Origin of the sequence: Roseomonas sp. CAU 1739 (assembly GCF_039839775.1) — a bacterium.
In the GTDB taxonomy this organism is placed as follows: Bacteria; Pseudomonadota; Alphaproteobacteria; order Acetobacterales; family Acetobacteraceae; genus Neoroseomonas.
The window spans coordinates 1-52,949 of the sequence record NZ_JBDOQQ010000028.1 but is presented as its reverse complement, the minus strand read 5'-3'; the positions used below and the strand labels follow the sequence as shown (position 1 = coordinate 52,949).

Genomic DNA, 52,949 nt, shown 5'->3' with positions numbered 1-52,949 from the left:
TGGTCGGGCAACTCATGGCCATGCTCAAGGCCGCCGGCGCCTTTCCCAACGGAGATGATGCGAAATGCCGCGACCTCGTTTCCGGTTTGTCCTCATGTTCGGCAAAAGGGACTATGAGGGGGCGAAACCCCTCCAATCACGCCGGTGCCAGCCCATGCTGTTCCCGCACCGGCAGGAAGCGGATCATCGGGAATTCCTCCTCCGCCCGCTTGCGGCGCCAGTCGCTGGTGAAGAAGGCAACCTGCTCGTCGTCATGGTCCTGCGCCATGTCCATGCGGTTGGCGGCGTAGAAGCGGTCGATCGCGTCGCGATCCTCGCTCGCCATCCAGCGCATCTGGTTCCACGGCGCGGCCTCGAAGGATGCCGGCACGCCGTATTCGACGCGCAGGCGCGATTGCAGCACATCAAGCTGCAACAGCCCGACCACGCCCACGATCGGCTGCGATCCGTCGAGCGGGCGGAACAGCTGGACCACGCCCTCATCGGCCAGTTCGTCCAGCGCCTTGCGCAGCTTCTTGGCCAGCATCGGGTCATCGAGGCGCACACGGCGGATGTGTTCGGGCGCGAAGGATGGCACCCCCTGGAAGTTGATGGCCTCGGCCTCCGTCAGCGTGTCGCCGATGCGGATGCCGCCATGCGTGGCGATGCCGACGACATCCCCGGGCCAGGCTTCTTCCGCCACCTGGCGGTCCTTGGCAAAGAAGAACAGCGGGGCGTTCACTGGCACCAGCTTTCCGGTGCGCACCTGGCGCAGCCGCATCCCCTTCTCCAGCCGGCCAGAACAGATGCGCAGGAAAGCGACGCGGTCGCGATGCTGCGGGTCCATGTTCGCCTGGATCTTGAAGACGAAGCCGGACAGCTTCGCTTCCTCCGGCCGCACGACCCGCCCATCGGCCGGGCGCGGGCGCGGCGGCGGGGCGAAGCGGGCGAGGCCTTCGAGCAGGTGCGCCACGCCGAAGTCGCGCAGCGCGGAACCGAAATACACCGGCGTCAGCGAGCCTTCGAGGAACTTGCCCATGTCGAATTCGGCGCAGGCGCCAGAGGCGAGTTCCGCCTGCTCACGCAGCGTGGCCGCGCGGTCGCCCGGGACACGCGCGTCGATCGCCGGGTCATCGAGGCCGGTGAGCGGGATGATCTCGTCCGAATCCACCATGCGCAGCGAGGGATGCAGGATGTCATACACACCGCGCAGGTCGGCCCCCTGCCCCACCGGCCAGGCGACCGGGCTTGCTTCCAGCGCCAGCGTCTTCTCGATCTCATCCAGCAGGTCGAAGGGGTCGCGCCCCTCGCGGTCCATCTTGTTGACGAAGGTGATGATCGGGATGTCGCGCATGCGGCACACCTCGAACAGCTTGCGGGTCTGGCTCTCGATGCCCTTGGCGGCGTCGAGCACCATCACCGCCGCGTCCACGGCCGTCAGCGTGCGATAGGTGTCTTCCGAGAAGTCCTCGTGGCCCGGCGTGTCGAGCAGGTTGAACACCACCCCGTCGCGCTCGAAGGTCATCACCGAGGTGGCGACGGAGATGCCGCGTTCCTGCTCGATCTTCATCCAGTCGGACCGCGTGCGCCGGGCATTGCCCTTGGCGCGCACCTGCCCGGCGAGCTGGATGGCGCCGCCCTTGAGCAGCAGCTTTTCCGTCAACGTCGTCTTGCCGGCGTCGGGGTGGGCGATGATGGCGAAGGAACGACGGCGCGCGGCCTCGGCGGCCACGCGGTCATCCGCGGAGATCGGCATGTCCATGGTGCGCGGAACCTAGTGGCGCGGCGCGGTATCCGCCAGCCCGAAGCGATCATGACGGGAATGCAATCGGATGCCGGCTTGTCCGACGCGGGGCGCGACCCGCATAAGGACTCACCCCGCCGATGTAACATTGGCGGGGCCGACACGACGCCAGCCAGCCATAGCGCCAGCCAGCCAGGAGAAGCCCCCATGAGCGACGACAAGCCATCCAAGGGGCTCGGCCGCCGCCTGCTTCTGCTGAACGCGCCGGTTGCCGGTGCGGCGACCCTGGCCACGCCGGCCCTGGCGCAGTCCGGGCGCAGCGACAACGACCCGAACGACGCGCCGGGGCGTGGGCGCAGCGGCGCGACGGATTCCGATCCGAATGACGGGCCGGGTCGTGGGCGCGGGCGGGGCTCCTCGGGCGTGACCGATTCCGATCCCAATGACGGTCCTGGCCGTGGGCGCGGCCGGGCGCCTTCCGGCGTCACGGATTCCGACCCGAATGACGGGCCTGGTCGCGGGCGTGGCCGGGCATCCTCCGGCATCACCGATTCCGACCCGAATGACGGGCCGGGCCGCGGACGTGGTCGGCCGCCTTCGGGTCTGACCGATTCCGACCCAAGTGACGGGCCGGGCCGTGGGCGCGGGACGCGCGGCGGCAAGTAGTCCGGGGCCCCGCCGCGGTTCACGCCGCGGCGCCGGCCGGCAGGCGCCGCAGTCGCGCAAGGTCCGACACCAGCACCACCAGCACGGAGGCGGCGAAACCCGCCCCGGCCAGCCAGATGCCGGCCGCCGGCCCTTGCGCGGCCGCCAAGCCGCCGCCGGCCAGTGCGCCAATAGGCCGCACCCCGTAGATCGCCACCTGCAGCACGGCACCGACCCGCCCGAGCATTGCCGGCGGCGTCACGATCTGCCGGATGCCGGTCTGGCAGATCAGCCACATCATCGGCCCGAAGCCCACGAGGAACAGCGCCGCGAAGGGCGCGGCCAGGCTGCCGGCGGGTGCCGCCAGCAGAAGCAACGGCGTGGCGACGGACAGCCCCGGCCCCGCCACCAGTACCGCATTCGGCCCGAAGCGGCGCTGCACCCAGGCGGCACTCGCCGCCCCCGCGATCATCCCCGCGCCATAGCCGGCCTGTGCAAGGCCGAGCCGCGCCGGGTCGAGCCCAAGCGGGCCGATCGCGAAGGGCACCACCACCGCCAACAGGGCGAAGAAGGCAAAGTTCCACGCCAGGGCGCAGCCGAAGATGCCGCGCAGCAGGGGCTGGCTCAGGACAAAGCGCGCGCCTTCCGTCAACTTCGCGCGGATCGGTGGGCGGCCGGCGGCGAGCGGCACGGCAGCGCGGTTCGGCAGGCCGCGTGTCGCAGCAAAGGCCAGCAGCGCCGCGGCGATGGCAAGGCCATACGCCACGACCGGCAGGCCACGCGACGCCAGCAGCCCGGCCAGCGGCGGCGCCCCGAGGCTCGCCACGGCGCGCGCCAATTCCAGCCGTGCATTGGCCGCCGCCAGCCCGTCACGCGGCGCGAAAACCGGCACCAGGCTGCCGGCTGCAAGGACGAACAGCACGGTCCCGCAGGCGGCGAGGAAGGTCGCCACCCCGAGCAACACCGCCCCACCCCCCCCCGCCGCCGCCGCCGGCACGGCAAGTGCCGCGCCCGCCGCCGCCGCCACGGTCGCGCCGCCGAGCAGCCGGCCGCGCGCGAAGCGATCCACCAGCAACCCCGCCGGCAGGGAAAAGGCGAGCCAGGCCGCCGCCTGCGCGGCCAGCAGCATGCCGACCAGGCCCGGCCCGGCGCCGAGCGCGAGCACGGCGGTCAGCGGCAGGGCCGCCATGGCCAGCTGGTCAGCCCCGTGCAGCCCGAGGGCGGCGAGCGACAGGCGGTTGAGGGGGGATGTCGCGGTCATGCGGGGCGCTCCGGTTGGTGCGCCCTCGGTGCCACGGTATCGCGCAGTCGCGCCTTCCGGCGATTGCGTCGGCACGTTCCAGCGTCGGGACGTCGCCGCAGGTCACCGATTTGTTGAGCGGCACCGGCGGATCACGTGATTCCACCGGAACGGGATATGCTCTACGCCTTATTCATGTCGCGCCGGCATGCTCCGCTATGACAATCCTGGTTGAATCGAGGAATCGCTGCCCGTGCCCCTGAAGCCGCTCAAGAAGGCCGTCCTGCCCGTTGCCGGCCTCGGCACCCGTTTCCTGCCCGCCACCAAGGCGATGGCGAAGGAAATGCTGCCGGTCGTCGACAAGCCACTGATCCAATACGCCGTCGAGGAAGCCCGAGCGGCGGGGATCGAGCAGTTCTGCTTCATCACCGGCCGCGGCAAGACCGCCATCGTCGAGCATTTCGACGTGGCCTATGAACTCGAACGCACCCTGGCGGACCGCAACAAGACCGCGGAACTTGAGGCGCTGCGCGCCCAGGCGATGACGCCGGGGTCGATCGTCACGGTGCGCCAGCAGGTGCCGATGGGCCTCGGCCACGCGATCTGGTGCGCACGCGCCTTCGTCGGCGACGATCCCTTCGCCATCCTGCTGCCCGACGACCTGATGATGTGCGACGTGTCCTGCACCGCCCAGCTCGCCGCCGCCTACAAGGAGACCGAGGGCAACGTCGTCGCCATCGAGGAAGTGCCGATGGAACGCGTCAACCGCTATGGCGTGCTCGACGTCGCGGAGGACAAGGGCCGGCTGGTCTCGGTGAAGGGCCTGGTGGAGAAGCCGCCGATCGAGAAGGCCCCGTCGAACCTCACCATCATCGGCCGCTACGTGCTTATGCCCGAGGTGATGGGCTTCCTGGCGAAGCTGGAAAAGGGTGCGGGCGGCGAGGTGCAGCTGACCGATTCCATGGCCAAGCTGATCGGCATGCAGCCCTTCCATGGCTTGCGCTACGACGGCAAGCGCTTCGACTGCGGCGACAAGTCGGGCTACCTCGAAGCCCAGGTCGCTTTCGCGCTGAAGCGCCCGGACCTCGCCCCCGCCATGCAGGCGATCCTCAAGACCTATGGCTGAAGGCGCGCTTCCGGGCGGGATGCCGCCCAGCACCCGCGACCTCGCCGGCTACGGCCGCAACCCACCCGATGCGGGCTGGCCCGGCGGGGCGCGCGTTGCCGTGTCCTTCGTCGTCAATGTCGAGGAAGGGGCGGAACTGTCGATCGGCAGCGGCGACGAGCGCAACGAAAGCGGGCCGGAGACCGGGCAGCTCGTGCAGGGCGCGCCCGATCCCTGCATGGAAACGCATTTCGCCTATGGCTCGCGCGTCGGCTTCTGGCGGGTGCTGGATGCCTTCGACGCGCATGGGATGAAGGCCACCTTCAATTCCTGCGGCCGCGCCGTTGCCATGACGCCGGTGCTCGCATCCGAACCGGCGGCGCGCGGGCATGAGGTGAGCGCCCATGGCTGGCGGTGGGAAATGCACGCCAACATGGACGAAGCCACGGAACGCGCCGTGATCGCCAGGACGGTGGCGGTGCTGGGCGCGGCCGCCGGCACCCGGCCGGTGGGCTGGCACACCAAGTCGGCGCCCTCGGTGAATACGCGCCGGCTGCTGCTGGAGGATGGCGGGTTCCTCTATGATTCCGACGCCTATGACGACGACCTGCCGCGGCTGGTTCCGGGTGCCGGTGGGCGCCCGCATGTCATCCTGCCCTACGCCTTCGACACCAACGACATGCGCTTCCGCCCCGGCCAGGGCTTCGTCTTCGCCGAGGATTTCTCGCGCTACTGCATCGCCGCCTTCGACCGGCTGTTGAAGGAAGGCGGGCGCATGATGTCGATCGGGCTGCATCTGCGCACCATCGGACGGCCGGCACGGATCGGCGGGCTGGAACAGATCCTGGAGCACATCGCCCGCGCCGGCGACGCAGTTTGGGTGGCGCGGCGAAAGGACATCGCGCAGCACTGGCTCAACCGTTTCGGGTAGAGCGTGATGATCGCAGGTGCGAACGCACCGGAGGTCTGAATCACGCAATCAAGCAATAGGTGAGAGCGTGATGGCCGCAGGTGCGAATGCGCCGGAGGTCTGAATCACGCCATCAAGCAATAGGGTAGAGCGTGATGGGTGAACGAATGTGAACCAATCACGCTCCAGGGCACGATCCCGACATCGTGCCTTGCCGCGGATCGCCCGCGCGGCCTCGTCACCGCAATGAGGACTCAGTATCTTCGATTCGGCAGGAGGGCGCTGGCGATGGCCGGCGGCTTTGTGCTTGCCGCCACCGCACGGCCAGCGGCGGCAACCGACCCCCGGCTTCAGGACGCCGTGCTGCGGGAGGTGAACGCCTTCCGCGCCAGCCAGCGCCGGCCGCCCCTGCAACTCGACCTGCGCCTGTCGCAGGCGGCGACGGCGCATTCCAACGACATGCTGCGATCGGGCCGGATGAGCCATACCGGCAGCGACGGCAGCGACCCGGGCGCCCGCATCACCCGCACCGGCTACCACTGGCGGTCGTACCGGGAGAATGTCGGCGCCGGGTACGTAGATGCGCGACAGGCCGTGGCGGGCTGGATCGCCAGTGCGGACCACCGCGCCAACCTGCTGGCCGATGACGTGACGCAGGTGGGCGTCGGCTTTGCCGGCGGGCCGGGCATGATGCCGGGGAACGTGCCGCGGCTGTTCTGGACGCTGGTGCTGGCGACGCCGCGATAGGGTGTCCTAAGCCGCCCGGCAGTGGCCCGCCGGTCCTGGGAAGGCCGCCGGGGCCTTCTCCTATGCCCCCGAGGCCCGCACCACCGGCGCCCAGCGCGCCGCTTCCCGCGCGACAAACTGCGCGATCTCCGCCGGCGACGGGTCGCCCAGGGAAACGATGCCGTTCGCCGACCAGCGTTCGCGCGCGGCTGGGTCCGCCATGGCCGCCGCCAGATGCACGCGCAACCGCCCGGTGATCTCCGCCGACAGCCCGGCCGGTCCGGCGAGCAGGAACCAGTTCGACGCGACCGCGCCGGGGAAGCCGGCCTCGACGATGCTGGGGATGTCCGGCACCACGGGGGCGCGGGCCTCGCTGGAGATGGCGAGGCCGCGGATCGACCCGCCGCGGACGCCGCCGGCATGGGCGGCGAGCGTGTCCCACAGGGAGACGGTGTTGCCGCCGAGCACGGATTGCTGGGCATCCGCCGCGCCGCGGAACGGCACGTGCAGCAGCTCGACCCCGGCTTCCTGCGCCCAGAGCATCCCGGCCAGATGCCCGACCGAGCCGATGCCGGAGGACCCGAAGGTCACCGCATCACGCCCGCGCCCGGCCGCGGCCTTGTAGTCGGCGAGCGTGCGGATCGGGCCGTCCGCCTTGACCGCGCAGAGGATCGGCGCGCCGCCGAACATGGTGATGTAGGCGAAGGAGCGCTGCGGATCGTAGTTCGGCGCCGGCGTCATGCTGACGGCCACGGCGAGCGGCCCGGTATTGGTGATCAGCAGCGTGTAGCCGTCGGGGGCCGCGGCCGCGGCCTGCGCTGTTCCGACCGCGCCGCCGGCACCGGGGCGGTTCTCGATGATGAAGGGTTGCCCGAAGGCGCGTTCCAGCCCGGCCGCCAGGTAGCGGATGACGATGTCGGAGGTGCCGCCCGGCCCATAGGGGTTGATGATGCGGACGGGCCGGTTCGGCCAGGCGCCCTGGGCGTGCAGCGCAGCGGGCGCCGCGAGAATGGCCGGGGCGGCGAGAAGGAGGCGGCGGCGAAGCATGATCTGCCCTTTCCGGAAGCGGAAGCGCGGACCGGCCTGCCCGATGCGCGGGCAGATGCCCGCCGCAGGCATGGATCGGCGCCGCAACGGGCAGATAAACAGCAAGTCACATGCCGCGCGCCGGCGCGGCGGGAACCCTCAGCGACTGGCGGTGGTGGCCACACCGGGGCGGCGAACCGGCGGCGGCAGGCTGCCGCGCCCAGCGCTGACCGACGGGGTACCCGAGCGGCTGCCCTGTTCGATCCGCGCCGCGGCGCGGGTCGAAGCCTGCTGCGTGGCCGGTGCCGATGACTGGCGTCGCGGCGTGGTGGCGCCGCGCGGCGTGGCGACGGCCCGAGTTGCCGCCGCCGCGGCCGTGGTGCCCCGGCCCGCACCCACGCGCGACGCGGTGGCCGCACGGGTCGATGCGGCGCGGCGGTCGGGCGCGCGGCCCGCGGTGGCGGCGCGGGCGGCGCCGACCACGCCGCCGGCCGCGGCCATCAGGCCCGATGGCGGGCGTGCCGCCACGCCGACCTGCGCGAAGCCCTGGTCCAGCAGCGCGCCCATGTGACGGTCGCGTTCCACCCAGGACGCACCGCCCATGGTCACGCCGACCAGGCGCACCCCGTCCCGCAGGGCGGAGGTGACGATGTTGAAGCCCGAATCGCGGATGAAGCCGGTCTTGATGCCGTCCACGCCGTCGTAGTCGCCGAGCATCCGGTTGTGGTTGCGGATCAGCTGCCGCCCCCAGGCGAACTGCACCGTGCTGAAATACCGGTAGCGGTCGGGGAAATCGCGCACCAGCCGCAGGCCGAGCGTGGCCATGTCTCGCGCCGTGGTCACGTTGTCTGGGTCCGGCAGACCCGAGGCATTGCGGAAGGTGGTGCGCGTCATGCCGATGGCGCGTGCGCGCATGGTCATCAGCTGGCCGAAGCGTTCCTCGTTGCCGCCGAGGTGCTCGCCGACCGCCGCGGCGACGTCGTTCGCGCTTTTCGTCACCAGGGCGAGGATCGCCTGTTCGACCGACAGCGTCATGCCCGGCCGCAGGCCGAGCTTGGAGGGCGGGCGGGAGGCGGCCTCCTCGCTCATGGTGATGGGGGTGGCGAGCTGGACGCGGCCGTCGCGCAGGGCCTCGAACAGCATGTACAGCGTCATCATCTTGGTGAGCGAGGCGGGGTAGCGCTGCTCATCCGGGTTGGCGGCGATCAGGACGTTGCCGTTGCGGGCGTCCAGCACGATGGCGGAATAGCGATCGCTGCCGATCTGCGCGGCGGCCGGTCCGGCGGCGAGCCCAAGGGCCAGCCCTGCAGCGAGGGCCGCAATGGCGCGCCACGGGGCACGGGTCGGGCGCGAGCGGGCGCTCGATGACGTCATTCGGAATCCCCTTGCGGCCGGCGCGAACGGGTCGCGGCGGGTGGCTGTGGGGTGAAGGATAACCAGCGTCGGCGGCAGCGTCCACTTCAAATCGCGAGGACTTCGTTTCCCAGCAAGGGCTTACATAATCTTCTTGTGCGCAACCGTTACCGGACCGCGCCGATACCCCCGAAATTCATTTTTGTGCACTGCAAAAAAACCTTGCGTATCGATTGGCAGGCCGCCTAAACGATCATCATGTTGCAGCGCAGCAAGACGGCCCGGAAGCCCCGGGCAACCCAGCAGGATCAAGCCGCCGCGGCGGCACCTGCGCCTGAGATCGAGGGGCCGGTGGCGGCCCCGCCGACTGAGATCGAAGGGGCCATGTCGGCCCCCGAGACCGCCATCGAGGAGGCCATGACGGCCTCCGCGACCATCATCGAAAGGGACGAAGACATGGCCGATACCAAGGTTGACGTGAAGAAGATTGCCGCCGAGGGCACCGCCCAGGCGCAGAAGATCGTGACGGAAGGCGCGGCGCAGGCCCGCGTGGCGATGGAAAAGGGTATGCAGCAGATGACCAAGGGTGCGGAAGGCTTCATGAAGGCCGCCGAGGAAGCCGGCGAGTTCAGCCGTGGCAATGTCGAGGCCTTCACCAAGGCCGCGCAGACCTGGGCGACCGGCACGCAGGAACTGGCCCGCCAGGCGATGGCGCTGGCGCAGGGCCTGACCGACCACACCCTGGAAGGTGCGAAGGCCCTCGCTGCGGTGAAGAGCCTGAACGAGGCCGCCGAGATCCAGACGAAGTACGCCAAGGCCGCGGTCGAGAAGGCCGTCGCCGAGTCCGCGAAGATGCAGGAAGCCGTCTTCAAGCTGGCCGAGCAGGCGGTTGCGCCGATCTCCGCCCGCATGACGGTCGCCATGGAGAAGATGGCGAAGCCGCTCGCGGCCTGAGCCCGACGGGACTAAGGCCGCCTCCGCCCATACTAACCCTCCCCTCCCCCGGGCGGGGCGGCCACACGAAGGGCCCGGCATCCGGACCATCCCGCTCAGGCGGGGTGGGGCGGTGGCCGGGCCTTTCCGATTTCAGTGGTCGTCGCCGATTTACGGTGGACAATCTGCGCCTTGGGCGCGGTCGGCCCTTCACCTCGCGCCGCGCGCTCCGATATCCTGCCATGCGGCGGGGGGCCGTTGCCGTCAGCGCCTAGGGAAACCACTTCTGCAGCCATGAGCGATCCGGACAAGCGTACAGGCAACGGGCAGGGCAATGACGGGTCGCAGACCGGCGTCGTCGTCAAGGCGCGCCCGCGGACCAAAAAGCCTGCGATGTATAAGGTGCTGATGCTGAACGACGACTACACGCCGATGGAATTCGTCGTCCATGTGCTCGAGCGCTTTTTCCAGAAGAACCGCGAGGAGGCGACGCGCATCATGCTGCATGTGCATCGCCGTGGAGTCGGCGTGTGCGGGGTCTTCACCTATGAGGTCGCCGAGACCAAGGTGACCCAGGTGATGGACCTCGCACGGCAGAACCAGCACCCTCTGCAGTGCACCATCGAGAAGGAATAGCCTTCGCAGAATCAGGGAAAGGGGTCGCAGAACCCCAGGGGGAAGACCACATCACGACCGATACCCGGTGCTGCACGGGCCCAATGTGGCCGGGCACACCACCGACAGGGGAGCGTCACTGACATGCTGTCCCGCAACCTCGAGCAGACGCTCCACCGGGCCCTGGCACTGGCCAGCGAACGGCGACACGAATACGCAACGCTTGAACACCTGCTGCTTGCGCTGGGTGACGACCAGGATGCGGCCACCGTGCTGCGCGCCTGCGGGGTCGATCTCGACCGGCTCAAGCGCGACCTGACCGAGTTCCTCGACAAGGACCTGGCCGGGCTGGTGACCGAGCGTGGCGGCGACCCCAAGCCGACCGCCGGCTTCCAACGCGTGGTCCAGCGCGCGGCCATTCATGTGCAATCCTCCGGCCGCGACGAGGTCACCGGTGCGAATGTGCTGGTCGCCCTGTTCAGCGAGCGCGAATCGCACGCGGTCTACTTCCTGCAGTTGCAGGACATGACGCGGCTGGACGCGGTGAACTTCATCAGCCACGGCATCGCCAAGGCACCCGGCCGGTCGCAGCCGCGCCCGGTGCAGGGCCAGCCCTCCGCGTCTTCCGGCCCGAACGCCGAGGAGAACCAGGAGAAGGAGGAGAAGCCGCGTGGCGGCCGCGGGCAGGACGCGCTGTCGAACTACTGCGTCAACCTCAACAAGAAGGCGGTGGCGGGCAAGATCGACCCGCTGATCGGCCGCGACTCGGAAATCGAGCGGACCATCCAGATCCTGTGCCGGCGCACCAAGAACAACCCGCTGTATGTGGGTGACCCGGGCGTGGGCAAGACCGCGATCGCCGAGGGCCTCGCCAAGCGCATCGTCGAGGGCGACGTGCCGGAGGTGCTGCTGAAGTCGACCATCTTCGCGCTCGACATGGGCTCGCTGCTGGCCGGCACGCGGTATCGCGGCGACTTCGAGGAACGGCTGAAGGCGGTGGTCAACGAGCTGGAAAACCAGCCCGGCTCGATCCTGTTCATCGACGAGATCCACACCGTGATCGGCGCCGGCGCCACCTCGGGCGGTGCGATGGATGCGTCGAACCTGCTGAAGCCGGCGCTGGCGCAGGGCACGCTGCGCTGCATCGGGTCCACCACCTACAAGGAATACCGCAACTACTTCGAGAAGGACCGGGCCCTCGTCCGGCGCTTCCAGAAGATCGACGTCAACGAGCCGACGCTCGAGGACGCGGTGAAGATCCTGCAGGGCCTCAAGACCAACTACGAGAAGCACCACAAGGTCCGCTACACGCCCGAGGCGATCCGCGCGGCGGTGGAGCTTTCCGCGAAGTACATCCACGACCGCAAGCTGCCGGACAAGGCGATCGACGTGATCGACGAGGTCGGCGCATCGCGGATGCTGCTGCCGGAGGGCAAGCGGCGGAAGACGGTCACGCTGAAGGATGTCGAGGACATCGTGGCGAAGATCGCGCGCATCCCGCCGAAATCGGTCTCGACCGACGACCGCGAGACGCTGCGCAACCTCGACCGCGACCTGAAGTCGATGGTGTTCGGCCAGGACAAGGCGATCGAGGCGCTGTCCGCCGCGATCAAGCTGTCCCGCGCCGGGCTGCGCGACGCCGAGAAGCCGATCGGCAACTACCTGTTCTCCGGCCCGACCGGCGTCGGCAAGACCGAGGTGGCGAAGCAACTCGCCAAGACCCTCGGCATCGAGCTGATCCGCTTCGACATGTCGGAATACATGGAGCGCCATTCGGTCAGCCGGCTGATCGGCGCGCCGCCGGGCTATGTCGGCTTCGACCAGGGCGGGTTGCTGACCGATGCCATCGACCAGCACCCGCACGCGGTGCTGCTGCTCGATGAGATCGAGAAGGCGCACCAGGATCTCTACAACATCCTGCTGCAGGTGATGGACCACGGGAAGCTGACCGACCACAACGGCAAGACGGTCGATTTCCGCAACGTCATCCTGATCATGACGACGAATGCGGGCGCGTCGGACATGGCGAAGGCGACCATCGGCTTCGAACGCGAGACGCGGATCGGCGAGGATGAGGAGGCGATCAAGCGCCTGTTCACCCCGGAGTTCCGCAATCGCCTCGACGCCGTCGTGGGCTTCGCAGCGCTGACGCCCGAGATCGTCGGCCGCGTGGTCGAGAAGTTCGTCATGCAGCTGGAAGCACAGCTCGCCGACCGCAACGTGACGATCGAACTGAGCAGCGCGGCGAAGGAATGGCTGGCGGAACGCGGCTACGAACCGCTGTATGGCGCGCGGCCGCTGGCACGCATCATCCAGGAATTCGTCAAGAAGCCGCTGGCCGAGGAATTGCTGTTCGGCAAGCTCGCCAAGGGTGGGTCGGTGAAGGTCGGGCTGAAGGATGGGGCGCTGGTGTTCGACATGCTCGAAGCCGCACCTCCTGCCTTGCCCAAGCCTGAGGAAGGCGAAGGCGAGCCTGACCGCGAGCCGGAGCAGGTCGGGTAGCGCAGGCCGCGCCGAAGCGCGATGATGGATGGGCGCGGGGGGGATGCCTCCCGCGCCCATTGTCATTGCAGGGGAAGCGGGAATGAGCGCGATCAAGGACTGGAAGGGCTATTCCGCCGGATTGCGGGAGCGCGGCAAGGAACTCGGCCAGTTGCACCCGGAGATCGTGAAGGGCTTCGTCGCCCTGTCGAACGGTGCCGCGCAGACCAAGCACCTTGATGCCAAGACGCGGGAATTCATCGCGCTCGGCGTCGCCATCACGACGAAATGCGAAGGCTGCATGGACGCCCATGTGCGCAAGGCGCTGGCGGCGGGTGCGACGAAGGAGGAAATCGCCGAGGCGCTGGGCGTGGCGATCGCACTGAACGCGGGGGCGGCGTTCACCTATGCGCTGCATGCGCTGGATCGGGCGAACGAGGGGTAGTTCCGCCCTTCTCCCACAGGCCCTGTCCGCCGAACGCGTGGGCGCAGGCGAGGATTGGGCCATCCTCCGGATCGGTCATGTCGAACGCGGTGTGGATGACCGCGTTCCGCATCACAGCCGGCATGCCGACGGCCCCGACAAGCCGGGCGCCGGTGATGCCCCGGTCCTGTGGTTCGGCGCTCCGGCCCGACACGCCGCGCCGATAGCAGGTTGGAAACGCTGCATAGCGCCCCCTGATCGCTGCCGCCCATGGTCGCTCCGGACCATGCCAGGAGCACGCGATGAACCGCCGCCTTCTGTTCGCCACCGCTGCGGCCGGCCTGATGCCGGCATCCGTCCGCGCCAAGCCCGGCATGCCACCGCCCATCGACCTCGGCATCGCGAACATCGCGCAGCAGACCCCGCTTTGGTGCTGGGCTGCGGTGGCCGAGCAGATCATCACCTGGCGGCGTGGCGACTCCCCACCGCAATGCGCCCTGGTGGCCGCGGCCTTCGGCGCGTCGGCCCAGCGCTGCTGCGGCGACGCCCGCGCTTGCGTGACGACCGGGGGCCTGCAGCAGATCCAGGCGCTGCTCGCACGGTTCGGCGGCGCGGCCTCGCTGATCGCATCGCCGGTCGATCCGATCGCGCTGTACCGGATGCTGGCGGATGAACGGCCGGTGATCCTCGCCGTGCGCATGACGCCGTATAGCGGCCATGTCGTGCTGCTGCGCGGCATGGCCTGGATGCCCACGCCGGCTGGGCCTGCACCGCTGCTGACGATCAACGACCCGCTGGGCCATTTCACGCAACCGGTGCCGTTCTTCCACCTGCTTCCCTACTGGCAGGCGGCGATCGTGCTGACCTGACGGCGCAGCGTGAACCACCCGCAAAACGTGCATGATGGAGACTACACTCTCTCATTTTTCGTGATCAGGGTTTTCTTATCAACTGTACGGAATATCACTTCGGCAGCAACACAACCGGCCTAGCGTTCCTCGTGCCGACAAAAGTCGGCTCATCCGAGAGGAACCCCCATGTCCGAGCTTGCCCGCATGGCCAAGATGCGTATCCAGCGCGACCCTGAATTCGCCTCGGCCACGATTTCCGTCGCCGTCCCGCGCGACATCGGCGACCGCGAATTCGCCATCCTCCACAAGCCGATCATCGAACGCATCCGCGACATCACTGGCTGCCCGTGCCTGTCCGGCCGCGTGAAGGTGGTGCTGGAGGACCTGTTCAACGAGGTGATCCAGATCGACCTGAAATCCGGCGCCCAGATCGGACGCTGAGCGCCTCGCCATGCGCCGCCGCCCCCTGGTCGGACTGCTCCACAACCCCGCGGTGCCGGCCATCGTCGCGGCGGCGCCGTCTCTGGTGGATTGCCTGGAGGTGATCCCCGACCGCCTCTGGCACGACCTCGGCACGGGAGCCGGGCAAGGCCGCTTCATCCTGGCGGAGGAGCCGATCGCGCTGCTGCGCCGCACGCTGGGCGACAGGCCGCTATCCGGGCACGGGCTCGGCCTGTCGCTGCCATCGGACCTGCCGGTCGACGAGGCGATGCTCGACCAGGTCGCCAAACTGGCGCGGCGCCTCGGCTTCGCCTGGTACAGCGAGCACCTGTCCGTCTTCCTCACCCCGCGCGGGTCCGTGCCGGGCGCGCAGGCCGGGCTTGGCCTGCCGGTTGCCTGCGGGGCGGAGTTGATGACGGTGCTCGCCCCCAAACTTGCACGGCTGCGCGATGCGATCGGCGCCGCGCCGCTGGCGATGGAAAACGCCGCGAACTTCGCCGAGGTGCCGGAGGCGGAGGAAAGCGAGCCCGCCTTCTTCACGCGACTGCACGCGCAGGGGCACTGCGACACGCTGCTCGACCTGCACAACCTCTACGTCACCGAACGGAATGGCGGCACGCCGGCCGAGACCTGGCTCGCCGCGCTCGACCCGGCGGCGGTCACCGAGATCCACCTCGCCGGCGGTGACGAGATGGGCGGCTTCTACAGCGACAGCCATTGCGGCCGCACGCCCGATCCGGTGTGGGACCTGGCGGTGCGCTGGGCGCCGCGCTTCCCGCGCCTGCGCGCCATCATCTTCGAGTTCCACGAGACCTGGTTCCCCGAGATCGGGCTGCCGGGCCTGATCGCCGAACTGGAACGCATGCAGGGCCTCGCCGATTCCTGCGTGCGGGAGGTGGCCCGTGCTGGCTGAATTCCAGCAGGCGATGGCCGACCTCGTCGCCTCCGCCACGCGGGTGCGGGCGGCCCGCGGCGACCCCGGGGCGTGGCTCGCCGGCTATGACCTGACCGAGGTGGAGCGCCGACGGCTGACCGGCTTCCTGGCGCAGCCGGGCCTGGCACTGGGCTGCATGGTCTATCGCGCCAACCGGCTGGCGCCGGTGGCGATGCATCTGACGGATCTGTGCCGCGCCATCGGCCCCGGGCTGCGCGACGTGATGGATGCCTTCTGGGCCGCACATCCACACAGCGAGCCGAATCCGCTGGTGGAATGCGCGCGCTTCTGCGACTTCATCGACGGCCGGCCCGGCATACCGCGCGACGCGCTGACGCAGGCCCGGGCGACGATCGCCGAGGCCCTCGCCGCCAGCGGCGCGGTCAGACCAGGGCCTTGCGCGCCACCGCCAGCGCCGCCTGCTCCGCCTTGGTCACCCGAGGATAGTGCAGGTCCAGATCTTCCAGCGCCTGCACGATCGCCGCCACCACGACCAGGCGGGTGAACCACTTGTTGTCGGCCGGCACGACGTACCACGGTGCCAGCTTCGTCGCCGTGCCGCGGATCGCCGCCTCATAGGCCGCCATATACGCGTCCCAATGCGCGCGTTCCGCCACGTCGTTAGCGGAGAACTTCCAGTTCTTCTCCGGCTCCTCGATGCGCGACAGGAAGCGCTTCTTCTGTTCCGCCTTGCTGACGTTGAGGAAGAACTTCAGCACCACCGTGCCCTGCCGCGCGAGATACCGCTCATAGGCCGCGATATCCTCCAGCCGCTCCGCCCAGATGTCCTTGCCGACACGGCGCGGCGGCAGCTTCTGGCCGGTGAGGTATTCGGGATGCACGCGCACCACCAGCACTTCCTCATACCAGCTGCGATTGTGGATGCCGATGCGGCCGCGTTCGGGCAGCGCGGTGGAATGGCGCCACAGGAAGTCGTGGTCGAGTTCCATCGCATTCGGCGCCTTGTAGGAATGCACCTGGCAGCCCTGCGGATTGACGCCCGAGAAGACGTGCTTGATCGCGCCATCCTTGCCCGCCGCGTCCATCGCCTGGAACATGCACAGCACCGACCAGCGATCCTGCGCATAGAGCTTGTCCTGCAGTTCGGCGAGGCGCTCGACACCCTGCTTCAGCAACTCCGCAGCATGGTCCTTCTCGAGGTCGAGGCCGGCGGTATCCGCCGGATCGACGTCCTTCAGCCGGAACCCCTTGCCCGAGGTGACGCGGAACTGGTCCAGGATCTTGTCGACGCGCTTGCTGATCATCCGGCTTTCCCCCTTGGTGCCGCCACGATCCACAGCGCGGCCAGTGCCTGCAACAGGAACGTCACCGACAGCGCCACGGCGTAGCCCGCCGGGTCCCATCCGCCGCCCGGCTGGCGCGGCCACAGGTCGAGGATCGCCCCGATCCCGGTCTGCAGCGCGAAGACCAGCACGAGCATGGAGAAGTTGATCGCCGTGGCGACACGCCCCTGCAGTTCCGGCGGGAACCCCTGCCCCATCGCGGCATAGCCCATCACGCCGACCGACCCGCAGAAGGAAAACAGGAACCACGTCACCGCGACCGGCCAGAAGCCGGACGGCGTGGCCGCGACCAGCACCGCCTGCGCCGCCAGCACGCCGGCGATACCGATATAGGGCACGAACATCGGCGAGAAGCCGCGCCCCTGCGCGAAGGACGCCGCCTGGCCGGTCGCCAGGGACCCGGTCACGAGGCCCATGGCGTAGATCAGCAGCGCGACCGAGCGCGGCCCATCCGCCAGCCCGCCGACATCGCGCAGCCACGGCCCCGCCCACAGCCCCTGGTAGGTGAAGTTCAGCGCCGAAAGCACCATCACCGCCGGAAGGAAGCGCAGGAAGGCGCGATCGCGGAAGATGCGGCCGAATTCGCCCATCTCATGCACCAGCGAACGGCGCTGCGGCACCACCGCGCCGGGCGGGCGGTCCGGCACTGCGATGCGGATCCACACCGAAGCGGCCACCGCCAGCACTGCCAGCAGCACGAAGATGCCGCGCCAGCCGAGCAGTGGCAGCGCCCACTGTACCGGCACCGTCGCCGACATCCCGCCCATACCGGCCAGGAACAGCCCCGCCCCGGTCACCGCCGCGACGCGGTGCTTCGGATACCATTGCGTGTTCGCCTTCAGCATCGCCATCAGCCCCGCCGCGAGACCGAAGCCGCAGATGATGCGCCCGATCGCCAGGGCCCAGACATCGGGCGCCGCCGCACTGACCAGGAAGCCAACCGCCGAGACCAGGGCCAGCGTGCTCTGCACCTTGCGCGGCCCGTGCAGGTCCAGCGCCACGCCGATCGGCAGTTGCGCCACCGCATAGGCGCCAAAGAAGCAGGCGGCGAGCAGGCCAAGCTCGGCTGCCGACAGGCCGAACTCGATGGCCAGCAGCGGGCCGATCGTCGCCACCAGCGCGCGGTTGCCCTGGTTGAGGAAGTTGATTGCCGCGAGCGGCAGGGTGATGCGGGCGAAGCCCGGCGTCGAGGCCATCAGCGCGGATCGACCCGCACGCTGACCGGGCAGTGGTCGGAGATGCGATCGCGAATGGCGGCGTCGCGTTCGGCATAGACCAGCACACGGAAACTGTCGCGCACCAGCCAGTCGCGGGCGGCACCGCCAAGCAGGATATGGTCGATGAAAGGCCGCGCGCCGCCGCCGCTGGCCGTGCAGGGGTTGGAGAAGCCCTGCGTCGCCCGCGTCAGCGGCGCGGCTTCGGACAGCACGGCGATGAATTCGTCGTTGCGTTCCATCCGCCGGTTGAAGTCGCCAAGGATGGCGAAGGCAACGCCCTCGGCCCGGCGCGCCGCAATCCAGTCGCGCAGGATCTCCGCCTGGCGGCCAAGATTCTGGCAGTCGCGCGAATTCGGCTGGCGGATGGGATCCCAGGCGCAGCCGCCATCCAGATGCACCGACAGCAGCCGGATCGGTGGTGCATCCCCATCCCGCACAGTGATGTCGGCGCCGCGGCGCAGCGAGAACCGTGCATTGGGCGCGAGGTCGAGCGCCATCAGATCCGGGTTGCGCACAACGTTCAATCCGCGCCGCCAGGCGAAGCCGGCGCGCTGCGTGTCGGTCTCGGCGGGGAAGTGGAAGTCGTAGCGCGTGGCATCGAAGACGCGGGCGGCGGCGAGCGGGCCGTCCACTTCCTGCAAGGCCACGACATCGGCGGCCAGGCGGTCGGCATAGGCGCGCAGGCGCGCGAATTCCTCATTCGAGCGCGGCCGGACGGATCGTGGCAGGTCGGGATGCCCGGCCGGCTTGGTGGTCAGCCAGGCGATGTTCCATGTAGCGATCTTCAATTCATCCGCCGCGACGGGCAGGGCGAGCAGGGTCAGCAGGGCGATCAGCAATGGGCGCATGGCGATCTTCATAGCAGCGTCGGCGCCACTGCGCGCGCGGGGGCCGCCGGTGCGGCCTCCAGCGGTCGGGCGCCGCAGTCGAGAAGGAAATCGACGATCGCGTCCATCTCGGCGGCATCGCGCGTGGCGTCGTGGAAGGGGTTGCCGGCGGCGCTGCCGCGCGGCACCCAGATGATGGTCTCGTAGCGCGCCCGCGTCAGCAGCACGCGATAGGTGTTGAGGATGAAGCGGCGTTCCTCGGCGCTGCGGACGTGGAACCAGCGGTCGCCGGCGAAGCGGCGCGGGCGCCAGCCATCGGCCGCACGCACCAGGTCGCCGCCCCAGGCGAGGCCCACGACATCCAGTTCCAGACCCTGGCAGTCATATTCGGTGGCGAATGTCTCCAGCGCTTCCGAGGAGCGGATGTCGGGCCAGCGATTGAGGAACCAGTCGGCCACCTCGGGCACCTGCACGCCGAGGCCATCCGCCCTGAGGCGCCGGGCGCCGGCGGCGGCCACCAGGCCGGCGCGCCGCAGGCCGCGGCCGAAGTTGCGCAGCCCGGCCCGCAGCGCGCCGAGGTCGCGCGTCAGCAGGAAGGGAACACCGCCGGCCTCCGCGGAGATCGCGGCGGCTTCGGCTGCCTCGCCACGCAGCACGGCATCCACCCAGGGGCTGCCGGCAACCTCGCGCACACTGCGCATTGGCACCGTCAGGTCCAGATCGGGATCGAAGGTGAGCCAGGGCCGCGCGCCGTCAGCGAGGCGCTGGGCCGGGTCCGCCGCGCTGGTCACGCGCGGTGCCGCGACGGCACGCCAGCGCGGATCGGCTGCGATGACACGACCCCATTCGGCGAGACCCGCCTCCCCCGTATTGATTTCCTGCCCGCCACCGATCAGCGCGACGATCACCGACCAGCCATCGTGCCGGCCCATGATCTGCAGCGCATGGCCGGGCTCGCTCATGGTCAGGCGGCTGACCCGGCGCTGGGTGTCGCGCGTCGCCTGCGCGGCATCCCAGGCGCGCTGAGCCTCATCGAAGACGATGACGCGCGCTTCGGGGATGTGGTCGGCATGGATGACGTATTGCTCCAGGAAGCGATGCACGTTCTGCAATGCCGTCTGTGCCTGGCGACGTGCGGCCTGCAATGTCCGGCCACCGGACGGCGCGGCATCGCGCGCCAGCGCTTCCCGCAGCACGGTGACCAAAGGGACGTTGCCGGACAGGAAGGCCGCACCATGCGATCGCAGCGCACCGAACACCACGTTCAGCCCGCACAGCGTCTTGCCCGCGCCGGGAATACCCGTGACGAAGACGACCAGATGCGCGCGTTCCGCCTGTGCCCGCCCGATGACGCGCGCGATGGCGGCGGCGGTGCGCGTCAGGTTCGGCGCGTCGGCGCGCGCGGCCGCGATCTCGGCGACCGAGTTGCGGCGATAGAGCAGCGTCGCCGCTTCCAGCACGGTCGGCACGGGACGATAGGCAGCGCATTCCCAATCGGCCGCGACCAGCGGCCTGTCGGGCGTTCCAATCCCGGCCTGCACGGACCCGATCAAGGCGCCGAGCTGCGCGCCGTTGCCGCACAGCACCGGCGTCACGCCGTGCCAGATCAAGGGCGGATCGAACCGCGCCGGTGCGGCATCGGTGGCGACCAGCACCGGCACTACAGGATGCGCGCGGCTGCCGGCATGGAAATCATGCAAATCGAGCGCGTAGTCCTCCGCCTGCCGCAGATCCGCTGCCGCGAAGGCGCGGGCGCCGTGCTTGAATTCCAGCACCAGGATGGCGCGGTCGGTGACGATCACCACATCCGCGCGCTTCTCCAGCCGTAGCAGGTCGCATTCGAACAGGACGCGCCAGGACGGATCGGCCTCGCGCAGGGCGGCGTGCAGCAGCACGGCCTCGGCTTCCCAGGCATGGCGCTGCGCCAGTTCCAAGGTCGCGTGGCGCGCCGCCTGCGCATAGGCGAGCCGCGCGGCGACATCGCGCGCCGACAGCGCGGTGAATTCCGCAAGGGAGAGCGACAGCCAGGCCTTCACCGCGTGTTGCCCCGTCGCGGCCAGGTCGCCACCGCCACGCTGCCCATCATCAGCGCGAAACCCACCCCATGCGTCACCGTGAAAGCCTCGCCAAGCAGGCTCACCGCCACCAGCGCCGCGGTCGCCGGCAGGAATCCCGTGAAGATCCCGGCCATCCCCGCCGGCACGCGCCGGAGCCCGGCATACCAGAACAAGACACTCAGCACGCTCGCGGTCAGCGCGTGGAAGACCAGCAGCGCCGCCAGCGATGGCGAGGTCAGCGCCATCGCCCCGCCGATCCCGGGCAGCGCGAAAGGTGCAAGCGCCAGTGCCGAGAATGCCTGCATCCACAGTGTCGCGGTGATCACCGGTACCCGCCCGGCGATGCGCCGCGCCAGCAGCACATAGGCGGCCTCCCCCAGCACCGCGCCGAAGACCAGCAGGTTGCCCAGCACCGACCCGCCCTGCCCGGACGCCGCGCGCGCCAGGGTCAGCGCGGCCATCCCGCTCGCCGCCAGTGCGACGGCCGCCCATTGGCGGCGCGGCAGCACCTCCCGCAACAGCAGGGCACCGCCGATCGCGACCACCGCCGGCAGCGTCGCGAGCACCAGCCCGCCTTCCAGCGCCGTGGTCAGCCGCAGCCCAGTCAGCAGGCTGGCATTGTAGATCGCCGTGCCGAACACCGCCTGCAGCGCAAGGTTGCCCAGGACCATCGGCGCAACGCGCACCGGCCCATCCAGCCGCCGGGCGAGCGGCAACAGCACGGCCGTGGCGAGCACGCAGCGCAGGAAGATGATCAGCACGATCGGCAGCGCCTCGGCCAGCAGCTTGGCGACGACGACATTGGCGCCGGTCAGCACCATGGACAGGGCGAGTTGCAGGTAAGCGAGGCGCACGGGCGGCAGCGTATCGCGCGTCGCGCATGCCGCCTAACCGGCGCTTCTACGCGTCGCCCGCCTGCCGGAAGGGGGAAAGCGTCGCCAGCATCTCCATCTCCCGCAGCATCGCCGGGCGTTCACGAGCAAGGAAATCGGCCACCGCATCCGACAACCCGCGATGCGCAATCCAATGCGCGGAATAGGTCGGCACCGGCAGGTAGCCCCGCTGGATCTTGTGCTCGCCCTGCGCGCCCGCCTCGACCCGGCCAATGCCCTGCGCGATCGCGAAGTCCATCGCCATGTAGTAGCAGAGTTCGAAATGCAGGAAGGGCACGTCCACCGTGGCCCCCCAGTTGCGGCCATAGATCGCGTCGCGGCCCACCAGGTTCAGCGCGCCGGCCACCGGCACGCCGTCGCGCTCGGCCACCATCAGCACAACCGCATCGCCCAGCCGGTCACCGAGCATCGGCCAGAAGCGCTTGGTCAGATAGGCGCTGCGCCCCCACTTCTTGTCCGTGGTGCTGCGATAGAAGCGGTTGAAGGCGTCCCAGTGGCGCTCGGTGATCTCCGCGCCACGCAGGCAGCGCAGCACGAGACCGCTCGCCTGCACGTCGCGGCGTTCCCGCTTCAGCACCTTGCGCTTGCGCGAGGCCAGCCCGCCCAGGAAGTCGTCGAAGCAACCATAGCCCGGGTTGGTCCAATGGAACTGGGTGCCGAGGCGTTGCAGCCAGCCGGCCTCGCCCAGCGCCGTCCATTCATCGGCGGTGCAGAAGGTGGCGTGGACCGAGGACGCCCCGACCGCCTGGCACCCCTGCACCAGCGCCTGGGCCAGCGCGCCCGGCGGCACCTCGGCGCCGGGGCGGATCAGCAGGCGCGGCCCTGGCACCGGGGAAAACGGCACGCAGACCTGCAGCTTCGGATAATACCGACCGCCGGCGCGTTCCATCGCATCGGCCCAGGAATGGTCGAAGACGTATTCGCCCTGGGAATGGGATTTGGCATAGCAGGGCGCGCAGGCGAGGAGCGTGCCGGCCTCGTCGCGCAGGGCGGCGTGCTGGGGCAGCCAGCCACGTTCGGGCACAGCGCTGCCACTGTCCTCCAATGCCGAGAGGAAGGCATGGCTGACGAAGGGGTTGTCTGCCCCGGCGCAGGCATCCCAGTCAGCCGCGCGGATCTCCGCGATGCGCCGATGCAGGGTGAGCGAAAGCGGGGCGGGTCCATCGGCCATCCCCTGCAATGTCGCGCAGCCACGCCTCGGCGCAAGGACCCCCCGGCTTGACGCATCGGTACCGGGCGCGGTCAGTCTGCCTCATGCCGCCACCGCCGCTCGCCCCGCTGGGCCAGGACACGCATCGTGCCGTGGCGCTGCAGCCGATCCGGCGCGCGGCGGACGGCACCTATCGCCTTGGCGCCGCAGGGCCGGACGGACAGTTCCTGGACGCTTTCGCGCATCGCTGGTGCCGCCCTGACACCGCGGGCCCGCCGCCCGGCGCCAGGCTGCGCGGACCGACCGCCTATGGCGGCGTCGCGATGAACCATTTCGGCCATTTCCTGCTCGAAGCGCTGTCGCGCCTGTGGTTTCTGCAGCGACACCCGGAACTGCCCGTGGTCTGGCACTGGATCGACCTGCCGGTTCCCCACGCCACCTGGCCGGGCTGGATCGGGCAGCTGCTGCGGCTGGTCGGGCTCGGCGGGCATCGGCATGTGATCCTGCGCCAGCCGGCACTGGCCGAGGAGATCGTCGTCGCCGAGTCTGGCTTCCGGACGATGCAATGGCTGCATCCGGACCAGGCGGCAGCGCTGAGCAGGCTGGACGGCCCAGCCGATGCGCCCGGCGGCCGGATCTGGCTGTCGCGCGCGCATCTGCCGCCCACCTTCGGGCGGATCGAGGGCGAAGCGGCGGTCGAGGACCTGCTCACCCGCCGTGGCTGGACTGTGCTGCGGCCGGAGATGCTGCCTGTGATGCAGCAGGCTGGCCTGTTCGCCGCGGCCGACGTGGTGTCGGGTTTTGCCGGATCGGCCTTCCACGCGGTGCTGTTGCAGGCGTCGCCGCGTGCCTGCCTGCGCCCCGTGATTCGACCGGCGGTGCAGATGCGCGACTACGGGATCATTGCCGCCACGCGCACCCTGAACCAGGTGCCGATCGATGCCGCGCTGACGGCGCTCGATTCACGGGGCAGCTGGACCAGCTACCGGATCGGCGATCCCGCCGACCTCGCGGCCAGGATCGACGCCCCATGAGGCCTGCCGCCCTCCCCCAAGGGCGGCAGGCCCGCCCCCCGTCAGATATCGTTCGCCTTGTAGATGCTGATCACGCCGAGCAGCATCGTCAGGGCGCCGCAAGCGGACATGAAGATGGCCACCGTCTCCGGCTCCACCGCCGGCAGCCCAGCCGGCAGGGCGACCATGCGCGCAGTCGCGCCGAAGCCGATGAAGGCGCCGCCCGCGGCAGCACCAAGACCGATCATCAATGCAACCACACCGAGTGCCATGGCCCAGCGGCCTTCCGGCGACAGGCCATGGTTCTGCACCAGTGAGTGGCTTCGAGCGTCACGAAACCCGATATCCGACATATGCAGTCCCCCTTTCGCAATCTCGGGTATATATCACCATATCGTGAGGATGGTTGGCAATCCATAAACGAGAATTTCGTTTCGGGCGTTGCAACTCGATCACATGCGAACCAGCACCCGCCGCAACCTCGGCCAAAGCCAAGGAGTTAGGGCGGGGCGTTCAAATCCGAGACTTGTATGAATAAAGACGATACTCGCGCTGACGCGCGGCTTCTGTGACGAACGGGGCTGTCGGCGGCAGCGCTATCCGCGCCGCGCGATACGCTTCAGGCCTGGCGCGCAATCCCCGATTCAGGTTGGCCGCCGGAGACGTTTCCGTTCGCACCGTCTCAGGCCCATTGTCTTCGCGAGCATCTTCGCCCGATCGGATGGGATCACCTGATCGGGCTCGGCTTAAAGCGTGATGGCCGTGGGTGCGAATGCACCGGAAGTCTGAATCACGAGATCAAACAACGGCACGAAACAGGAAGCGTGAGCGAGAGCGAGCGGATCCTGCTCCAAGTGCCGTCGGTGCGGGCATGGCCGCGCCGCGAACAGCGCCGGATGGCGCTGCCCGAGTCGGGTCGTCAGGCGAGTTCGAACATCCCCTCGACCTCGACCGCCGCATCCGCCGGCAGGGACGGCACGCCGATCGTCGTGCGCGCATGGCGCCCGGCATCGCCGAACACCTCCACCGCCAGGTCGGAGGCACCGTTCATCACGGCCGCATGCTGGGTGAAGGCCGCCGGCGAGGCGATGAAGCCGCCCAGCCGCAGCACGCGCTTCACCCGGTCCAGGTCGCCGGTCGCCGCCTTCACCTGCGCCATCAGGTTGATGAAGCACAGCCGCGCCGCCGCCTTGCCGTCCTCGAGGCTCACCTCGGCGCTGACCTTCCCGGCATAGGCAACCGCGCCGTCGCGCAGCGGGATCTGGCCCGAGACGACCAGCAGCGCCCCCGCAATGGTGAAGGGCACGTAATTGGCGATCGGCACCGCCGGGGTGGGCAGGGTGATGCCAAGCTCCGCGAGGCGCTGTTCGATACGTCCGGCCATGGGGTCTCTCGTCCTTCGTGTCGTGCAGAATGCAATCAGGCGGCGTGGCGCATGACGCGGCCGCGGCGCGGCGCGGGCTGCGCCGGCAGGTCCAGCGGCAGCAGCGGCGGCTGCGACAGCAGAAGGGGCGGCGGCACCTCCTCCTCGGCCGGGTCGGGCAGGTCGGCGCGGCCGAGATACTCCAACGCCAGGCGCCGGAACGCCCAGTCGAGCACCGAAGTGGCGCGCTGGATCGCCGCATCGCCCTCGACCTCGCCACCGGTGCCGGGTGCGTAGGCATAGGCATCGACGAAGGCATCCAGCGGCACGCCATGGCCGAGACCGAGCGAGACCGCCTGCGCCACCGCTTCGAGCAGGGCGCGGGTCGCCACGCCCTCGCGCGGCAGGCTGAAGGCGACCTCGCGCAGCTGGCCGCGCGAATCCTCGGCGGCGCGCAGCGCGACGCGGGCGCCGCCGATGGCAACGCGCCAAGTCCGCGCGGCCGGGCCGGACACCGCCCGCGGGGCGGACCGGCGCGGTGCCTGCGGCGCGGCCGGGATGGCCGGTGCGGCCGGCGGCGCGGCATCGAGGAAGGGCAGCACGGCGGCCTCCATCGCCGCTCGCGCGCCGGGCGGCGGCGGGGCGAGCAGCGCGGCCGCCACATCGCCGGCGCGCAGCGCCGCGCGGGTCGGATGCAGCACCAGGCGGCCCTCGGCATCGCGGGCCGGGCGTACGGCACCGGAAGCAGGAGCCATGCCGGCCGTCTCGGCGCCGAGCAGCGCTTCCACCGCATCCGCCGGGGCCAGGGCGACGCAGCCATCATGGCGCAGGCCGGGCGCGGCGGCAGCGGCATCGAGCGCGGCGCGCGCCGCCTCGGCGAGGCCGGGCACGGCGGTTTCGGCCGGCGGTTCCGGCCAGATCAGCGCAACCGGGTGCAAGGCGCCGTGGCGTTCCGCGAGGCGTCCGGACTGCATTTCGGCGGCGCCACGGGTCAGGGCGGCGATGGCGGCTGCCACCGCCTGCGCCTCCGCCTCGCCATACGGCAGGCGGAAGGCGGCGAGCAGCCCGGCGAGGTCAGCGAAACCGACGCGCAGCCGCGGCGCGCGACCATGGCCAAGGATGTCCAGCACCCGCACCGCCAAGCCGACCGCCGCCGCGTAACCGGCCGCATCGAAGCCGCCGCCGGCATCGAGGAAGGCCGGCAGGTTGAGCACGAAGCGCGCTTCCTCCTTGCGATCACGCCAGACCTCGAGGCCGGGCGCGCCGCGACGGGCCAGCAGCAGGGCGCGCAGCGCGGCGGCCAGGTCGTCCGCCTCCTCCGGACTGTCGAGCAGGCCGAGGCGACGCCCGCGCGTGGTGACGCGGCGGATCCAGCCCTCGGCGAGCGTCGGGAAGACGACGGGGCCGGAGCCGGGGGCGAGGGCCGCCAGCGCCTCGGCGGCGCCGTCATCCCAGGATGCGGGGAGAGCGATGGGGCGCGGCGCGGCGTCGGGGTCGGCGCCGCAGCGCTCCCGCCGAAGGGCCACACCATCCCACAGAGTGCCGATCATGCCTGCCATGGGGTCATGCTATGCCCGGTCGGCGCGGGGCGGAAGCCGCATCTTGTGCCCAAAAGCGCATGGACCCCCAATATCCTGTGGATAGCCTGATCTTTGCGCCGGGCCGCGCGCTGTGGCATCAGGGGGGCTTCCGGGATTCCGCCAAAGGGCGCGCCGCATGGCCATGTTCGACCAGTTGTTCATTCGCCTGACCAGCCGTCGCATCGGCCGGGACAGCGTCGGCAACACTTATTGGGAAGCGCGGTCGCGCCGCGACACCTATGGCCGCCCGATGCGCCGCATCACCTATGCCGGCGCGCCGGACCCGACCACCGTGCCGCCGGAATGGTGGGGCTGGATCCACCACACCACCGCCGCCCCGCTGAACCAGGATGCGCCGCGCAAGCCCTGGCAGAAGGACCACCGTCCGAACATGACCGGCACGCCCGATGCGTGGCGTCCGCCCGGTCACGATGCCGCCGGCGGCCAGCGTCCCGCCACCGCCGGTGACTATGAGGCCTGGACGCCGGGGCGCTGAGCCCCGACATCTGACCCGACATGCAGAAGCGCAGCCTTGCCGAGATCCTCACCGGCGCCGTGGTGCTGGCCGTGGCCATCGCCTTCCTTGCCTATGCCATCACCGGCAGCGGGCGGGCGTTGACGACCAGCGGCCTGTCACTGACCGCGCGGTTCGACCGCATCGATGGCCTCGCCCCCGGTGCCGATATCCGCATCGCCGGGGTCAAGGTCGGCCAGGTGGTCGGCCAGCGGATCGATCCGTCGACCTTCCTTGCCGTGCTGACGCTGCGCGTCGATGCGACGCTGCGGTTGCCTTCGGACACCTCGGCCGAGATCCAGAGCGAGGGGCTGCTTGGTGGCAAATACATCGCCCTGGTGCCCGGCGGGTCGGACCGCTTCCTCCGCGATGGCGGCGAGATCACCATCACCCAGAGCGCGGTCAGCCTGGAAAGCCTGCTCGGCCGTTTCATCTTCAGCGTGACGGAGATGAACCAGGGCCGCGGCGGCGACCAGCCGGCCCAGCCCGCGCCAACTCCGCCTGCCCCGTCTGCCCCGCGATGACCGCGACCGCCCCCACCCAGTGGCCGGGCGCCGACGGCCAGCCGCTATCCTGCCGCGAGAAGCTCAAGATGCTCGCCGAGAACCATGCGGAAGCCCGTCAGGCGCTGCAGGACGTCTTCGAGGACGCGGTCCTGATGGGCGTGGACGAGGCCGCGATGCGCCGCATCCTGGCGGACCTGGTGGCCGGGCTCGACAGTCCGAAGCGTCGCGCATGAGGTGGGCCGCGATGCTTGGCGCCTGCGCCGTCGCGCTGTTCGCGCTGCCGGCCGCGGCGCAGGAATGGGTGCCGATGCGCAGCGCGCGGCTGCAGGCGCTCGACAAGGTGACGGCACGCGTCACCATCCTGGAGGCACGGGTCGGCGGCTCGGTGACGTTCGGCTCGTTGACCATCAACCTGCGCGCCTGCCAGGGCCGCGCGCCGGAGGAAGTCCCGGACGCGGCTGCCTGGATGGACATTACCGACAGCCGTGCCGCAGCCGGCAGCCCACCGGCCTTCCGCGGCTGGATGTTCGCCAATGCGCCGGGCGTGCACATGCTGGAACACCCGGTCTACGACATTCGCGTGCTGGAGTGCCGCTAGAGCAGGATCCGTTCGCTTTCGCTCACGCCTCCTGCTCCATGCCTTTGCTTGATCGTGTGATTCACGCCTTCGGCGATTCCACCTGCGGTGATCACGATTTGGCGGACCGTAGACCACGGCCCGCAGGCGTCACGCCGCCAGGCGTGGCCGCGCCACCTCACCCAGCAGACCCGGCAGCAGCGCTTCCGCCGCCAGCGCGCCGGAAATGACGACCGCCTCCACCCCTGCGCCATGGGTCGCCGCCCCGGCCAGGACCAGGCCGGGCAATGGCTGCTTCGTCGGCAACGTGCGACTGGTGCCGTAGATCGATCCGCCCGCCGTCCAGGCATAGCGCGCATAGGTGACCGGGGAAGCATCCGCGCGACACAGGATGCGCGCGGCGAGGTCCGGGATCACTTCCGCCGCGCGGGCGATGAGGTCTTCGGCCAGCGCCACCTTGCGGGCGCGATAGGCAGGCGTGCGGCGCCAGGCTTCAAGCGCGGTGGGATCGTCGGTGCCGGGAGGCATCCAGGACGCCGCTTCGTCCTGCGGCAGCAGGGCGAGCAGTTCCAGCGTCGCATGGCCGGCCGGGGCGCAGCCTGGGTCCACCACCGAGGGTGCGACCATGGCGATGTCACCCAGTCGCGTCCGGGCATGCAGGACGGGCGGCATGTCGAGCGTGCCGGCGATGCCGAGATGCACCGCGACCGCCGAACAGGCCGGCCGCGCCTCGGCCAGCGCCGGCGCCAGGGCGCCGGTCGGCAGCAGGTGGCGCCCCGCCAGGATCGGGTCGCCGTTCAGCACCACCGCGGAGGCAGGGGCGGCGCGCAATTCACCGGACCGATCCCGCAGCAGCAGGCCGCTGGCGCGGCCGTCTGCCACCGCGATGCGCGCGACCGGCTGGCGCAGATGCACCTCGCCGCCACGGGTGCGGATGGCGCCGACCAGCGCCTCGGCGAAGCGACCGGAACCGCCGACCGGATAGACGCCGCCATGCAAGGCGTAGCCGAAGATCGGCACCATCTGGCGCACCGTCAGGGTCGCCGGGTCCTCGGTGAGGTAGCCGGACAGCGCGGTCACCGCCGCCTTGGCCGCCGCATCCTTCATGTGGCGATCGAGGAAGGCGGCCCAGGGCCGCGCCATCCATTCGGCCGCCAGCGGGTGGGCGCGCGAGAAGGCCAGCATCGCCGCGGGCGTCGGCGGCGTGCCCGGGATGCCGCCGCGGCCCTGCCCGGTCGAGAACATCGCCTCGTAGATCGCGCGGATCTCGGCGAACAGCGCGGCGAGGCCGGCGGCGTCCTGCGGATGGCGGGCGGCCAGGGCCGCCATGTGGGCACCGTAGTCGCGCGGCACGTCGAACACCGCGCCATGATCCCAGTAGCGATGGTCGAGGCGGCGCATCTCCACTGCATCGGCGATTCCCAGCCGCTCGAACACCGAGCGCACAGGCCCGCCGGGCTGCCAGCCGGAGATGTCATGCACGCCGGAATCGAAGCGGAACAGCCGCGGCTGGCCGGTGACGGGATCAACGCCGCGCGCGCGCCGCGGCCAGCTATGGGCGAAGCCGCCCGGCAGGTCGTGCTGGTCATGGACGCTGACGCGGATGCCGGCATCGGCCAGCAGCGCGGCGGCGGTCAGCCCACCCAGCCCGGCGCCGACGATGCGCACCGGGTCGGCGGCCGGCCGGCGCAGGGCGGGGGCCGGCCAGCGAGCCTCCTCACCCTGGATCATCGAATGCAGGCCGCGCCGGACCAGCAGGCGCGGGCCGAGGACCGAGGCAGCCGCACCCAGGGCAAGCGGCCCCCAGCGCAGCCAGCCCGGTGCGTCGAGCAGCCCGGCCAGCGCCAGCCAAGCGAAGATTCCGGCCCAGAGCGCCGACAGCAGCCGGTTGATCGCCAGGAACAGGGGCGTCGCGGTGGCCCCCTGGTGGTCGGCGGCCGAGATATCCGCCGTCCAGGGCCGGCCGATGGCCAGGCTGACCGCAGCACCCGCGGCCAGGAAGCCGAACAGCAGCACGAGGGCGTGGCGTTCCAGCGCCGGCACAGGGACCAGATGGCCGGCCAGGATCAGCGCAAGCGCCGGAATGACAGCCAGTTCGAAAGGGCGCCAGCTGCGGCGGCGCGTCAGCGAGGCTGCGCGGGCCAGGGCGATAGCAAGACCACCCGCCGCCCCTGCCTCTGCCCAACCGAGCAGGAGCCCGGCCAGATAGAACATCTTCGGCAGCAGCGGCAGGTGGGCGCGGAAATAAGCCTTCATGGCGGGGGAACTCCATGGACAGGGCGCCGTCTGCGCCGCATGTTGACGGCATAAACATCCAGCCTGGTGTTAACATTGTCAACATCGAATCGACCCTACCATCACGGTGACCTGCGCGCGGCGCTGCTCGATGCCGCCGACGCGCTGGTCGAGAAGGGCGGCGACGGCGCGCTCAGCCTGCGGGAGGCGGCGCGCGCCGCGGGCGTCTCGGCCACCGCCGCCTATCGCCATTTCGCCGACAAGGAGGCGTTGTTGGCCGCGCTCGCGGTGCGGCATTTCCGCGACTTCGGCGCAGCGCTCGCGGACGCCGGGGCGCAGGGTGGGCTGGGTGCGCGCGGCCGCGCCTATGTGCGCTTCGCCCTCGCGCGGCCGGGCCGCTTCCGACTGATGTTCGGCGGGCTGCTGGCACGGGCCGAAGCGCATCCCGAATTGCGCGCTGCCTCACGCGCGACCTTCGATGCGCTGAGCGGCGTCGCGGGGTCGGAGGACGGCGCGCTGCGCGCCTGGGCCTTCGTGCATGGCCTGACCCATCTGCTGCTGGATGGCGCGCTGCACGAGGCGGATACCGAGGCGCTGATCGCGCGGCTGGTGATAGACCCACCCGCGCGGGCCTGAGGCCGGCTTGGCGGAGGGCCATCCGCCACGGCCACCGCTTCGGCCGGCGGGGCGCACGCCTCGGGCCGCAAGCGTGCCGGTGCGCTGCGCCAAGGCCAGCCGCACCGATGTGCGGCGCCCACGATCCGCGGGACGAAACAACACGCCACGACCGCGCCCTGACCGCCAGTTGCCCCTGCAGCATCGGCGGATGGCGCGAAGGGACGGCCGGATGGCCGGCGCCTCAGGGACGCCACGCCCCCCTATCGGATCCCGAAGAACGACCGCAGCCGCGCAAGGATGTCCTCGCGCGTCGGCGCCGCGGGCGATGGCGCCGTCTGGCCGTCCGGCGCGACGCTGTTGCGGGCCTGGCGCGCCGCCATGATCGCCGTCAGCCCCTCGAGCAAGGCCGGCCGTGCGCGCAGCACCGGGTCGAGGTCCTCCTTGCGCAGCTCCAGCACCACCGCCTCGGTCAGCGCTATGATGGTCGCGCTGCGGGGCTGGCCGGTCAGCAGCGAGCCCTCCCCGAGCACGGCGCCCGGAAATAGCCGGTCCACGGCGACCTCGCTGCCGCCGGCACGGGGGATGCGCACCTCCAGCACGCCCTCGGCGAGCACGTAGAGCGAACTCCCAGCATCCCCGTATCGCACCACGGCGGCACCCTGCGGCAGCAGGGTCTCCGCCATGGTGGCGGCCAGCGCGCTGCGTTCCGCCGACGTGAAGGGGCGCAGCAACTCCATCCCGCCGAGCAGCGTGGCGCGGCGGGCTGCATCGTCATGGGCGGGCGGGCGGCGGCGCGCCAGGTCACGCGCCGGGCGCGCCGTCTCCAGCCCGGCGCGATGCAGGGCGCGCTGCGCCGACCCGGCCACGGCGTCGCGCCAGCGCTGCTCGGCGCCGTAGTCAGGCACATGAAAACGCACGGCATAGACGGCATTGCCCTGGCTGAGGTCGGTCAGGATGACGTCCGGGGCGAAGTCCGGCAGGTCCCGGCCGGCCTCCATCGCGGCGGTGAGCAGCAGGCGGCGGGCGCGTTCCGCGGGCACCGCGGCATCCACCGGCACGATCACAGCGGTGCGGAAGCGACCCTGCGCGCCCGACCCATAGACAGCGATGCGATGGGCCGCGATCAGGCTGTTCGGCACCACCAGCGCCACGCCATCGCGCGTGACCAGCCGCGTCGAGCGCCAGGAGATGCCAGTGACACGTCCGGCGCAGTTCTCCGTCGCCTCGATCCAGTCGCCGATGCCGTAGGGCGATTCCATGCCCAGCGCGATGCCGGAGAAGATGTCCCCCAGCGTGTTGCGTAGCGCGAAGCCGAGCACGGCGATCAGCACGGAGGAGGTGGCGATCAGCCCGGTCGCCGGCAATTCGAACACCAACTGCGAGGCCAGCACGCCAGCGGTGAGGAACAGCGCGCTGCCGATCAGGTCGCTCAGCAGTTTCGGGTAGCCCGCAAGCAGCAGCGCCGCGAGGCGCGCTGCCAGCCAGGCGGCCGCCAGCCAGAACCCGGTGCCCGCCGCCAGCCGCAGGCCGCCGGTGGCGCCATCGGGGGGCAGCACGGCGTGCAACAGAAGCGCCAGAAGCGTGGTGGCGGCAGGCATGACCAGCCGGCGGATCGGCAGGCGGTACAGCGGTTTGCTCCCTGGCGGCACGGGCATGTCCGGCCTGGCGATCGTAGCGGCTGCGCGGTGCCCGGCCCAGACCCGCGATAGGGGGAGTCAGTCAATAGGATTTTTCTCTTGACGATCTATGCTCGCCAGCGATATGACAGGCGAGCCAAGGGGCGAGGTGTGCCCGTCGCCCTCTCAATTCCTTGGTATCCTTCACATCATCACGCGTGACGGCCCGCCCCGGGCGCCTTCAAGGCGCAAGGGATTTGGGATGTTTGTCCTTGCCATCCGGCGGAGGTCTCCGCCCCATGCCGCCGCCGCCTCCATGGCCCAACCCCGACAAGGAGCCCCGACCATGACCAACACCCTGCCGCGCCTGCTCGCCCTTCCGCTGGACGATGCCGCCAACCCGCTGTCGCGGCCGGACGCCGGCGCGCTGCCCCGCCTCGGCGGCCTGTCGCCGCTGTTCCCGCCGGCGACCGTCGCCGATGCCGGCCAGTTGCGGATGGGCGGCCTGTCGCCGCTATTCGGCCACGGCTGAACCTGCCGGGCCCGCCCGGCGCGCGCGCCGGGCGGCGCATCTTCCTGGGGAACGAACACGAAGGACAACCCGGCATGACCGAGGATGCCACGCCGCTGATCCGCTTCTGGCAACTGACCGAAGGCGGCCGCCCGCCGCAGCGGGCCGACCGTTCGGCCGGCGGCACGCTGCCAACCCGCGCCTTCCGCTATTGCGAGGCCGCCACCACGGCCGCCGGCTTCGGCTGGCTGGTCTTCCCGCCGATCGATATGGCCGTGGTCTGGGACGGCAGCGAGATGCGCTGGACCTGGCAGGGCGCCGATGGCTGGTATCCGCTGTCGGTCGCGCAATTCCCCGGTCTGCGCGACCGCTTCGACGCCGCTGCTCCCGAGGCGTTGCGCGGCTGGTCGCCGCCACTGATCGGCGCGCTGCCCGAACCGGGGCTGCTGAACCTGTGGTCGGGCCTGTTCGCGCGCACCCGCCCCGGCTGGTCCCTGCTGGTCCGCCCGCCCGCCAACCTGCCTCGCGCGGCGGGCTACGAGGCCTTCGAAGGCGTCGTCGAGACAGACCGTTGGTTCGGCCCGCTTTTCGTCAATTTGCGCCTGACCCGGACCCATGCCCCGGTCGAATTCCGCACCGACACGCCCTTTCTGCAGGTCCAGCCCATTCCACGCGCCGCCTATGTCGCGGCCGCGCTGAACGACGCGCCGGTGGTCGCCGGGGTCACGGCGCTGGGGCCCGAGGAATGGGCGGATTACGACCGCAGCATCGTCGCACCGCGCCGCGGCGGCGGATGTCCGCTCGGCAGGGAGGCCGCAGAGGTGCGACGGCGGCGGCGTCAGGTGGATGCGAGCGAGGACCTGCAACCATCCCGCTGAGGCGACCTGGGCGCGCCCCAAGCGATGCATTGGAGACGTTGTCGCGGGGGGGCGCATCGCGACATGCCGTCAGGCGACTGCGCGGTTCGCCTTGACGACATCGGCCCTGGCGGGATTTCCCTCGGGACGATCAGGTTCCGCAGTGCCAGGCGCCCGGCCAGGGGCGCACCGACGAGGGCTCGGCACGGCCGCGCATCAGGCGAGCGATCGGTCCAACAGGGATCGCACGCCCACTCCCGTCTCCGCCAACGCGCAGGCGAGGAGGGCAGCGCCCCCTCGCCGCGGCGCTCAGGTTGCCGGCGCCGGTCCCGGGTTCAGCCCCGGCGGCCGCGGCGTCGTCGCCCGACCGGCCGACGGGACGGACCCGCGTCCCATGTTCACCGGCTCATCCGGCCGGTTGCGCACCACCGGCTCGCCGCGGATGACCAGCCGAATCTCGTCGCCCGACAGGGTTTCGAGTTCCAGCAGGCCCTTCGCCAGCAGATGCAGCTCGTCCATATGCTCGGACAGGATCGTCTTGGCGCGACCATAGGCGGTGTCGATGATCGAGCGGATCTCGCCGTCGATCTTCTGTGCGGTCGATTCCGACAGGTTCTTGGTCTGCGTTACGGAATGGCCGAGGAAGACTTCCTGGCTGTTGTCGCCATAGGCGATCATGCCGATGACATCGGACATGCCCCATTCGGTGACCATCATGCGCGCCTGGTTGGTCGCCATCTTGATGTCGCCCGAGGCGCCGTTGCTCACCTTGTCTGGCCCGAAGATCAGTTCCTCGGCAACGCGCCCGCCCATCGCCATGGCGAGTTCGGACTTCAGCTTGGACTTGTGCTTCGAGTAGCGGTCGCCGGCCGGCAGCGACATCACGAGGCCCAGCGCGCGACCGCGCGGAATGATCGTCGCCTTGTGGACCGGATCGCATTCCGGCTCGTGCATCGCCACCAGCGCGTGGCCCGCCTCGTGATAGGCCGTCATGCGCTTCTCATCGTCGGACATGACCAGGCTGCGGCGTTCCGCACCCATCATGACCTTGTCCTTGGCGGCCTCGAATTCCGCCATGCCGACGGTGCGCCGCCCGGTGCGCGCGGCGAGCAGCGCGCCCTCATTCACCAGGTTGGCGAGGTCCGCACCCGAGAAACCCGGCGTGCCGCGTGCGATCACCTTCGGATCGACGTCAGAGGCCAGCGGCACCTTGCGCATATGCACGCGCAGGATCTTCTCGCGCCCCATCACGTCGGGGTTCGGCACCACCACCTGGCGGTCGAAGCGGCCGGGGCGCAGCAGCGCCGGGTCCAGCACGTCCGGCCGGTTGGTGGCTGCGATGATGATGACGCCTTCGTTGGATTCGAAGCCGTCCATCTCCACCAGCATCTGGTTCAGCGTCTGCTCGCGTTCATCATTGCCGCCGCCCAGGCCGGCACCGCGATGGCGGCCGACGGCGTCGATTTCGTCGATGAAGATGATGCAGGGCGCGTTCTTCTTGCCCTGTTCGAACATGTCGCGCACGCGCGATGCGCCGACGCCCACGAACATCTCGACGAAATCCGAACCGGAAATCGTGAAGAAGGGCACGTTCGCTTCACCCGCGACGGAGCGCGCCAGCAGCGTCTTGCCGGTACCCGGCGGGCCGACCAGCAACACGCCCTTGGGGATCTTGCCGCCCAGGCGCTGGAACTTCTGCGGGTCGCGCAGGAAGTCCACGATCTCCTCGAGCTCGCCCTTGGCTTCCTCGATGCCCGCCACGTCGTCGAAGGTGACGCGGCCCTGCTTCTCCGTCAGCAGCTTGGCCTTGGACTTGCCGAAGCCCATGGCGCGGCCCCCGCCACCCTGCATCTGGCGCATGAAGAAGATCCACACGCCGATCAGAAGCAGCATCGGGAACCAGGACATCAGGTAGTGCAGCAGCGGGTTGACGTCCGAATCCTCGGGACGGGCGACGACGCGCACGTTCTTGTCCGTCAGCCGGGTGATCAGCGCGGGGTCCTCGGGCGTATAGGTCTGGAAGCTGCGCCCGTCGGTCAGCGTGCCCGACAGGGTGCGACCCTGGATCGCGACCTCCCGCACATGGCCGGCATTCACGTCGTTCAGGAAATCAGAATAGGCAACCTGCGTCGCACCCGGACGGGCGCTGCCCGAAGGCTGGAACAGGTTGAACAACGCCACCAGCAACAAGGCGACGATGACCCAGAGCGCAAGATTCCGGCCGAAATTGTTCACGTGCGGTTGTCCGTCTCCGTGCCGGTGGGAGTGCCCCCCCGGCCTTCGTCATTGAACATAGGGACGGGTTGACCGGGCTTGAATGGCCGACCCGAAATCTCGCCGCCCGTCGCCCCGGTCATGGCCGGAGCGAAGACGACCACGAAGGGCGCGCAGGCGCTGGGTGAAGGATAGTCCATGGCGGGCACGGCGGCCAGCGTGCCGTTCGGGTCGCGGATGGCCGGCAGGGCGCGCAGCACCGCGGCCGGCAGCCCGCACCGGTAGCGCAACGCCGCCGCCCCGTCCCCGAGGGCACCGAGCCGCCATCCTGCCCGCCCTGGCCCGACCAGCCGGAACCGCCCATCCCAGCTCGCGCCGGCATGCGCTTCCACCGGACCGCCAACGGCGCCGGGATCACGCGCCAGCAACCAGGTTCCGCCAGCGGCCGGGCGCAACCAGGCGCCGGCCAGGGTTCCGCCCCCGGCTGCCAGCAGCGCCGCCGCCGCCGATCGGGACGGCACGAAAGCCGCGCCGCCGATCAGCCCGGCGAGCCGGCCCAGCGCCTCGACCGCCACCGCATCGCGGCCCAGCGCGCCAGGGTGCAGCCGTGCAAAGCCTTCCGGCCGGATCTCGGCGGCCATCGCCAGCCGCGCGGCCAAGGCAGCGGTCGCCCGGCCCCGACGCGCCGCGAAGGTCGCCGCGGCTTCCGCCAGCGCGGCGATGCCCGGCCCCGTGCCGCCCGGATCGGCCAGCGCCTGGCGCAGCCGCACGCGGGCGAAGCGCGGGTCGTCGTTACTCGGGTCGCGGATCGGGGTGATGCCGGCCTCCGCCAGCACAGCCTCCAGCGCCGCCGGCGGCACCCCGAGCAGCGGCCGCAGCAGCAGCGCCGCGCCGGCATCGCGCACCGGCGCCATGGCGGCCAGCCCGGCCGGCCCGCTTCCGCGCAGCGCCCGGAAGAGCAGCGTTTCCGCCTGATCCCCGCGATGATGGCCCAGCAGCAGCCAGGGCCGACCGGCCGCCGCCGCCGCACCTGCCAGGGCCGCCAACCGCGCCCCGCGCGCGCGTTCCTGCATCGACGGCCCCGGCGCGAGCCCCAGTCGCAGCACCTGTGCGGCAATGCCTCGGCCGGCCAACAGCCCGGCCACATGCGCGGCCTCGGTGGCACTTTCGGCGCGGAGTCCGTGATCGGCGACCAGCGCCAGCACGTCACCACCACGCCGTCGCGCCCAGCGTTCGGCCAGCAGCGCCAGCGCCAGGCTGTGCGGACCGCCGGATACACCAATCGCCAGCCGCGGCGTCGGGCCGAAAGGCCCGAGCGGACGCATCAGCGCGGCGAAGTCGGCCTCGGAAAGCAGCGGACTATCTCCAGCGGAGCCGGATGGAGGGGCTCTGCCCCTCCAAACCACCCCGCCAGGGGGCTTCGGCCCCCTGGACCACGGGGACTTGGCGCCCGGCGCTGCGGTTCAGCCGTCGTGAAGCATCCCGGATGCGCCCGGCGTCAAGGACTATGCCCGCCGCCGTGCACCAGACGCCCGTATTGTCTTCGAAGTCCAGAGGCACCCGGCGCCAAGTGACGGTTTCCAAAGGCCTTAAGCCTTTGGTGGGGAGAGGTCCGGAGAGGGGCAAAGCCCTTCTCCGGCCCACCCTCACCGACACTGCGCCCGACGCCGGCTATCCGCCACCCGCTGCGCCAGCGCGCCCGAGATCTGCGTGTATTCCGACCGCAACTGATCCAGCGTGTCGCAGGCTTCGCGCCGCGCGTTGAATCCCTGGAACGAATTCGCGAGCCCCAACAAGGCCTCCGGCGCGCGCGACGATCGCCGGTTCACGTTGTAGGCGTCGTTGAAGGCGAGCGCCGCGTTCTGGAACTGCCGCCGTCCGAGCAGCGCTTCGCCCAGCAGCAGATTGGCGTCCTGCACGCGCGGGCCGGGGCGGCCCTGCAGCACCTCGCGCGCCGCGGCCTCAGCTACCGGATAATCCTGCCGGCCGAGCGCCGCCTGGCCGTCGGCGATGGCGCGTTCAGCGGTTCGCGGGCCGGCCTGCTGGGGCGGGGGTGGTGCCGCGGGCGCCTGGGGTTGCGGGGCCGGGGCCTGTGCGGCCGCCGGCCCCTGCGGAGGGCGGGTGGGGGCCGTCCGGCCACCCCCTTCAACCTGCTGGAGACGGAAATCCATGTCGCCGCGCAGCTTCTCGACATCCTCGGCAAGGCGCCGGTTGGCGTTCTCGGCGACGTCGAGCTGGCCGCGCATGCGGCGCACCTGCTCCTCAAGCTCGCCGACGCGGGCCAGCAGCTGCTGCGCCAGTTCCTGCGGCATCGCCGACCCGCCGCGCGATGGCGCCGGAATGGGTGCGGGCGCTCCGCCGCCGCCGCCGCCGCCGCGACGGATCGCATCGAGGTCGCGGCGCAACTCCAGGATCTGGTTCTGCAGCGCGATGCCTTCCCGGCTGTCCATCTGCGCGGCGGCCGGCCAAGGGGCCAACACAGGCGCGAGCAGTGGCAGGGCCAGCAGGGCGGCGCGAAGGGACAGGCGATGGGCCATGGCGCGGTGGTGGGCCCGGCTGGCTGCCGGGCCCCTCCCCTTTATTGGACGACCGTGACGGCGCGGCGGTTCTGCGCCCAGGCGGACTCATCCGAACCCAGCGCCGACGGACGATCCTTGCCGTAGGAAATCGTGGTGATGCGCGCTCCGTTCACACCCGAGGCGACCAGCACGTCCCGCGCCGAATTGGCGCGGCGCTGGCCGAGCGCGAGGTTGTATTCGCGCGTGCCGCGCTCGTCGGTGTGGCCTTCGACCTGCACGCGAACGTCAGGGTAGCGGCCCATCCATTCGGACTGGCGCTGCAGCACCGGGCGCTGGTCCGCGCGCACCTGGCTGCTGTCGAAGTCGAAGAAGACGCGGTCGCCGACATTGGCGACGAGGTCTTCCTGGCTCCCCGGACGGACGGTATTCGCCCCGGCACCGCCGGCATTGGCGTTCTGGTCGGTGTTCGAGCACGCGGCAAGCAGGGCAACGGCGGCAACGGCGCCGAGAAGGCGGGTCGTCATCTTGCGGGATCTCCCGATCGGGGGGGTGGGGCAGGGGTGGGGTAGGCGTTCGTCACCCGCGCGGTCAAGCGCAGGTGACGGGAAATTCAGGACAGCAGCGGCGACCAGGCGGGGTCGGAGGCGTCGGTGGGCGTCGGCACCGGGCGTTCGTTGAAGCCGGCGATGTCGATCGACACGATCCGCGAGGAATAGCCGCCGCCGCGGGAATCCGTCGCACGGCTTTCGCGGAAGAACATCAGAACGCGGCCATTGGGGGCGAAGGTCGGGCCTTCCATCGCCCAGCCTTCCGACAGGATGCGCTCGCCCGAACCATCCGGGCGCATCACGCCGATGGCGAAGCCGCCACGCCCCATGCGGGTGAAGGCAATCAGGTCGCCGCGCGGCGACCAGACCGGCGTGGCGTAGCGGCCATTGCCGAAGGAGATGCGCCGGACATTCCCGCCGCCGGCATCCATCACATAAAGTTGTTGATCGCCGCCGCGGTCGGAATTGAACACTATCTGCGTGCCGTCCGGCGAGAAACAGGGCGAGACGTCGAGACCGCCACCACTGGTCAACTGCCGTTCGCGCCGGCTGCCGAGGTCGACGACGAAGATGTTTGCATCGCCGCCACGCGTCGAGGACAGCACCACCGACCGCCCATCGGGCGAAAAGCGCGGCGACAGCGTCATGCCCTGGAAATTGCCCAGCGCCTGCTGGCTGCCCGAATTGATGTCGAACAGCACCACCTGCGGCTGGCCGCGGTCGCGATACGACATGAAGGCGATGCGCTCGGCCGAGGGATGGAAGCGCGGGGTCAGCGCGGCGAAGCGGCCATCCGTCAGCATCCGGTGGTTCTCGCCATCCTGGTCCATGATGGCGAGGCGACGGATGCGGCGGTCGCGCGGGCCGGTCTCGGCGACATAGACGACGCGGGTATCGAAGTACCCCTTCTCGCCCAGCAGGCGCTCATAGATCACGTCGCTGATCAGATGCGCGATGCGCCGCCACTGCGCCGCGGGGGCGGTGAAGGCGGTGCCCTGCAACTGTGTCTCGGGCAGCACGTCCCATAGGCGGAATTCGACGCGCAGATTGCCGCCCTGCTCGACCACGCGGCCGGTGACCAGCGCCTGGGCGCCGATCACCCGCCAATCCTGGAAGCGCGGCGTCTGCGCGGCGGCTTCAGGCGTCTGGATGAAGGCCTGGCGATCGACCGGGCGGAACAGTCCGGAATTGCGCAGATTCGCCTGGATGACGCGGGCGATGTCGCGGCCGCGGCTGTCGCCGGCAAGGTCGGGGATCGCCACCGGAATCGGATCCGTCCGCGCCCGGGTGATGTCGATGACCGCACCCTGCGCATAGGCCGAGGACAGCGGTGTCGCGACGATGCCGGGGGCGACGAGGCCGGCACCGGCGCCGATCAGCACCTGACGGCGCGTGGCCGCGAAGGGGGAGACTGGGTTCATCGCACGAGGCCCCTGGGATTGAAGCGGAAGATCGATGCCATCACCGTTCCGTACTTGTTCGGTGGGACGCGCAGCGGGTTGCACTGTGGCGACATAAGGGCGCGCCGCGCGGATTCGTAGACGGAACGCGCGCGCGGGTCGGATGGGGCCGACCCGTTCGGCACCACGTTGCGAACGATGCCCTGGCTGTCGAGTTGCACGCGCAATTCGACGACGATGGTGTCGAGCCCGAGCATGCCGCGATCGACATTCCAGCATTCGGCGATCTGGTCGGCGATGCCGCGGATCTCACCCTGGGTCAGCGCCGCCGTGCCTGTCGGGCTACCGCCGCCCTGCTGCGGCGACCCGCTGGGGTTGGGCCGCGCGGTGGGCGGGCGGTCCTGCTGCTGGGTGGTGCGCAGGCGTTCCAGCGTGTTCAGCACCGATTGGCTGCGGTCCTGCGGGCGGGGGACCGGCGGCGTGGTGCCGGTGCCGGCCTGCTGGGCGGGTTCGGGCGGCGGCGGCACCGGGGTGGGCGGCAACGGCAGCGGGTTCGGCCGCGGCGGCGTCTGCGCCTGCTGCGGTTGCGGCGGGGATGGGGTGGGCGGCGTCGGCTGCTGCACCCGCGGCGTCGGGATCGGGTCAGGCGAAGGCGCCGGCGGCGGCGTCGGCGCGGTCGGCTGCGCCTGCTGCGGCGAAGGCGGCGTCGGCGCGGAAGCCGGCGCGGGCGGCGGCGGGGGTGGCGGCGGCGGGGGCTGCGGCGGCTGGTTGCGCGGCGGCTCGGGCGCGGGGGGCTCGGGCGTCGGCGGCTCGGGGGTGGCCTCGGGCGAGGGCGGCGCCGGGATCGGCCGCGGCACATCGGCCTGGGCGAGCTGCGGCGGGCCCGGCGAGACCAGCTCGACCGCGATGCCCTGCTCCTCGGGCTCGGGGATCGGACGGGCGAGCACGAACAGCGCGCCGACCACCAGGATCAGCGCGTGCAGGCCCGCCGAGACCATGCCCCAGCGGTTCAGATCCATCCGTGCGGTCCAGGAGGGCAAACCCACCCCTCCGCTCCCTTCGATCAGTTGCGCGACTGCGCGCCGGGCCGCCCGGCGGGACGTGCCGGGGCGGCCGGCGCCGGCGCACCGGCCGGGCGGGCGGCACCGCCAGGCTGTTCGGCCAGCAGGGCAACGCGCGTGAAGCCGGCGGCGGCGATGGTGCCCATCACCTCCATGACCTTGCCGTAGGCGATGGCGCGGTCACCGCGCACGAAGATGCGCCGTTCCGGCGCGCCCTGCGGCTGGTTCTGCATGATCGCGCGCAGCTGCGGCACCAGGTTGTCCATCGGCACCTCCGTCTCCTGCAGGAAGACGCGGCCCTGCGGATCGACCGAGATGGTCAGCGGTTCGGTTTCCTGGTTGAGCGGGGTCGCCGCCGTGCGCGGCAGGTCCACGGGCACGCCGACCGTCATCAGCGGTGCGGCGACCATGAAGATGATCAGCAGCACGAGCATAACGTCCACCATCGGGGTGACGTTGATCTCGGCCATCGGGCGATAGCGGCCGCGCCCGTTGGTGCGCGCGCCGATCAGCGGGGAGGCCATCGCCCTACTCCGCCGCCGTCGCGGCCGGGGCGGCCTTGTCGTTCGCCGCCGTTTCCGTCTGGCGCGACAGGATCGCGGCGAATTCGGTGGCGAAGGATTCCATCCGGCCGGCGAAGCGCGCGAGGTCGGTGCTGATCTTGTTGTAGGCGAGCACGGCCGGGATGGCGGCAACCAGGCCGATCGCCGTGGCGAACAGCGCTTCCGCGATGCCCGGGGCGACGACCGCGAGATTGGTGTTCTGCATGCCCGCGATGGCGGCGAAGGAGTTCATGATGCCCCACACCGTGCCGAACAGCCCGATGAAGGGGGCGACGGAACCGACCGAGGCGAGGAACACCATCCAGCGCTCCAGCCGTTCCATCTCCCGCCCGATGGTGACGCCCATCGCGCGTTCGACGCGTTCCTTGGCACCGCCCATCAGCGCGCCATTGCCGGCGGACCGGCGCCATTCGCGCATCGCGGCACCGAACACGGCGGCGATCGGATGGGACGGCTCCTCGCCTTCCTTGGCATAGAGGTCATCGAGGCTGCCGCCTGACCAGAAGCGGTCCTCGAAGGCGTCGGCGGCCTTGTTGGCGCGGCGCAGCCCGGTCACCTTGTCGAAGACGATGGCCCAGACCCAGATGCTGGCGATCAGCAGGCCGATCATCACGGACTTCACGATCCAGTCGGCCTGGAGGAACAATCCCCACAGCGACAGATCATGCGCGGCCTGTCCCAGTGCCTCAGTGGCTACACCGTTCACGCCAGATCTCCTTTCCCGCCCCGTGCGGGACGTCTGCGGCTTCGCCGCCTGCAACGTTTGTCGTCCGTGGCCCGCCGATCCGCTGCCTTCGCCGGACATCCAGCGAATTTCGCGGCCAGGACACCGACCGGAACCCTCAGCCCACCACCTGCGGCACAATCAGCCCCGCACGCATCACGGCGTAACCAAGTCCCGCAGCACACTTCGCCACGGCTCGGGCAAGGGTACGGGCTTCAAGGACCCCTGCCCCACGCAGACCAGACCGACCTTCAGCCCCGCCAGCCGTTCCCCCGATACGCCCGCCCCCTCCGCTGCCGCCGCGCGGACGGTCTGGCTGAGGATGACCTGGGCGCCAGTGACCCGCAGGATCGCAGTCTCGACAACCACGGGGTCGTCGAGGCGGGCGGGGCGCCAATACTCCACTTCGATGCGCCGCACCACCAGCAACGCATTGTGACGTTCCATCATAAATTGGTGCGGCAAGCCTATGGCACGCAAGGATTCAGTTCGCGCCCGTTCCGCCCAATGCAGATAACGGGCGTGATAGGCCATTCCCCCGGCATCGGTATCCTCGAAATACACCCTGAGGTTGTATTTATGGATTTTATCTGACGTTTCTGGTTCGGTTGTGCTCACGCATCCGTGTCCCGCAGCAGGTCCATCTGCGCGATGGTCGACGCCGGCGGCGCGAGTCCGAGGTGCCGCCAGCCGAGTTCGCCGAGCATCCGCCCACGCGGCGTGCGCAGCACCAGGCCTTCCTGGATGAGGAAGGGCTCGACCACTTCTTCCAGCGTGTCGCGCCCTTCGGCCAGAGCAGCGGCGAGCGTCTCGATCCCGACCGGCCCGCCGCCATGGTGTTCGGCGATGCGGCGCAGGTAGCGGCGGTCCATCGCATCGAGCCCGAGCGCATCGACTTCGAGGCGCAGCAGGGCGCCATCGACCATCGGGCGGTCGGCAGTGCGGCCTTCCACCATGGCGAAGTCGCGCACCCGGCGCAGTAGGCGGCCGGCGATGCGCGGCGTGCCGCGGGATCGCCTCGCGATTTCCATCGCGCCATCGTCGGACAGCGCGAAGCCCAGCTTGCGCGCGCCGCGGGTGACGATGCCATGCAGTTCGTCCGCCGTGTAGAAGATCAGCCGCAGCGGAATGCCGAAGCGATCACGCAAAGGCGTGGCCAGCAGCCCCGCCCGCGTCGTCGCGCCGATCAGCGTGAAGGGCGGGATGTCGATGCGCACGGTGCGCGCGGCCGGACCTTCGCCGATGATGAGGTCGAGGCAGAAATCCTCCATTGCCGGATAGAGCGTTTCCTCGATGGCGGGCTGCAGGCGATGGATCTCGTCGACGAACAGCACGTCGCGCGGCTGCAGGTTGGTCAGGATCGCCGCGAGGTCGCCCGACCGCTGCAGCACGGGTCCCGACGTCGCGCGGAAGCCGACGCCGAGTTCGCGGGCGACGATCTGCGCGAGCGTGGTTTTCCCGAGGCCGGGCGGGCCATGGAACAGGACGTGGTCCATCGGTTCGGCGCGCGCCTTGGCCGCCGCGATGAAGACCGTCAGGTTCTCGCGCAGTGACTGCTGGCCGGTGAAGTCGGCGATGGTCTGCGGGCGCAGCGCGTGCTCGCCATAGTCGTCATCCTGGCGCTCGGGATCGGTGATGCGATCGCTCACCGCGCCATCTCCTTCAGGCCGTCACGGATCAGCGCATCCAGCGTCGCACCATCACCCAATCGCTTCGCCACGCGCGCGATCGCCGCCGCGGCCAGCGGCTGCTTCCAGCCGAGATTGACGAGCGCCGAGACGGCATCCGCCTCTGCCCCCTGTTCCGGCGTGAGTGTCGGCAAGGCGCCTTCGCCATCGGCCTCCGGCGTCGCGCGGCCGACCGCCCATTTCTGCATCGCGGGTTCATCGACGACACGGTTGGCGGTCGCGGCACCCAGGCCCTTCACCTCCGACAGGCGCTTGCGTTCCTTGCCGGCGATGGCACGCGCCAGGCCGTCCGGCGTCAACGACGACAGGATGATCAGCGCCTTCTGCGGGCCGACGGTCTTGACCTCGATCAGCGCGCGGAAGGCCTCGCGTTCGGCGGCATCGGCGAAGCCATACAGCGTGATGGCATCCTGGCTGACGCGGGTTTCGACCAGCATCCGCTGCACAACGTCCTTGCCCGCCAGCGCATCGAGCGTCTTACGCGAGCAGGAGAGCAGGTAGCCGACGCCATTGACGTCGAAGATGCAGCCGCCGTCGTGGGTGGAATCCAGCCGGCCCCTTAGTTGTCCGATCATGCCGGCTGATATCCTCGCGCGAGCGCGTTCTTCGACTGCCGGTGATGCGCGTGGCAGATCGCCACGGCCAATGCATCGGCCGCATCCGCTCGCTTGAACGTCACGCCCGGGAGTAGGTGCTTCACCATCGCCTGCACCTGTTCCTTCGCGGCATGGCCGTTGCCGACCACGGCACGCTTGACCTCCATCGCGCCGTATTGAGCGACCGACAGCCCCGCCAGCGCCGGCGCCAGCACCACCACGCCACGTGCCTGGCCGAGCTTGAGCGCGGAATCCGGATTGCGGGCGACATAGGTGTTCTCGACCGCGGCTTCCTCCGGCGCGTAGAGGTCGATCATGGCGGCCAGGCCGCGATGCAGCGCAAGCAGGCGGTCGGGCAGATCCTCCGCAGGGGTGGTGGAGATCACGCCCTCGGCCAGGAAGCGCAGGCGGAAGCCGTCATGTTCGATCAGCCCCCAGCCGGTGTGCTGGAGGCCGGGGTCGAGACCCAGGATGCGAATCGGCCGGCGAGACATGGCTGATACGTCTATCAGAATCGTGGTAAGCCCGCGCGGAAGCGGGGCTGACCAGCGCCGGATCGGTGGGCGGTGCGCCTGCCCGCCGTCAGGCCATGCGACGCCTCCGCGGGAGACGGCTGACAAGCGCTGGATCCGCAGCATCCAGGATTGGCGGTGCACAAGCGTGCGCGGCGTAGCGCCCGCCCGGCGTGCGGTCAGAACCCGGCCGTAGCGCAACCAGACCCGGATTGTTGAAAAACTGCCGGTTACCGTCGTCAAAGTATGATTCGGCAAATGTCCCATCGGCGACGAGAATGCCGTGTGATTGGAGTTCAAGGTGCCAGTAGGTGACGCTGGGCCGCCAGGTTTCCTGCACGATCTCAATGCCATCGACCAGCAATCGCGCTGGCACCAAGCGACCATCGAGCAAGAACGCATGTTCGGGCGAGACGCGCATATCGCGGACAGGAACGCCTGGCCCGAGCGCGCCGGCACGCAGCAGGACCGGAACGACCGCGCGACGATCGCGGGCGGTCGCGCAGTCCATGTGTCGATGGCCGACCCACAGCAACGGCTGCACGCGTTGGCTGGCGAGCGGGGTGATGACAAGGTCTCCTGCACGTAGTGTCTCGACGGGCACTTCGCCGCTCGGCGTCAGGATTTGCGTGCCCTCTGCGAAGCAGACGGGGATGTCTTCCGCCGTAAACCCGTTCAGGGTTGTCCCTATGGGTATTACATCGTTCGAGAACATATAATACTGGCCGCCGGCCTCGGCGATAAATCCCGAGAACGGCGTTGCGTGTCCGATGTATGTATAAGTTCCACCATAGATTGAATTGGCAACAGGATCGGGGAAATTGATATCAAATGTCTCGCCGATCTGGATGATACTGTCGTCGATTGCCTCAACTGCGCTGGCGGAACTGTTCGGAATTAAGCTGTCAACTTTGCCAGTCTGACTGTTTCCGTTCTCATCCAGCTCGTATAGGAATGATGTTTGAAAGACGGCCACGAACCACTCTCCTCGCATTTTAGTGAAAGGTGTCGCTCGTCAGGCGGGCCCACGTTCCTGCGCCGCTACCCACCATACTATTACAAGCGCGTAGGGCGAATTCACTCGGCGTTCATTCCCAATAAAGTGATTGAAACTCGCCCGGTTTCGCGCATGGACGTCGTCGTCGCCCGGCGCGATGGCTTGGCCAAGCCAGCGCGCATATCGGACGGGCGGCGTGCGGGTTCAGCCGATCCGGAGTCGCCGCGTCGGGGCACGAATTCGAGATCGCACGCCAATGGGCGCCTTCAGAGGATGCCTGCCTCAGGCCGATCGACGACGACGGATCCTGACTCGCATCCCGCTCAGTCTTGCCGAACGCGCAGCGGGCACGCACAGGATCGGTCGCAGGTCGCCTGCAACGACCGCGACTTACAGGTTATCTGATCATCGGCTAGGCGAGCCGCGTCATGCGGCGGACAACCGCTCCGCCGCCGCTGCATCCACCTCGAAATTCGCATAGACGGTCTGGACGTCGTCATGTTCGTCGAGCACGTCCACCAGCTTCAGGATCTCGCGCGCGCGGTCCTCGTCGAGGTCCACTGTCGTCGACGGCCACCATTCCAGCTTGGCAGCCTCCGCCTGGCCGAACTTTGCTTCCAGCGCGTCGCGCACGGCGGCGAAATCCTCGACCGAGCAGGACACCTCGTGCCCATCCTCATCGGATTCCACATCTTCGGCACCGGCCTCGATCGCCGCGTCCAGCATGGCGTCAGCCGAGGCGGCGTCGGCCTTGTAGCGCAGCACACCCTTGCGATCGAACTGGAAGGCGACCGAGTTGGATTCACCCAGCGCGCCGCCGGCCTTGTTGAAGATCGACCGCAAATCCCCACCGGTGCGGTTGCGGTTGTCGGTCAGTGCCTCGACGATGATGGCGATGCCGTAGGGGCCGTAGCCCTCGTAGCGGACTTCCTGCCAGTCCTCGCCCTGCCCCGCCGTGCTGGCGCGCTTGATGGCGCGGTCGATGGTGTCGCGCGTCATATTGGCGACCAGCGCCGCCTTCACCGCGGCGCGCAGGCGCGGGTTCATCGCCGGGTCGGGCATCCCCTGCTTGGCCGAGACGCTGATCTCGCGGATCAGCTTGCCGAAGGCCTGGGCGCGCTTGGCCCCCTGGGTGGCCTTGCGGTGCATGACGTTCTTGGCGTGCGAATGGCCGGCCATGGGCGGCTCTCTCTCGAAGTGCGGTGTCGTGGGATCGCCGGGCTTTTACCGGCCCGGGTGGTTCCGGGGCAAGCATGGGCTGGAAAACCGGCCCGGGACCGGGTCAAACTTGCGCCCCATGGACATCCAGACCCCCACCGACCCCTTCGCCGTCACCTCCGAGGCCCAACTACGCACCCTGTATGGGGAAGCCCTGGAAGGCGCGGTCAAGAAGGTGACCCACCGGATCGAGGCGACCGCGCGCGCCTGGATCGCCGCCTCGCCCTTCTGCATCTTGTCCACATCCGGCAGCCGCGGCATCCATGCGACGCCGCGCGGCGATGCGCCGGGCTTCGTCGCGGTCGAACCCGACGGCACGCTGCTGATCCCGGACCGGCGCGGCAACAACCGGCTGGACGGGCTGCGCGACATCCTCGAGGACAACCGCGTCTCTGTGATCTTCTTCGTTCCGGGCGCGTCGGAAGTGCTGCGCGTGCACGGCACGGCGCGCATCACCGCCGACCCGGCGCTGACGGCCCGCTTCGTCGAGCGCGGCAAGACGCCGGCCACCGTGCTGGCGGTGACGGTGCAGGAACTGTTCATGCAATGCGCCAAGTCGATCATGCGGTCGCGGCTGTGGGACGGACGCGCGCGGCCGGACGGGCTGCCGACGATGGGGCAGCTGATCGCATCCCATCGCGGCGATGGCGCGCTGGATGCGGTTGCCTATGACCGGGAAGCGCCGGAGCGCCTGGTGCAGACGATGTATTGAGCGCGGCCAGAGCCGTGGCCCGGCGCGCTGCGGCCTTGCGCCGCGATCCTTCCGCGCTCGCCCGACGCGTAGCGCCTGCGCATCGGAAAGCGTAGCGCCGTGAGCCTGCGCGACATCCGCAGCTTCGACTACGCGGTCATCCTGTGCAGGCGGATGGATGAGACGCGCGCCTTCTATCGCGACGTCATGCAGTTCCCGATCGAGACGGATCGAGAGAATTGGGTCAGCTTTCGCGTCGGCGCTACGCTGTTGGCGCTGCGCCGACGTGGCGTGTGGTCGGTCGGCGATGATGGGCCATCGCTGCCCGGGTCGGCTGCAGTGCAACTCGCCTTCCGAGTGGCGCCGCCTGCCGTGGATGCCTGCCATGCCGAATTGGTGGCTGCCGGGGTGCCGATATTGCGACCGCCGACGGACCTACCAAGTTGGCGTCACCGGACGCTGTTTTTCCGTGATCCCGAGGACAACATCATCGAGATCTACGCGGAATACTGATGCTTGCCCGGCGCCAGAATCCCGCGGTCCAGGGACCCGCAGGTCCCTGGCGGGGTGGCTCGGAGGGGCGGCGCCCCTCCAACCTTCAATTCAACCGTATGCCCCGCAACACCTCGCCCTTCTGCTCGATATCCGTCTGCAGCCGCCGGGTGAAATCCGCCCGGTTCAGGAAGAAGTTCGCCGGCTGAGACCCGGTGCGCGCCGCGGTGCGGTAGACCTCGCTCTGCGCCGCGGTCGCGCACGCGGCCTCGATGCGGGCGATGCGGTCGTCGGGCGTGCCCGCCGGGGCGAACAGCCCGCCGAAGGATGCCGGCGCGACCTCGAAGCCCTGCTCGATCGCGGTCGGCGCGTCGGGCCAGTCGGGATGGCGCTGGGCGTCGAACACCGCGAGCACGCGGATGTCGTTCCGCCCGGCCGCGGAGCCCAGCACGATCGAGCCGACATCGATGCGGCCTTGCAGCACCTCGGTCATCACCGCGGAATCGGCGCGGTAGGGGACGTGCTCGATATCCGCCCGCGCCGCGCCCAGCCACTGCACCATCGCCAGATGCGGGATGGAGGTGACGCCGAGCGTGCCATAGGTCATCCGCCCCGGATTGGCCTGCGCCGCCGTCTGCAGGTCGCGCAGGGTGCGGATCGGGCTGTCGGGCTTGACCACCAACGCCATGGAATTGCTGAACACCTGACAGATCGGGCGGAAGCTGTTGGCGGCCAGCCCGCCCTGCGGCTGCGTCACCGGCAGCACGGAGGCGACCAGGGCGGGGACGAACAGCAGCGTGTAGCCATCCGCCGGCGCGCGTGCGACCGAGACGGAGCCGACCAGCGCCGCAGCACCTTCGCGATTGATCGCCACCACAGGCTGGCCGAGCAGCGGCTGCATCTGTGCCGAGAGCACGCGCACCAGCAGGTCGATGGCATTGCCCGGCGGATAGGGCAGAACGATCTGCACGGGGCGGTTGGGGAAAGCCTCCTGCGCGCGCGCGACGGCAGGCAGCGCCAGGGCAGCCGCGCTCGCGGCGAGAAGGCGTCTCGTGATCATTTGTTGTTTCCTCCCAGGGCGCGCTGGCGCGGTTCAGCCGGCAGGCACCAGTTTCGATGGGTCGGACCCGACACGCCCGCCCGCATCGTCGGTCGCACGCGACAGGGTGAAGTCGTAGCGCACGCTCGGAACATCGGGCGCAGGGGCACCGGGCAGGCCAGTCTCGGGTGTGACCACCAGCGACCGCGCGACGCCGAAGACGGTATCGCTGTCGATATACTGGTCGTCGCCGAGATACAGCGCGGTGACCAGTTCCCTAAAGCCGGGCGCGGCGACAAGGATATGGATATGCGCCGGGCGGCAGCCATGCCGCGCCTGCTGGCGCACCAGCGCGCCGACCGGCCCGTCCATCGGGATGGAATACCCGATCGGCCGCAGGGTGCGGACGTGGTAGCGACCCTGCGCGTCGCAATGCAGTCGCGCACGCATGTCCATCACCGATGGGTCATTGGCCTGCAGGTCGTATTGCCCGTCCGCGTCAGTCTGCCAGATGTCGATCGTCGCACCCGGGACGGCGTGCCCCTCGACGTCGGTGACCTGGCCGAACACCGCCAGTTCCGGCCCCTTGGCGATACGCGCGATGGACCCCCCGAGCTCGATCTCCGGCGCGCCTTCGCGGAAGAACGGGCCGAGCAGGCTGGTCTCGGTGCCCGCCGCCTCGCGCCCCTTGGCGTCGTGCATGACGTTGACCAGCCGCGACAGGCCGATCGTGTCCGACAGCAGGATGAATTCCTGGCGATAGGGCGTGCAGGCCTGGCCGACCGCGGTCAGGAAGGCGATGCCCTTCAGCCATTCGTCGGGAGTCAGGTCCACCTCCCGCGCGAAGGCATGCAGGTGGCGCACGGCGGCTTCCATGATCTGCCGCAAACGCGGATCGGGGGTATCGGCCATCTGCGCGATGACGGCATCCGTGATGCCTTCGACATCGAGGTCCTGCATGGTTTCCTCCTGGGATCGGGCGGCAGCCTGAGGAGCATCGCCGCGCCGGTCAATCGCTATCGCACGGCCCCTTGCCGGCCTCGCCCCGCCGCCACAGATTGCCGGTCCGCGCCGCCAGGTGCGAGGGAGGAACCATCATGGCCGACACCGCCAAGCTGCTGCCCACCACCGTCGTCGGCAGCTACCCGCAGCCGGCCTGGCTGGTCGATCGGGACGTGCTGACGAAGAACAACGTCGTCCCGCGCGTGCGGCTCAAGGAAATCTGGCGCGTGGCCGAGGATGCGCTGGAACTGGCCCAGGATGACGCGACGCTGATCGCCATCCGCGACATGGAACGCGCGGGCATCGACATCATCACCGATGGCGAGATGCGGCGCGAAAGCTACTCCAACCGCTTCGCCCTCGCGCTGGATGGCGTCGATATCGACAATCCCGCCGTGGTGACCGGCCGCGCCGGCAAGCCGACGACAGTACCGCGCGTCACCGGCGCGCTGCGCCGCCGCCACCCGGTCGAGGTGCGCGACATCGCCTTCCTGCGCGCCAATACCGACCGCCAGGTGAAGATCACCCTGCCTGGCCCCTTCACCCTGTCGATGCAGGCGCATGACGAGCACTACGGCGACGACGAGGCCCTCGCCATGGCCTATGCCGAGGTGGTCGCCGAGGAAGCGCGCGACCTGGTCGCCGCCGGGGCGGATGTGATCCAGCTCGACGAGCCCTGGCTGCAGGCGCGCCCGGAACAGGCGATGCGCTATGGCGTGAAGGCGATCAACCGGGCGCTGGAAGGTGTCATGGGGACGACCATCGTGCATCTGTGCTTCGGCTATGCGGCGCTCGTGAAGGAAAAGCCGTCGGGCTATTCCTTCCTGCCGCAGTTGGCCGACAGCACGGCGGCGCAGATCTCGATCGAGGCGGCGCAGCCGAAGCTCGATCTCGGCATCCTGTCGGACCTGTCGAACAAGACCATCATGCTCGGCGTGCTCGATCTCGGCACCGATGAGGTCGAGACGCCGGCGATCGTCGCAGACCGGCTGCGCGCGGGGCTGCGGCACGTGCCGGCGGAACGGCTGGTGGCGGCACCCGATTGCGGGATGAAATACCTGCCGCGCGCGCGCGCCTTCGCGAAGCTGAAGGCGCTGGCGGATGGGGCCGCGATCGTGCGGCGGGAACTGACGGCGTAGGGCATGTGAGATTGGAGGGGCCTTGCCCCTCCAAGCCTCCCCACCAGGGGCCAACGGGCCCCTGGACCGCGGGATTCCTGGCGCTGGTGGGTGATGGCGCGCGATCCTCGGGATTGTCTCCGCCAGTATCGCGCAGACCATAGGCGAGCAGCACCAGATCCGAGGTTTCCAAAGGCCTTAGAGCGTGCTGTGTTTATGTGGAAGCATATCCTGAGTTGATGAGGTAGTTGGCGCATTCGGTTGGGCTGACGAGGTCGAGGAGTGCGCCGGCCTTGCGCCAAGTGGTCTCGACGGTCCGCTG

Annotated in this window: 53 protein-coding genes; 22 read left to right on the top strand and 31 right to left on the bottom strand. The window is 70.0% G+C overall.

What is annotated here, in order from left to right; genetic code table 11:
- Positions 1 to 136: 136 nt before the first annotated feature.
- Positions 137 to 1,741 (bottom strand): peptide chain release factor 3, encoded by a 1,605-nt coding sequence (locus tag AAFN86_RS27745; RefSeq protein ID WP_347546868.1) that lies wholly within the window; start codon positions 1,739 to 1,741, stop codon positions 137 to 139.
- 189 nt (positions 1,742 to 1,930) lie between these two features.
- On the opposite strand from AAFN86_RS27745, the gene AAFN86_RS27740 reads away from it, so the two are divergent.
- Positions 1,931 to 2,389, top strand: coding sequence for a hypothetical protein (locus AAFN86_RS27740; protein ID WP_347546867.1), 459 nt, complete (start codon positions 1,931 to 1,933; stop codon positions 2,387 to 2,389).
- 19 nt (positions 2,390 to 2,408) lie between these two features.
- Here the strand turns inward: AAFN86_RS27740 and AAFN86_RS27735 are convergent, their stop codons facing one another.
- Positions 2,409 to 3,629 (bottom strand): MFS transporter, encoded by a 1,221-nt coding sequence (locus AAFN86_RS27735; protein ID WP_347546866.1) that lies wholly within the window; start codon positions 3,627 to 3,629, stop codon positions 2,409 to 2,411.
- A gap of 232 nt (positions 3,630 to 3,861) precedes the next feature.
- Here AAFN86_RS27735 and galU point away from each other — a divergent pair, with 232 nt between their 5' ends.
- The 3 genes from galU to AAFN86_RS27720 all read left to right on the top strand — a co-directional run bounded on the left by galU (position 3,862) and on the right by AAFN86_RS27720 (position 6,370).
- On the top strand, positions 3,862 to 4,734 hold the full coding sequence (gene galU / locus AAFN86_RS27730) for a UTP--glucose-1-phosphate uridylyltransferase GalU (protein WP_347546865.1): 873 nt from the start codon (positions 3,862 to 3,864) through the stop codon (positions 4,732 to 4,734).
- A 19-nt stretch (positions 4,735 to 4,753) separates the two neighbouring features.
- Positions 4,754 to 5,644, top strand: a complete 891-nt coding sequence (locus AAFN86_RS27725; protein WP_347546864.1) for a polysaccharide deacetylase family protein — start codon at positions 4,754 to 4,756, stop codon at positions 5,642 to 5,644.
- Positions 5,645 to 5,911: 267 nt separating this feature from the next.
- Positions 5,912 to 6,370, top strand: coding sequence for a CAP domain-containing protein (locus AAFN86_RS27720; RefSeq protein ID WP_347546863.1), 459 nt, complete (start codon positions 5,912 to 5,914; stop codon positions 6,368 to 6,370).
- 60 nt (positions 6,371 to 6,430) lie between these two features.
- Here AAFN86_RS27720 and AAFN86_RS27715 read toward each other — a convergent pair whose 3' ends face one another.
- Positions 6,431 to 7,396: a tripartite tricarboxylate transporter substrate binding protein gene (locus AAFN86_RS27715; protein ID WP_347546862.1), complete on the bottom strand. Its 966-nt coding sequence runs from the start codon at positions 7,394 to 7,396 to the stop codon at positions 6,431 to 6,433.
- A gap of 138 nt (positions 7,397 to 7,534) precedes the next feature.
- Complete coding sequence (locus AAFN86_RS27710) at positions 7,535 to 8,749, bottom strand: D-alanyl-D-alanine carboxypeptidase family protein (RefSeq protein WP_347546861.1); 1,215 nt, start codon at positions 8,747 to 8,749, stop codon at positions 7,535 to 7,537.
- Between the two features lie 363 nt (positions 8,750 to 9,112).
- Between AAFN86_RS27710 and AAFN86_RS27705 the strand changes: the two genes are divergently transcribed.
- The 7 genes from AAFN86_RS27705 to AAFN86_RS27675 all read left to right on the top strand — a co-directional run bounded on the left by AAFN86_RS27705 (position 9,113) and on the right by AAFN86_RS27675 (position 15,386).
- Positions 9,113 to 9,682 carry a TIGR01841 family phasin gene (locus AAFN86_RS27705; protein WP_347546860.1) on the top strand — a complete coding sequence of 190 codons (570 nt, stop codon included), beginning with the start codon at positions 9,113 to 9,115 and terminating at the stop codon, positions 9,680 to 9,682.
- 273 nt (positions 9,683 to 9,955) lie between these two features.
- Positions 9,956 to 10,297 carry an ATP-dependent Clp protease adapter ClpS gene (gene clpS, locus AAFN86_RS27700; RefSeq protein WP_188970123.1) on the top strand — a complete coding sequence of 114 codons (342 nt, stop codon included), beginning with the start codon at positions 9,956 to 9,958 and terminating at the stop codon, positions 10,295 to 10,297.
- A gap of 123 nt (positions 10,298 to 10,420) precedes the next feature.
- The gene (gene clpA, locus AAFN86_RS27695; RefSeq protein WP_347546859.1) at positions 10,421 to 12,778 is read left to right on the top strand and encodes an ATP-dependent Clp protease ATP-binding subunit ClpA; all 2,358 of its coding nucleotides are present in this window, start codon (positions 10,421 to 10,423) and stop codon (positions 12,776 to 12,778) included.
- A gap of 91 nt (positions 12,779 to 12,869) precedes the next feature.
- Positions 12,870 to 13,202: a carboxymuconolactone decarboxylase family protein gene (locus tag AAFN86_RS27690; protein ID WP_408906637.1), complete on the top strand. Its 333-nt coding sequence runs from the start codon at positions 12,870 to 12,872 to the stop codon at positions 13,200 to 13,202.
- A 281-nt stretch (positions 13,203 to 13,483) separates the two neighbouring features.
- Positions 13,484 to 14,050 carry a papain-like cysteine protease family protein gene (locus AAFN86_RS27685; protein ID WP_347546857.1) on the top strand — a complete coding sequence of 189 codons (567 nt, stop codon included), beginning with the start codon at positions 13,484 to 13,486 and terminating at the stop codon, positions 14,048 to 14,050.
- Positions 14,051 to 14,218: 168 nt separating this feature from the next.
- Positions 14,219 to 14,473, top strand: coding sequence for a hypothetical protein (locus tag AAFN86_RS27680; protein ID WP_347546856.1), 255 nt, complete (start codon positions 14,219 to 14,221; stop codon positions 14,471 to 14,473).
- Positions 14,474 to 14,483: 10 nt separating this feature from the next.
- Positions 14,484 to 15,386, top strand: coding sequence for a DUF692 family multinuclear iron-containing protein (locus tag AAFN86_RS27675; protein WP_347546855.1), 903 nt, complete (start codon positions 14,484 to 14,486; stop codon positions 15,384 to 15,386).
- A gap of 404 nt (positions 15,387 to 15,790) precedes the next feature.
- Here the strand turns inward: AAFN86_RS27675 and AAFN86_RS27670 are convergent, their stop codons facing one another.
- From AAFN86_RS27670 to AAFN86_RS27645, 6 genes are read right to left on the bottom strand one after another with little or no spacing between them, the layout of a single operon-like run.
- Positions 15,791 to 16,672: a polyphosphate kinase 2 family protein gene (locus AAFN86_RS27670; protein WP_347546854.1), complete on the bottom strand. Its 882-nt coding sequence runs from the start codon at positions 16,670 to 16,672 to the stop codon at positions 15,791 to 15,793.
- Complete coding sequence (locus AAFN86_RS27665) at positions 16,669 to 17,907, bottom strand: MFS transporter (RefSeq protein WP_347546853.1); 1,239 nt, start codon at positions 17,905 to 17,907, stop codon at positions 16,669 to 16,671. The genes AAFN86_RS27670 and AAFN86_RS27665 overlap by 4 nt, the downstream gene beginning before the upstream one ends.
- Entirely contained in the window at positions 17,907 to 18,776 is an 870-nt protein-coding gene (locus AAFN86_RS27660; RefSeq protein WP_347546852.1) for an endonuclease/exonuclease/phosphatase family protein, read from the bottom strand. The genes AAFN86_RS27665 and AAFN86_RS27660 overlap by 1 nt, the downstream gene beginning before the upstream one ends.
- Positions 18,777 to 18,784: 8 nt before the next feature.
- Complete coding sequence (locus AAFN86_RS27655) at positions 18,785 to 20,791, bottom strand: DNA/RNA helicase domain-containing protein (RefSeq protein ID WP_347546851.1); 2,007 nt, start codon at positions 20,789 to 20,791, stop codon at positions 18,785 to 18,787.
- Entirely contained in the window at positions 20,788 to 21,666 is an 879-nt protein-coding gene (locus AAFN86_RS27650) for a DMT family transporter (RefSeq protein ID WP_347546850.1), read from the bottom strand. The genes AAFN86_RS27655 and AAFN86_RS27650 overlap by 4 nt, the downstream gene beginning before the upstream one ends.
- A gap of 46 nt (positions 21,667 to 21,712) precedes the next feature.
- A complete protein-coding gene (locus AAFN86_RS27645) occupies positions 21,713 to 22,876 on the bottom strand; it encodes a GNAT family N-acetyltransferase (RefSeq protein ID WP_347546849.1) in 1,164 nt (387 codons plus the stop codon).
- Positions 22,877 to 22,959: 83 nt separating this feature from the next.
- Here AAFN86_RS27645 and AAFN86_RS27640 point away from each other — a divergent pair, with 83 nt between their 5' ends.
- Positions 22,960 to 23,889 carry a glycosyltransferase 61 family protein gene (locus AAFN86_RS27640; RefSeq protein WP_347546848.1) on the top strand — a complete coding sequence of 310 codons (930 nt, stop codon included), beginning with the start codon at positions 22,960 to 22,962 and terminating at the stop codon, positions 23,887 to 23,889.
- Positions 23,890 to 23,930: 41 nt separating this feature from the next.
- Here AAFN86_RS27640 and AAFN86_RS27635 read toward each other — a convergent pair whose 3' ends face one another.
- The 3 genes from AAFN86_RS27635 to AAFN86_RS27625 all read right to left on the bottom strand — a co-directional run bounded on the left by AAFN86_RS27635 (position 23,931) and on the right by AAFN86_RS27625 (position 26,790).
- Positions 23,931 to 24,179 carry a hypothetical protein gene (locus tag AAFN86_RS27635; protein ID WP_347546847.1) on the bottom strand — a complete coding sequence of 83 codons (249 nt, stop codon included), beginning with the start codon at positions 24,177 to 24,179 and terminating at the stop codon, positions 23,931 to 23,933.
- Between the two features lie 608 nt (positions 24,180 to 24,787).
- A complete protein-coding gene (locus AAFN86_RS27630; RefSeq protein WP_347546846.1) occupies positions 24,788 to 25,252 on the bottom strand; it encodes a RidA family protein in 465 nt (154 codons plus the stop codon).
- A gap of 35 nt (positions 25,253 to 25,287) precedes the next feature.
- Positions 25,288 to 26,790: a hypothetical protein gene (locus AAFN86_RS27625; RefSeq protein WP_347546845.1), complete on the bottom strand. Its 1,503-nt coding sequence runs from the start codon at positions 26,788 to 26,790 to the stop codon at positions 25,288 to 25,290.
- A 157-nt stretch (positions 26,791 to 26,947) separates the two neighbouring features.
- On the opposite strand from AAFN86_RS27625, the gene AAFN86_RS27620 reads away from it, so the two are divergent.
- The 4 genes from AAFN86_RS27620 to AAFN86_RS27605 are packed head-to-tail and all read left to right on the top strand — an operon-like array spanning position 26,948 to position 28,429.
- Positions 26,948 to 27,307, top strand: a complete 360-nt coding sequence (locus AAFN86_RS27620) for an NADH-ubiquinone oxidoreductase subunit NDUFA12 family protein (protein ID WP_347546844.1) — start codon at positions 26,948 to 26,950, stop codon at positions 27,305 to 27,307.
- 20 nt (positions 27,308 to 27,327) lie between these two features.
- Complete coding sequence (mlaD, locus tag AAFN86_RS27615; protein WP_347546843.1) at positions 27,328 to 27,849, top strand: outer membrane lipid asymmetry maintenance protein MlaD; 522 nt, start codon at positions 27,328 to 27,330, stop codon at positions 27,847 to 27,849.
- Positions 27,846 to 28,064 (top strand): hypothetical protein, encoded by a 219-nt coding sequence (locus tag AAFN86_RS27610; RefSeq protein WP_347546842.1) that lies wholly within the window; start codon positions 27,846 to 27,848, stop codon positions 28,062 to 28,064. The genes mlaD and AAFN86_RS27610 overlap by 4 nt, the downstream gene beginning before the upstream one ends.
- On the top strand, positions 28,061 to 28,429 hold the full coding sequence (locus tag AAFN86_RS27605) for a DUF2155 domain-containing protein (protein WP_347546841.1): 369 nt from the start codon (positions 28,061 to 28,063) through the stop codon (positions 28,427 to 28,429). The genes AAFN86_RS27610 and AAFN86_RS27605 overlap by 4 nt, the downstream gene beginning before the upstream one ends.
- Before the next feature lie 129 nt (positions 28,430 to 28,558).
- On the opposite strand, the gene AAFN86_RS27600 is transcribed toward AAFN86_RS27605, so the two are convergent.
- Positions 28,559 to 30,664, bottom strand: a complete 2,106-nt coding sequence (locus tag AAFN86_RS27600) for an NAD(P)/FAD-dependent oxidoreductase (protein WP_347546840.1) — start codon at positions 30,662 to 30,664, stop codon at positions 28,559 to 28,561.
- Positions 30,665 to 30,730: 66 nt separating this feature from the next.
- Here AAFN86_RS27600 and AAFN86_RS27595 point away from each other — a divergent pair, with 66 nt between their 5' ends.
- Positions 30,731 to 31,279, top strand: coding sequence for a TetR/AcrR family transcriptional regulator (locus AAFN86_RS27595; RefSeq protein WP_347546839.1), 549 nt, complete (start codon positions 30,731 to 30,733; stop codon positions 31,277 to 31,279).
- A 242-nt stretch (positions 31,280 to 31,521) separates the two neighbouring features.
- Here the strand turns inward: AAFN86_RS27595 and AAFN86_RS27590 are convergent, their stop codons facing one another.
- Positions 31,522 to 32,910, bottom strand: a complete 1,389-nt coding sequence (locus AAFN86_RS27590) for a mechanosensitive ion channel family protein (protein WP_347546838.1) — start codon at positions 32,908 to 32,910, stop codon at positions 31,522 to 31,524.
- A 313-nt stretch (positions 32,911 to 33,223) separates the two neighbouring features.
- Here AAFN86_RS27590 and AAFN86_RS27585 point away from each other — a divergent pair, with 313 nt between their 5' ends.
- On the top strand, positions 33,224 to 33,409 hold the full coding sequence (locus AAFN86_RS27585; RefSeq protein WP_347546837.1) for a hypothetical protein: 186 nt from the start codon (positions 33,224 to 33,226) through the stop codon (positions 33,407 to 33,409).
- A gap of 74 nt (positions 33,410 to 33,483) precedes the next feature.
- Complete coding sequence (locus tag AAFN86_RS27580) at positions 33,484 to 34,266, top strand: DUF6065 family protein (protein ID WP_347546836.1); 783 nt, start codon at positions 33,484 to 33,486, stop codon at positions 34,264 to 34,266.
- Between the two features lie 288 nt (positions 34,267 to 34,554).
- On the opposite strand, the gene ftsH is transcribed toward AAFN86_RS27580, so the two are convergent.
- The 14 genes from ftsH to AAFN86_RS27510 all read right to left on the bottom strand — a co-directional run bounded on the left by ftsH (position 34,555) and on the right by AAFN86_RS27510 (position 48,246).
- Positions 34,555 to 36,480 carry an ATP-dependent zinc metalloprotease FtsH gene (gene ftsH, locus AAFN86_RS27575; protein WP_347546835.1) on the bottom strand — a complete coding sequence of 642 codons (1,926 nt, stop codon included), beginning with the start codon at positions 36,478 to 36,480 and terminating at the stop codon, positions 34,555 to 34,557.
- Entirely contained in the window at positions 36,477 to 37,784 is a 1,308-nt protein-coding gene (tilS, locus tag AAFN86_RS27570; protein ID WP_347546834.1) for a tRNA lysidine(34) synthetase TilS, read from the bottom strand. The genes ftsH and tilS overlap by 4 nt, the downstream gene beginning before the upstream one ends.
- A gap of 321 nt (positions 37,785 to 38,105) precedes the next feature.
- Complete coding sequence (locus AAFN86_RS27565) at positions 38,106 to 38,996, bottom strand: hypothetical protein (protein WP_347546833.1); 891 nt, start codon at positions 38,994 to 38,996, stop codon at positions 38,106 to 38,108.
- A gap of 41 nt (positions 38,997 to 39,037) precedes the next feature.
- Positions 39,038 to 39,502 carry a peptidoglycan-associated lipoprotein Pal gene (gene pal, locus AAFN86_RS27560; protein ID WP_347546832.1) on the bottom strand — a complete coding sequence of 155 codons (465 nt, stop codon included), beginning with the start codon at positions 39,500 to 39,502 and terminating at the stop codon, positions 39,038 to 39,040.
- A gap of 86 nt (positions 39,503 to 39,588) precedes the next feature.
- Positions 39,589 to 40,947 carry a Tol-Pal system beta propeller repeat protein TolB gene (gene tolB, locus AAFN86_RS27555; protein ID WP_347546831.1) on the bottom strand — a complete coding sequence of 453 codons (1,359 nt, stop codon included), beginning with the start codon at positions 40,945 to 40,947 and terminating at the stop codon, positions 39,589 to 39,591.
- Entirely contained in the window at positions 40,944 to 41,945 is a 1,002-nt protein-coding gene (locus tag AAFN86_RS27550) for a hypothetical protein (protein ID WP_347546830.1), read from the bottom strand. Before AAFN86_RS27550 ends, tolB begins: the two co-directional genes overlap by 4 nt.
- 44 nt (positions 41,946 to 41,989) lie before the next feature.
- Positions 41,990 to 42,511: a protein TolR gene (tolR, locus tag AAFN86_RS27545; RefSeq protein ID WP_347546829.1), complete on the bottom strand. Its 522-nt coding sequence runs from the start codon at positions 42,509 to 42,511 to the stop codon at positions 41,990 to 41,992.
- A gap of 4 nt (positions 42,512 to 42,515) precedes the next feature.
- Positions 42,516 to 43,256, bottom strand: coding sequence for a protein TolQ (tolQ, locus tag AAFN86_RS27540; RefSeq protein WP_347546828.1), 741 nt, complete (start codon positions 43,254 to 43,256; stop codon positions 42,516 to 42,518).
- A gap of 174 nt (positions 43,257 to 43,430) precedes the next feature.
- Positions 43,431 to 43,892, bottom strand: a complete 462-nt coding sequence (locus AAFN86_RS27535; RefSeq protein ID WP_347546827.1) for a YbgC/FadM family acyl-CoA thioesterase — start codon at positions 43,890 to 43,892, stop codon at positions 43,431 to 43,433.
- Positions 43,889 to 44,923: a Holliday junction branch migration DNA helicase RuvB gene (ruvB, locus tag AAFN86_RS27530; RefSeq protein ID WP_347546826.1), complete on the bottom strand. Its 1,035-nt coding sequence runs from the start codon at positions 44,921 to 44,923 to the stop codon at positions 43,889 to 43,891. The genes AAFN86_RS27535 and ruvB overlap by 4 nt, the downstream gene beginning before the upstream one ends.
- Entirely contained in the window at positions 44,920 to 45,537 is a 618-nt protein-coding gene (ruvA, locus tag AAFN86_RS27525) for a Holliday junction branch migration protein RuvA (RefSeq protein ID WP_347546825.1), read from the bottom strand. Before ruvA ends, ruvB begins: the two co-directional genes overlap by 4 nt.
- Positions 45,534 to 46,052: a crossover junction endodeoxyribonuclease RuvC gene (ruvC, locus tag AAFN86_RS27520; RefSeq protein ID WP_347546824.1), complete on the bottom strand. Its 519-nt coding sequence runs from the start codon at positions 46,050 to 46,052 to the stop codon at positions 45,534 to 45,536. Before ruvC ends, ruvA begins: the two co-directional genes overlap by 4 nt.
- Before the next feature lie 88 nt (positions 46,053 to 46,140).
- Entirely contained in the window at positions 46,141 to 47,046 is a 906-nt protein-coding gene (locus AAFN86_RS27515) for a Hint domain-containing protein (RefSeq protein ID WP_347546823.1), read from the bottom strand.
- 447 nt (positions 47,047 to 47,493) lie between these two features.
- Complete coding sequence (locus AAFN86_RS27510) at positions 47,494 to 48,246, bottom strand: YebC/PmpR family DNA-binding transcriptional regulator (RefSeq protein WP_347546822.1); 753 nt, start codon at positions 48,244 to 48,246, stop codon at positions 47,494 to 47,496.
- 118 nt (positions 48,247 to 48,364) lie between these two features.
- Here AAFN86_RS27510 and AAFN86_RS27505 point away from each other — a divergent pair, with 118 nt between their 5' ends.
- Together AAFN86_RS27505 and AAFN86_RS27500 are read left to right on the top strand one after the other, a co-directional pair.
- Positions 48,365 to 48,997, top strand: coding sequence for an MSMEG_1061 family FMN-dependent PPOX-type flavoprotein (locus tag AAFN86_RS27505; protein ID WP_347546821.1), 633 nt, complete (start codon positions 48,365 to 48,367; stop codon positions 48,995 to 48,997).
- A 99-nt stretch (positions 48,998 to 49,096) separates the two neighbouring features.
- Positions 49,097 to 49,489 carry a VOC family protein gene (locus tag AAFN86_RS27500; RefSeq protein ID WP_347546820.1) on the top strand — a complete coding sequence of 131 codons (393 nt, stop codon included), beginning with the start codon at positions 49,097 to 49,099 and terminating at the stop codon, positions 49,487 to 49,489.
- A gap of 85 nt (positions 49,490 to 49,574) precedes the next feature.
- Here AAFN86_RS27500 and AAFN86_RS27495 read toward each other — a convergent pair whose 3' ends face one another.
- Positions 49,575 to 50,528: a tripartite tricarboxylate transporter substrate binding protein gene (locus AAFN86_RS27495; RefSeq protein WP_347546819.1), complete on the bottom strand. Its 954-nt coding sequence runs from the start codon at positions 50,526 to 50,528 to the stop codon at positions 49,575 to 49,577.
- A 33-nt stretch (positions 50,529 to 50,561) separates the two neighbouring features.
- On the bottom strand, positions 50,562 to 51,467 hold the full coding sequence (locus tag AAFN86_RS27490; RefSeq protein ID WP_347546818.1) for a dioxygenase: 906 nt from the start codon (positions 51,465 to 51,467) through the stop codon (positions 50,562 to 50,564).
- A 137-nt stretch (positions 51,468 to 51,604) separates the two neighbouring features.
- On the opposite strand from AAFN86_RS27490, the gene AAFN86_RS27485 reads away from it, so the two are divergent.
- The gene (locus AAFN86_RS27485; RefSeq protein ID WP_347546817.1) at positions 51,605 to 52,648 is read left to right on the top strand and encodes a 5-methyltetrahydropteroyltriglutamate--homocysteine methyltransferase; all 1,044 of its coding nucleotides are present in this window, start codon (positions 51,605 to 51,607) and stop codon (positions 52,646 to 52,648) included.
- The last annotated feature ends 301 nt before the right edge of the window (positions 52,649 to 52,949 follow it).

What these genes read in the sequence shown, in the direction of transcription:
- mlaD (WP_347546843.1), top strand. Translation starts at nt 27,328, where the DNA reads ATGCAGAAGCGCAGCCTTGCCGAGATCCTCACCGGCGCCGTGGTGCTG.
- AAFN86_RS27685 (WP_347546857.1), top strand. Translation starts at nt 13,484, where the DNA reads ATGAACCGCCGCCTTCTGTTCGCCACCGCTGCGGCCGGCCTGATGCCG.
- AAFN86_RS27565 (WP_347546833.1), bottom strand. Translation starts at nt 38,996, where the DNA reads ATGGCCCATCGCCTGTCCCTTCGCGCCGCCCTGCTGGCCCTGCCACTG.
- AAFN86_RS27485 (WP_347546817.1), top strand. Translation starts at nt 51,605, where the DNA reads ATGGCCGACACCGCCAAGCTGCTGCCCACCACCGTCGTCGGCAGCTAC.
- AAFN86_RS27725 (WP_347546864.1), top strand. Translation starts at nt 4,754, where the DNA reads ATGCCGCCCAGCACCCGCGACCTCGCCGGCTACGGCCGCAACCCACCC.
- tilS (WP_347546834.1), bottom strand. Translation starts at nt 37,784, where the DNA reads ATGCGTCCGCTCGGGCCTTTCGGCCCGACGCCGCGGCTGGCGATTGGT.
- AAFN86_RS27670 (WP_347546854.1), bottom strand. Translation starts at nt 16,672, where the DNA reads ATGATCAGCAAGCGCGTCGACAAGATCCTGGACCAGTTCCGCGTCACC.
- tolR (WP_347546829.1), bottom strand. Translation starts at nt 42,511, where the DNA reads ATGGCCTCCCCGCTGATCGGCGCGCGCACCAACGGGCGCGGCCGCTAT.
- clpA (WP_347546859.1), top strand. Translation starts at nt 10,421, where the DNA reads ATGCTGTCCCGCAACCTCGAGCAGACGCTCCACCGGGCCCTGGCACTG.
- AAFN86_RS27665 (WP_347546853.1), bottom strand. Translation starts at nt 17,907, where the DNA reads ATGGCCTCGACGCCGGGCTTCGCCCGCATCACCCTGCCGCTCGCGGCA.
- AAFN86_RS27715 (WP_347546862.1), bottom strand. Translation starts at nt 7,396, where the DNA reads ATGCTTCGCCGCCGCCTCCTTCTCGCCGCCCCGGCCATTCTCGCGGCG.
- AAFN86_RS27630 (WP_347546846.1), bottom strand. Translation starts at nt 25,252, where the DNA reads ATGGCCGGACGTATCGAACAGCGCCTCGCGGAGCTTGGCATCACCCTG.
- ruvC (WP_347546824.1), bottom strand. Translation starts at nt 46,052, where the DNA reads ATGTCTCGCCGGCCGATTCGCATCCTGGGTCTCGACCCCGGCCTCCAG.
- AAFN86_RS27705 (WP_347546860.1), top strand. Translation starts at nt 9,113, where the DNA reads ATGTCGGCCCCCGAGACCGCCATCGAGGAGGCCATGACGGCCTCCGCG.
- AAFN86_RS27680 (WP_347546856.1), top strand. Translation starts at nt 14,219, where the DNA reads ATGTCCGAGCTTGCCCGCATGGCCAAGATGCGTATCCAGCGCGACCCT.
- AAFN86_RS27645 (WP_347546849.1), bottom strand. Translation starts at nt 22,876, where the DNA reads ATGGCCGATGGACCCGCCCCGCTTTCGCTCACCCTGCATCGGCGCATC.
- AAFN86_RS27720 (WP_347546863.1), top strand. Translation starts at nt 5,912, where the DNA reads ATGGCCGGCGGCTTTGTGCTTGCCGCCACCGCACGGCCAGCGGCGGCA.
- AAFN86_RS27505 (WP_347546821.1), top strand. Translation starts at nt 48,365, where the DNA reads ATGGACATCCAGACCCCCACCGACCCCTTCGCCGTCACCTCCGAGGCC.
- AAFN86_RS27620 (WP_347546844.1), top strand. Translation starts at nt 26,948, where the DNA reads ATGGCCATGTTCGACCAGTTGTTCATTCGCCTGACCAGCCGTCGCATC.
- clpS (WP_188970123.1), top strand. Translation starts at nt 9,956, where the DNA reads ATGAGCGATCCGGACAAGCGTACAGGCAACGGGCAGGGCAATGACGGG.
- AAFN86_RS27710 (WP_347546861.1), bottom strand. Translation starts at nt 8,749, where the DNA reads ATGACGTCATCGAGCGCCCGCTCGCGCCCGACCCGTGCCCCGTGGCGC.
- AAFN86_RS27585 (WP_347546837.1), top strand. Translation starts at nt 33,224, where the DNA reads ATGACCAACACCCTGCCGCGCCTGCTCGCCCTTCCGCTGGACGATGCC.
- AAFN86_RS27490 (WP_347546818.1), bottom strand. Translation starts at nt 51,467, where the DNA reads ATGCAGGACCTCGATGTCGAAGGCATCACGGATGCCGTCATCGCGCAG.
- AAFN86_RS27550 (WP_347546830.1), bottom strand. Translation starts at nt 41,945, where the DNA reads ATGGATCTGAACCGCTGGGGCATGGTCTCGGCGGGCCTGCACGCGCTG.
- AAFN86_RS27605 (WP_347546841.1), top strand. Translation starts at nt 28,061, where the DNA reads ATGAGGTGGGCCGCGATGCTTGGCGCCTGCGCCGTCGCGCTGTTCGCG.
- tolB (WP_347546831.1), bottom strand. Translation starts at nt 40,947, where the DNA reads ATGAACCCAGTCTCCCCCTTCGCGGCCACGCGCCGTCAGGTGCTGATC.
- AAFN86_RS27495 (WP_347546819.1), bottom strand. Translation starts at nt 50,528, where the DNA reads ATGATCACGAGACGCCTTCTCGCCGCGAGCGCGGCTGCCCTGGCGCTG.
- AAFN86_RS27675 (WP_347546855.1), top strand. Translation starts at nt 14,484, where the DNA reads ATGCGCCGCCGCCCCCTGGTCGGACTGCTCCACAACCCCGCGGTGCCG.
- pal (WP_347546832.1), bottom strand. Translation starts at nt 39,502, where the DNA reads ATGACGACCCGCCTTCTCGGCGCCGTTGCCGCCGTTGCCCTGCTTGCC.
- ruvA (WP_347546825.1), bottom strand. Translation starts at nt 45,537, where the DNA reads ATGATCGGACAACTAAGGGGCCGGCTGGATTCCACCCACGACGGCGGC.
- AAFN86_RS27735 (WP_347546866.1), bottom strand. Translation starts at nt 3,629, where the DNA reads ATGACCGCGACATCCCCCCTCAACCGCCTGTCGCTCGCCGCCCTCGGG.
- AAFN86_RS27640 (WP_347546848.1), top strand. Translation starts at nt 22,960, where the DNA reads ATGCCGCCACCGCCGCTCGCCCCGCTGGGCCAGGACACGCATCGTGCC.
- AAFN86_RS27610 (WP_347546842.1), top strand. Translation starts at nt 27,846, where the DNA reads ATGACCGCGACCGCCCCCACCCAGTGGCCGGGCGCCGACGGCCAGCCG.
- AAFN86_RS27510 (WP_347546822.1), bottom strand. Translation starts at nt 48,246, where the DNA reads ATGGCCGGCCATTCGCACGCCAAGAACGTCATGCACCGCAAGGCCACC.
- AAFN86_RS27580 (WP_347546836.1), top strand. Translation starts at nt 33,484, where the DNA reads ATGACCGAGGATGCCACGCCGCTGATCCGCTTCTGGCAACTGACCGAA.
- AAFN86_RS27740 (WP_347546867.1), top strand. Translation starts at nt 1,931, where the DNA reads ATGAGCGACGACAAGCCATCCAAGGGGCTCGGCCGCCGCCTGCTTCTG.
- AAFN86_RS27600 (WP_347546840.1), bottom strand. Translation starts at nt 30,664, where the DNA reads ATGAAGGCTTATTTCCGCGCCCACCTGCCGCTGCTGCCGAAGATGTTC.
- AAFN86_RS27660 (WP_347546852.1), bottom strand. Translation starts at nt 18,776, where the DNA reads ATGCGCCCATTGCTGATCGCCCTGCTGACCCTGCTCGCCCTGCCCGTC.
- AAFN86_RS27745 (WP_347546868.1), bottom strand. Translation starts at nt 1,741, where the DNA reads ATGGACATGCCGATCTCCGCGGATGACCGCGTGGCCGCCGAGGCCGCG.
- AAFN86_RS27625 (WP_347546845.1), bottom strand. Translation starts at nt 26,790, where the DNA reads ATGGCAGGCATGATCGGCACTCTGTGGGATGGTGTGGCCCTTCGGCGG.